Source organism: Gracilimonas mengyeensis (assembly GCF_900182705.1).
GTDB classification, from domain to species: domain Bacteria; phylum Bacteroidota; class Rhodothermia; order Balneolales; family Balneolaceae; genus Gracilimonas; species Gracilimonas mengyeensis.
Genome location: NZ_FXTP01000021.1, coordinates 1 through 57671, shown reverse-complemented (window position 1 = coordinate 57671; position 57671 = coordinate 1). Strand labels below are relative to the sequence as shown.

The window sequence follows — 57671 nt, the reverse complement described above, 5'->3', positions numbered from 1 at the left end:
ACTTCGTGTAAAGTTGCTGCTCAAGTTCTTTATTAATCCTGAACTGAAATCTTACTTAAGAGGATTATCAGGAGAATTTGACGTGTCCAGTAACGCTGTTCGGCAAGAGTTAAATAAGTTGGAAGAAGCGGGTATCATTGCTGCAGAAAAAGAAGGGAACAAGAAGCTATTTAGTGTAAATCAGCAATATCCATTGTACAATGAAGTACGGAATTTGCTGATGAAAACAGTAGGCATCGAGCAGGTGGTAGAGAAGGTGATCAACCGTTTGGGTAAACCCAAGAAAGTGTATCTGACCGGTTCTTTGGCACGGGGAAAAGAAGGTCCTACCATAGATTTATATGTAATCGGTGAAGTGAACCGTGATTATTTAAGTTCACTTAACCAAAAAGCCGAGAAACTGACTGGTAAGAAGATACGCATAGCTGTGTTCAGTCCCGCTGAATGGGATCCCAAGTTGCTGGAAAATGAAGACCACGTGCTAATTTTCGAAGGAGATGGGGAAATTGAAGATTGAAAATTAAAAGATGGAAGCGAGGTAAGTTGAATCTTATATCTTTGACCCCTTCTGTCTTCCCCTTCGTAAGGGGAAGGGCTCTTTGGTTAAATTTAATTATAAAAAGTTCACAGATTCTCTTTTATGACCAGAATCAGTCTCCCTTTGAAGGGAGACCAATCAGTCAGTGAGTTCCTGACTGATTGTGAGGGATGTGGGATACTGTATAAGCAAGGATGCTTTACACGCTAGTTTGTTAAAATGAATTCCAAGTAGTACCAAGTTGCAATCTGTAATCTATAATCATTACACCATGCCAACATCACCAAAAAACTGGATGGCCATATACACCCGGGCTCGGGCTGAGAAAAAAGTGCATGACCGGCTTGAGGATCGTGGTTTTGAAGTCTACCTGCCACTCAAGAAAAGTAAACGGCAGTGGAGTGATCGCGTGAAAGTGGTGGCAGTCCCGGTGATATCTTCCTATGTATTTGTCTGTTGTACGGAGAAAGAGCGATTTCAGGTGTTGCAAGATGACGCAGTAGTAAATTTTGTGTTCTACCGCGGAAAACCGGCTGTGATCCGTGATGAAGACATGAACCGTATGTGGAAATTCCTGGCTGATTACAGCCACATGGATTTGAAGGTCAGCAATTTCAAAGCCGGACAAAAAGTAACGGTACAGGCTGGTCCGCTGCAAGGCAGAGACGGCGAAGTGATGTACACCAAAGATTCCCGAGTAGGAATTCGCCTGGAAAGCCTGGGGCTGCAGATCAGCGCCGAGGTCGAAGGAGTGATGCTTGGGGAACATTGAACAAGAAACATTCAACATTGAATGGTTTATTGACTCGTTCCTACGCTCTGCGTTGGAACGCAATGATGGGTTGAATTGGACATCTTCGCCCCCTAGTGCTCGTTACGAACGTCTCGTTCGTGATGCATGCCAGAACCTCCGGTTCTAAAGGTTTGGGAAGTTGAAGGTGCCTGAATTATCGCCCCCATCTGTCTTCCCCTTGGCAAGGGGAAGGATTCTTTGGAAAGTTTGGAGGTGGTTAAAACACTGAAGCTCTGGTAAGTTTATCATTGCGAACCATGATGTTCAGGATTAAAGGATTATCATGATTGTTGCTGACGGTGAGGTTGACCGTAAACGTTAAGTCATATCGGACAAGCGGAAGCGCCGATCCGGGATCTCCTTGATTAAGTTTAATTGCTTGATGTCACGGAGTGTGAGGGATGTGAGATGTATGGGTAATTAAAGATTAAAAATTGAAGATTGTGGTGGTGCCTTAATCCATCTGACGGCTGCTTAAAGATTAGTGCACAAAATCCTGCAGAGAGCCGTCTGATGGATAGCTTAAGGCTCAATTCCTCGAATGCAACCATCGGTCAGACGGGCTTTGTGCCGTCAGACCGAGAGGTGTTAAGAAAGGAACAAAACCACCATCAACAACTACACTACTGATAAATCTGTAATTTGCAATCTGTAATCCAAAGAACCGCTTCCATAACCATAAAAATTTCTAACACTTATAAATTAAAATTGAACTTAGTTTTTGACTAAATTATTCACAGAAAAAATATTAGGGTGAAGCAAGACCAAATCTGTAATCTGCAAATTTCAATCAGCAATCAACAATGAATAAAAACGCAAAGATTTATGTAGCTGGACACCGTGGAATGGTGGGTTCTGCTATTGTTGAAAATTTAAAAGCCAATGGGTACGAGAACTTGTTAACTGCTACCAGCAGTGAACTCGATTTACGGAACCAGAAAGCAACCAATGCTTTTATTGCAGAACAGAAACCGGATGTAGTAATTATTGCAGCTGCCCGGGTAGGTGGAATTCTTGCCAATAATGAATATCCGTGGCAGTTTTTGTATGATAATCTGATGATAGAGGCCAACCTCATTAATGCGGCGCATGAAAACGATATACAGGATTTAATTTTTCTGGGAAGTTCCTGTATCTATCCCAAGCACGCTGATCAGCCACTTAAAGAAGAATATTTATTAACCGGGCCACTGGAGCCTACCAATGAGTGGTATGCCATAGCTAAGATTTCAGGCATTAAATTATGTCAGGCCTTAAATAAACAGTATGGCAGAAAGTACATTTCTATGATGCCTACGAACCTGTACGGGCCCCGCGATAACTTTGATCTGAAAACGTCGCACGTACTCCCCGCCATGATTCGTAAGTTTCATGAAGCCAAGGAAAATGGGCATGCACCGGTGCCTTTGTGGGGAACCGGTTCACCCATGCGCGAATTCTTGCATGTGGAAGATTTGGCTGAGTCCGTATTGTTTATTATGGAATACGAAGATGAGCTGGAATACGACCTCACCAATGCCGGAACCGGAGAAGATCTGACCATTAAGAAACTGGCCGAAACCGTTCAGCAGGTCGTGGGACATGAAGGCGATATCGATTGGGACTCTTCAAAGCCGGATGGCACTCCAAGAAAATTGATGGATGTGTCCCGCATCAACGAACTCGGCTGGAAAGCTGATATTGGATTAGAGGAAGGTATCCGGGATACGTACCAGTGGTTTTTGGATCACCTGGATGAAATTAAAGAAGTGGAAATCAATAGCTGAATAAGCTGAAAGCTCAAGGCTCAAAGTGCTTTCAGATTTGAGCTTTCACCTTCAAACACTATAAAACATGGATTTTGCATTCAAGGATTTACAGGTATGGCAAAAGGCAATTGATTTTGCTGATTATGCGATCTCTCTGACAGAAGATTTGAATACGCCAAGAAAGCATTTTCGACTTGTGGAGCAATTTGAAGCAGCAAGTACCTCAATAGCAATGAATATTGCCGAGGGTAAAGGACGAAATTCGAAAAAAGAGTTTATTCATTACCTGTACATTGCCAGAGGCTCAGCATATGAAACAGTAACATTAGCAATTATTTTTGCACGAAGGAATTGGATAAATAACGAACAGTTAACAAAATTAGAATCAGATGCACTTGAAATAGCATCCATGATCAAAGGTTTGATCAATTCAATACATAAATCAATTTAGAAAAAAAGCTGAAAGGCTGAAGCTGAAAGCTCAAAGTACTTTCAGCTTTGAGCTACACTCTTTTCAGCTTTGAGCTTCCACCTTTCAACTTAAAATAACCATGAGTAAACAAAACAAAGTTGCCTTAATCACTGGCATCACCGGACAAGACGGGGCTTACCTGGCTGAACTATTAATCAAAAAAGGGTACATCGTACACGGTATAAAACGAAGAGCTTCCCAGTTCAATACCGATCGTATTGATCACTTGTACCAGGATCCGCATGAGAAAGATCAACGGCTTATTTTGCATTATGGGGATTTGTCTGACTCTTTAAACATCACTCGCATTATTCAAGAATCCCAGCCGGATGAGATTTATAACCTCGGGGCTATGAGTCATGTGCAGGTAAGTTTTGATTCTCCTGAATATACCGCCAATGTGGATGCATTGGGAGTTCTTCGTGTATTGGAAGCAGTGCGGCTATTGGGTATGACCGAAAAAACCAAGATCTACCAGGCCTCCACTTCAGAATTATACGGACTGGTACAGGAAGTACCCCAATCCGAAACCACTCCGTTCTATCCCCGCTCGCCTTATGCCGCGGCTAAGTTGTACGGCTACTGGATTACCGTAAACTACCGTGAAGCCTACGACATGTATGCCTGTAACGGTATTTTGTTTAACCATGAATCTCCGCTGCGTGGTGAGACTTTTGTAACCCGGAAAATTACGCGTGCTGCTGCCAAAATTGCTTTAGGACTCCAAGACAAAATGTACATTGGTAACATGGATGCCAAACGCGACTGGGGCCATGCTAAAGATTACGTAGAAGCCATGTGGCTGATGCTGCAACAAGACAAAGCAGAAGACTTCGTAATCGCCACTGGAGTAACCACCAAAGTACGCGACTTCATTATCGCCGCCTTTAATGAGGTTGGAATTAAACTGAGATTTGAAGGCGAAGGTGTGGAAGAAATTGGAATCATCGACTCAGTGGATGAAGCGAAATACAAAGCTGCCACCAATCTTTCTGCTTCGGACTTTCAGCTTTCAGCCGGCGAAGCCGTCATTGAAGTAGATCCCCGCTATTTCCGTCCCACCGAAGTGGATTTGCTGATTGGCGATCCCACGAAAGCCCAGGAAAAACTTGGGTGGAAACCCAAGTATGATCTGCAAGGCCTTTTGGAAGATATGATGAAAGAAGATGTGAAGCTCTTCCAAAAAGATCTGGATTTGAAAGAGGCTGGACACAAGGTTTTAACGCAAGCTGAGTAATTAATACTATTACTATTCATTGGAAAAATTGGTTTAGGAATTTGGTAAGAGATATAATGATTTGTAACACTTTTATGTCTATATGAATAATTCCTATAAAAGCATTATTAAATCGAATGGGCTTATTGGGTTTGTCCAAGTCTCAAAAATGTTTTTTGGGCTAATCCGTAACAAGGTAATTGCTGTTTTATTAGGAACTCAAGGTTTTGGGGTTTGGAGTCTTTACATGACTTACCTTGAGATGGTTAATACTTTTTCTACACTTGGATTAGATAAAAGTGGGGTAAGAGAAATTTCCAAGATTTCTGATGATGAAGAGGCAGTAGCTAAATGTATTTATGTATTCCGGAGAACACTATTAGTTTCATCATCCTTTTTTGCTTTATTATCAATTATATTCTCAAAAACTATTAGTAGATCACTTTTTGATTCTAGTGAATATGCAATAGGGATAGTAATTGTTTCTTTCGCTATAATCTTCAATAGTGTTTCAAAAGGCCAAGTTTCAATCTTAAATGGTTTAAGAGACTTAAAAGGACTTGCTCTGAGTCAAATATTAGGTTCTTTTGTAGGCACAGTCTCAACAATCATATTTGTTTATTGGCTAGGAATAGATGGTATTCCTTTTTACCTATTTTTGGTAGGCTTAACACTGGTAATGTCAACTTGGTGGTTTGTTAGAAAATTAAGAATACCAGTTATTAAACCTGAATTTAATGAGTACAAAAAACTATTATTTCAGTTAGTAAAACTTGGGTTAGGTTTTAGTATCGCTGGTATCATATTTTCTTTTATGACTTACTTGTCCAAGGTATATCTTTCTCAAAATTTTGATGTCGAGGTTGTAGGTATCTACCAAGCGAGTTGGACTATTTCAAACCTATATGTTGGTATTTTATTGACAGCTATGGGTATTGATTTTATGCCAAGACTTATGAAAGTGATAGACAGTGAAAAAAGAATGAATACGCTGATAAATGAGCAAATGGAATTGGGGTTATTAGTTTCAAGCATTGGTATTATATTCGTGCTTTTTTTTGCTCCATTGATTCTGCAAGTTTTGTACTCTAAAAGCTTCGTGGTTGGAGAAGAAATAATAAGATGGCAAATTCTGGGGGTAAGTTTAAGAGTTTTAGGCTTTCCATTTAGCCACACGATAATGGCAAGAGAGAAACCAATAATTTATGTTTTAGTTCAATCTTTATTTTCTGTAAGTGATTATTTATTAATAATATTTTTTTCCAATCTATATGGGTTCGATGGTTTAGGAATAAACTACTTTATAGCATACCTGCTATACTTGTCAGTTACTGGCGTTATTTGCTATAAAATGTTTAGTTACAAACCATCAATGTTATTATTAAGAATTATACTGATTGTGTACTCAATCATACTTGGTTCATGGATTGTGACTGATATTTATTCAGGTATATATATTAATATACTAGGAATAATAGTATTATTGGTAATGTCATGGTGGATTGATCAAGTGCTGAAAAAAAACATGTCGATTTCATTGATAAATATGATATTAAAAAAAATAAAAAAATCTAATGATTAACTGGAAATTGTTTCTAAAAATAAATCCTGTTAAATCGGTTTTATATAGTCTTAGAAGTAATGGAATAGTTTTAGTAGGGTGGGGTAGTAAAATATTTATGGGTAAAGATTCTAAGATTGTTTTTTCTAAGAATAGAACACCTCTTTATATAGGTGTTAATTTTAATTATCCCGTACCCACTATAGTTGATATTCATGATAAAGGTAGAATGATAGTAGGAAAATCTGTTTATTTAAATAGAGGATGCAAAATTGTAGTGGGTAAAGGTGCTCAGCTAAAAATTGGAAGTAATAGTTTTCTAAATGAGAACAGTAGATTGCACTGTCGATTAAGTGTTTCAATAGGAGAAAAATGTGCTATTTCTTGGAATGTCAATATACTGGATACGGATGAACACGGAATTTATAGCAATGGAAATTTATTGAATGAGAATAAGCCTGTAAAAATTGGAAGTAATGTTTGGATTGGAGCAAATAGCACAATACTCAGAAATACTCAAATTGAAGATAATTGCATTATAGGGGCTAATTCTCTAGTAAAAGGAAAGCTAAGTGGTAATACAATTTATGCTGGTAACCCATTGCAAGCTATAAAAGAATTCGAATATTGGGGAAAGATGAGGCATTAAATGATTTATGGAAATAAGAAATTATTATGAAGAATTTTTTAAGAAAAATATTACCAAGGTTTTTATTCCTATATTTGAAAGATATTGTACGGGTTGTACCTATTTTTTTGTCGTATTGCTATGACTTTAAAAGATACTTTAAACATTCTGCATCAAGAAAAGCTGATTATAAGGGGAAGCTTGCCGCCGAAATAATAATGGGTTATCATGTTGTGGAAAAAGGGCTTACAATGCCAAAAACAAGATATGGTTTTGGAAAAGAGCGCATTCGTAAATTGTGCGGTAAATGTAAAGAGTATATTCTAAAGTTTGGTGATTCTGATAGTCAAGTAAAGCACGCGGTTAGTGTTTTAAGAGAATACGTAGATTTCCATGAGGAAGTAGGATATCAATTAGATGCTGATTTGTTGGAAGACATATTTGAAGTGCGAAATTTGATAGAAATAGTAAATTCTAAGCAAATAAAAACAACCAGGTCAGAGTATTTTTCTAATGTTAGAAAACCTTTTAAGGAGTTTTCAAATTCGAGATCAAGTCTTAGAAATTACAGTAAAGTAGATATCCCAAAAGAGAAAATTGTTGATATATTAGACTTGTGCAGGAATACACCTTCAGCGTGTAATAGACAAGCTTATAGAGTGAATGTGTATACCGAGAAATCATTGATCCAAAAGATTCTAAAAAAGCAGGGAGGCAATAGAGGGTTTGGGCATCTTGCTAATAAACTATTAATAGTTACTTGCGATTTAAATATGTATTTCAACGTAAGTGAGAGGAATCAGGCTTTTATTGATGGAGGTATTTATGCAATGAATTTACTTTATTCACTCCATTATCATGAAGTTGCAGCCTGTATATTGAATTGTAGTCATACCCCAAAAAAAGACAAAGAACTTCGAAAATTATGTATGATAAATGAATCAGAAGTATTCATTGCTATGATTGCATGTGGTATACCTCCGGAAGAGTTTTCAATAGCTTCTTCAAAAAAGTATGAGTTAGATAGAACTGTATGTTATCCTGAGGAAGAATAACCGACAAAATGCAAAGTAGATTACTATTTATTATTTCAATTTATTGCTCACTCCATTTCTTTGGCTTGTACCATAGATTAGGAGGACGCACTACATTTATATTGATTGATGCTATTGGTTTTGCATTAATCCTTCTCATTCTAATTGCTGGCAGAAATAAAATTAACAAAGCAAATCAGCGATTTTATACTCCACTAATAATTTTATTTTTCTTTCTTTTTTTAAGTGCAGTCTCTTGTCTATGGTTTCATTCCCAGAGTATGATAGCTACCTTTATTTCAATGAGGTATTGGGGCTTTTTGGCACTTTATTTTGTATACCACAAGTTAAATCTGGAAAAAAAATGGCTCGAAAAGTTTATAATTTATTCTTGTCTGATATACATAGGGATATTTTATTTGCAGTTCATTCTTTTTCCATTTGATATTGTCCCTTTGGGGCGAATTGATAGCTTTGACAGGGGCTTATTAAGAATAAGAATTGAAGGGGCAGGTTTCTTAATGCTTGCAGGTTTTTTATCGTTAAACAGATTTTTGGTTTATGGTAAAAAGCGTCGTCTTTTATTTTATTTTATATGTCTGGTTACCCTTTTCATGCTCGGTTTTAGGACGTTTCTTGCAACAAGCATAATTACTAGTATTTATTTAATAATAAGAGTAAGTAATAACTCTGTGTTATTGCTTCGAAATATTGCAATTACATTTATTATAGGATACATGGTATACAGTGTTCCAACTGTAAATGAATTTATTGAAGATATGTTTGTTCGGACATCCTCACAGATAGAACAAGAGGAAAATTATATAAGGATACAAACATTCTATTTTTTTAGTGAACAAGTTAATGTAAATGAGTTTAGTTTAATTTTTGGGAATGGTTTTCCGCAGGAGGATAGTAGCTATGGTAAATTTGTATATAATAGAGGAGTTCAAGATCAAGGCTTTATATTTGCCGATATAGGACTTATTGGATTCACATTTATTTATGGATTGCTTAGTTTATTTTTGTTTTTATACCTTTTTATTAAAGGTATATTTATTAAAACTAATCGACAAGATGTATATTTGAGTGCATATCTTCTTTACTTGATAATATCATCAATAACGACAGTAGAAATATATAGAACTGGTATGTTTGGAATAGAAGCTTTGGTGTTTTATTTAATTGATAAATCTACGTATAAAAGAAGTATAAAATGAAAGTAATTATATTGACATTCTATAAAGCAAATAATTATGGGGCATTGCTTCAGTGTTATGCTTTATCTCAAAAGGTTAAAGAATATGGACACGAAGTTGAACTGCTTGATATTCCCTTGAAGAAAGATTCAAAAAAGAAATTTGGAATAAAGGGAAAAGTAAGAGAATGGTTAATAAAGAATAGAACTGGTAAATTTAGAAAAAAATATTTACCTGATTCTTCAAAAGTATTCGATGAGGTTTCTTTAAAACAGAATTACCCTGAAGCTGATCTATATATAGTTGGTAGCGATCAAGTGTGGAATTACGATATTACTAAAGAAGATCAATTGCTGTACTATTTTAATTTTCTAAAAAATAATGAAAAGAGAATATCTTATGCTGCTAGTTTTGGATTAGATGAGAAGGATTATAATCCAAGTAATGCTAGTGAAATAAGAGATCATTTAAAAAAATTCTCAGGAATTAGTATAAGAGAGGAAGTAGGAGTTAACATCTGTAAGAGTTTTTATGGAATTCAATCTGTCAAAGTTCTTGATCCTGTCTTTTTACTTAGATCTTATGATTTTCTATTAGAAAATAAAAAAGAAAATAATAAAAAAACTATTGTCAGTTATAAGTATTCTAAGAATGAGAAATGGTATGATGATCTTCATGACTTATCCCAAAAGATGGAATTGAAGCCCATTTCGTTGAATGATATAATTTTGAATAAGAATATTAAAGCTATTCCATTTCCCACAGTTGAAAAATGGGTTACGACGATCTCTAATGCGTCATTCGTAATCACTGACTCTTTTCACTGCATGGTATTTGCGATCTTATTTAAGAAAGATTTTGTTGTACTTCCTTCATCTTATAAAAGAAGTTCTAGGATGAAATCCCTTTTAAGTGATTTAGGACTTTCCGATAGATATTTTCAAACTTATGAAGAGGTCGTAGAATCAAAAATTTGGGAAAAAAAGATTAATTATCCCTCTGTCTTTAGTAAGATTGAAGATCTAAGAAAGGACTCGATTAACTTTTTAGAAAAGTTTTTAAAATGATAAGTTTCTTTTATAAACAATTTAATAAAACTTTTGACCCTGTTTCTGGTAAAAAGCATAATGATAATTATAATAAAATAAAGAGATTATTTTATAAGTATTTATTAAATTTGATAGCCCCAATATTCTTTAAATTAAAAGAGAATAATAAAGTAAATAATAAATTTAAAGAAAAATATGGAGAAATTGACTTTATAGTTAGTTTAACGTCATTTCCTTTGCGTATCGATAAATTATGGATAGTAATTGAATCCATTTTAAACCAAAATATTCCCCCTAGTCAGATTTATTTATGGCTTGCTAAAGATCAATTTCCAACTGATGAATCCATACCTGATAGACTAAAAAAGTTAACAGATAGGGGGCTAAGGATAAGAATGTGTGATGAAGATCTTAAGTCACACAAAAAATATTATTACGCAATGCAAGAGTTTCCTAATAAAGTAATAATAACATTGGATGATGACATTATTTATTCACCAGATACATTGCAATTCTTATTAGATAAGTATTTAGAGAATCCTGATTGTGTATGTGCTAATCGTTGTTGTATCATCGACAAAAACGCAAGTTATAATGATTGGGAAACAATTAATTCAAAGCCACTAAAAAGTAATAAACTATTACCTACTGGCTGTGGAGGGGTTTTGTACCCACCTAATTCATTATATAAAGATGTTCTAAAGAAAGAGATATTTATAGAAACATGTTTCTATGGAGATGATTTATGGCTTAATTCTATGGCCTATTTGAATGGTACCAATGTTTTATACACTGGTTATGATAAAAGGTTGATTTCCATCTTATATAGAGAAAATTATGATTTACATAGTTTGAATGTGGGTGAGAATAGTAGAAATGATAAACAAATCTCTGCAATAAGAATGTATTACAAAAAAAAATTAGGTGTAGACCCATTTGATAGAGAATAATTAATATAACTTGATTGTATCGAATTAGAGTTTGGCAAGATCTATAATGAAATTAAAAAGAACATGTAATTATTTTAAAGGTATTAATTAGTTATGGTAAAGAAATATTTCTATACTTTTTTTAATCCTAAAAAAAACTTAAGGATATTTAGAGTGTATAGAGAAAATAATCATTTTGGGAATGGGGTGAAGAGGGTGTACCACCATCATCTTATGAAAACTGGTGGAACCTCTTTAAATAACATGTTCCTTAACCTATCGCACAATCAGAAGGATCGAGAAGCTGATTTATATAGCAAATTGATGAGTCAAATTGACTTACGTTTGTTTCATAATAATTGGGTTTTTACAGCTTGGAATCAATTGTCATTAAGTTCTGGTTTGTGGCATTATGGGTGGTCACATCGTCCTATTTATAAGACAATATTGCCGAACGGTACTTTTACAATTACAACATTGAGGGACCCACGTCAAAGGGTGTTTTCACGATATAAACAGCTAATTAAATATTATAATGACGGAAACCCTATTCGAAATCATCCAAAAGAATTTGGATGGTAAGGGAATAGTTTTAATGATTATTTAAAAAATATTCCTAGTGAAGAGTTGTGCCACCAACTCTATATGTTTTCAAAACATTTAGACGTCGAAGAGGGATTGAAACAACTTGCTTCGATAGATTATATCATTGATTTAAAAAACTTTGACGAAGACATTAAAAATATAAATGACATATTGTGTGTAAAATTAAAACCAATTCACACGAGAAAAAATATGGCAAAGAAAGAAATAGACTTAGAAGAAGTTTTCCAGCCTATAAAAAGTAAAATGGAACCTGAGTTAGAGTTTTATGCAAAAGCTCTTGAATATAAGTCAGTTTTGTAATTCAATGGATTTAGCACCAGTAATAATATTTTGTTACAATCGGCTTAATGAAACTCAACAAACTATCCAAGCATTAAAAGAAAACTATTTGTCTGAAAAAAGTATACTATTCATATTTTCAGATGGTCCAAAAAAGTTCAAAGATCATGCCAAAGTAAAAGAGGTGCGGGAGTTCCTGCAGACAGTTGAAGGTTTCAAGTCAATTGAGATAGTAAAGTCGAAAGAAAATAATGGACTAGCCCAATCCATCATTTCAGGTGTAAGCCAAGTCATTGAAGAATATGGTAAAGTGATTGTTCTTGAAGACGACCTGATAACTTCTCCAAATTTTCTTGACTTCATGAATCAGGCATTAGATTTTCACCAAGATTCAGAAGATATCTTTTCCATCTCTGGCTATACTATGGATCTGCCATCATTAAAAGATTATCCTAAAGATTATTATGTAGGATACCGTGCTTCTTCCTGGGGCTGGGGCACCTGGAGAGAGCAGTGGGAGAAAGTCGATTGGGAAGTATCCAATTATTCCGGTTTTAAATGGAATTTAGCTGAACAACTAAAATTTATGCGCGGGGGCTCCGATTTACCCCGAATGTTATCGAAGCAAATGAACGGTAAAATTGATTCCTGGGCGGTTCGGTGGTGCTATGATCAATTTAAAAGAGATATGTACACCGTATTTCCTTCAACATCCAAAGTGGTAAGCATTGGATTTGGGGAAGATGCCACTCATACTAAGGATACTAACCGCTTTGATACTATCCTTGACCAAGGAGAACAGCGGGACTTCGAATTTGAAGCCGAAACAAAGATTGATAAAATTTTGGCGAAGGAATTCAGAAAGAAATTTTCTTTTAAAAACCGATTATTAGAAAAGATTACCCTGTGAAAAAAAACATACTCTTTATTCTCCAACTTCCTCCACCAGTTCACGGTTCATCCATGGTGGGCGAGTTTATAAAGGAAAGTTCTAGGATTAACGGAGCGTTCAATACCCGTTATATAAATCTATTAGCCTCCAAAAACGTTAGTGATTCTGGGAAGGTAAGTATTGGCAAAATAATGGTCTTCATCAGCATTTGGTTTCAGTTGCTTAAAGAACTGAGTAACAACAAACCGGACCTATGTTACCTTGCCCTGAGTGCCACTGGGGCAGCTTTTTTCCGGGATGTGTTGTTGGTCTCTTTATTAAAAGTATTTGGGGTGCGGCGTGTATATCACATGCATAATAAAGGTGTGAAAACCCACGGGAAGCAAAAGCTGTATGATTTCTTCTATTCGTTTATGTTTAAAGATACCGATGTCATCATGCTTTCTGAATATTTGTATGAGGATGTAGATGATTATGTAGGCAAGCAACAGGTGCATGTTTGCCCCAATGGCATCCCCGAACCTGATTATGTGGAAAGTGAGGAATCTGAAAAGGAAGTATCCCTGCTATTTTTGTCTAACTTGATTGAATCCAAAGGGGTCTATGTATTATTGGAGGCCTGTGAAAAACTCCGAGAGAAGGGGTTAAGCTTTAAGTGTACATTTATTGGTGGAGAAGGAGATGTTTCTGAACCTCAGATAAACCAGGTAATCAAAGAAAGAGGGCTGGAGAAACAGGTAGTATATGCTGGAAAAAAATACGGTGAAGAAAAAGAAAAAGCCTTCTCAAAAGCCGACATTTTCGTATTTCCCACCTTTTATGATAAAGAATGCCTGCCACTGGTTTTGATTGAAGCGATGCAGCACCGGTTGCCGGTGGTCTCGACTTACGAAGGTGGTATCCGGGATTTGGTGGATTCAGGTAAAACCGGTTACCTGGTGGAGCAGAAGAATGTTGAAGAACTGAGCGAAAAACTGGAAGAGCTAATCAGAGACAAAGAGCTTAGACAAAAAATGGGTAAAGCCGGCAGAGAAAAATATGAAGCCAGGTTTACTCTGCAAAAGTTCGAAGAACGAATGACTGAAATATTAACCCAGGTAGTGCAAAAATCATGAGGCTTCAGGATTACCAGGTGTACGGCGGGGAGTTGTCCGAGATTAAAAAGGACAAGGTCCTAATAAATACCATCAATGCTCATTCCTACAATGTATCCCGGAAGGATGCATTATTTACGGATTCACTAAAAAATTGCGATGTACTGATCCCGGATGGCATTAGTGTAGTGTGGGCCCTAAAGTGGTTAAACGGTACCCAGCTAAAGAAAATAGCCGGGGCCGATTTATTCTTTTATGAAATGGACCGACTGCAACAGCAGGGTGGCTCTTGTTTCTTTTTGGGGAGTACAAACGAAACCCTTAAAAGAATAAAGAACCGTGCTGCTGAAGAATATCCTGATGTAACGGTCGGTACCTATTCTCCGCCGTATAAACCTGAATTCTCCGAAGAAGATTCTGCAGCCATGGTGCAGGCCGTAAATGAGATGCAGCCGGATGTGTTATTTATCGGCCTGACAGCACCAAAACAGGAAAAATGGGCATACCAACATTTAGACGCTCTTGAAACAGGACATATCTGCTGTATCGGAGCCGTATTTGATTTTTATGCTGGCACCATCACCCGCGCCCCCCAATGGATGATTGATGCCGGTCTCGAGTGGTTGTACCGATTAGTCCGCGAGCCCAGACGCATGTGGCGCCGTTACCTGGTAGGTAATGTCAAGTTTCTATGGGCTGTCAGCCGCGAGAAGTTCTCTAAGTAGTCACTAAATCACCAGTCATCCCGGTCAAGCCGCAGCGGAGTGAAGGCGCCGAACCGGGATCTCCTTCCACATGGCTTGGTGGTGGCAATGTCCCCCCTTAGCCAGAGCGTTGCCCGTACCAAGGAGATCCCGCATCTCCGCTTCGCTGCGTGCGGGATGACTGGGTGGTGGGAAGAGAAAGATAGAAAAAAGGCAGTCATCCCGGTCCGGCCGTAGCGATAGCGGAGGTGCAGAACCGGGATCTCCCGCCATATGGTGCGATGGCGCCAAAGCCCATTGGCAAGTGCGTTGCCTGCATCAAGGAGATCGCGGGTCTATGCCCGCGATGACTAATCCTTTACTACAAAAAGGCAGTCGTCCCGGACAAGTCGTAACGAAGTGAAGGCGCAGATCCGGGACCTCCCACCACATGGAGCGATGGTGCTAACGTCCTCCCTGGCCAGAGCGTTGCCCGTACCAAGGAGATCCCGCATCTCCGCTCTGCTACGTGCGGGATGACTGGGTAGGAAAAGTTAAATAAAAAACCAAGTCATCCCGGTCAAACCGTAGCGATAGCGGAGGTGTAGAACCGGGATCTCCCGCCAAGGTTTATGTTGTACTATCCATCCTCATCATCCAACAACCCCGGCTGACCAAGAGTAGAAACCTCAGACCACAGATCAACCATCTCAGGATTTATAGTTTTAATAAGCTCAATCTTCCAGGCTTGCTTCCATCTCTTTACTCGCTTTTCCGCCTGGATGGCCTCAAGCATAGTTGGGAACTCTTCATAATACAACAGTTCCCTGATATTATACTTTTTGGTAAAGTGACAGCCTCTTCCTCTTCGGTGATCATATACCCGTTCAAGCAGCTGTGAAGTAACTCCGGTGTAATACACCGTGCGATGCTTGTTTGATAATATATATAGATATCCCTTTTTGCTCATTTGCTAAGTAAGAGCGATGAAAAGGCAAATCCTTACAATGTTTTTTAAGATCCAGTCATCCCGGACAAGACGAAGTGAAACGGAGTCGCAGATCCGGGATCTCCCGCCACATGGTAGGGTGGTGCAACGCATTCCTTGGCCAGTGCGTTGCCCGTGCCGGGGAGATCCCGCATCTCCGCTCCGCTGCGTGCGGGATGACTGGGTAGGGGAAGTTAAATAAAAAACCAAGTCATCCCGGTCAAGCCGCAGTGGAGCGAAGGCGCTGAACCGGGATCTCCCGCAACATGATGCGATGGCGCCAAAGCCCCTTGGCCAGTGTGTTGCCCGTATTAAGGAGACCCTTCGTTCATTCGCTCCGTTACACTACGCTCATTCCTCAGGGTGACGGGGCGTGTGGGTACAACCGGGTGCCGCCTGTGGCGTCAATGCCCGTGCCGGTCATGCCGACCAGCGGGAGGCTAAGTATGTATAAAAAAGGCCCCGGTCATCCTGAACGGAGTCCCAAGAATTCGGGACGAAGTGAAGGATCTCCCGGAAACGACCTGTGATGTGTAAAAACGTACCGTTGGGAAGAGGGTTGCCCGTACCGGGGAGATCCCGCATCTCCGCTCCGCTGCGTGCGGGATGACTCGTTGGGAGAAGTGAGATAGAAAAAGGCAGTCAACCGGCACCGGCATGAAACGGATACGAGCGTTCTCCTCCTTGCTGAAGGAGAAGACAGAAGAGGTCGAGAAGCCTGGAGTAGCAGGTAGTAAGCATTCGCCCGGAAAGCTATAAACAGAACAACCAAAAAAAGTAAACACCAGTCATCCCGGTCAAGCCGCAGTGGAGCGAAGGCGCTGAACCGGGATCTCCCACCACATGAGGCGGTGGAGCCAAAGCCTTCCTTAGCAAGCGCATTACCCGTACCAAGGAGATCCCGCATCTCCGCTCTGCTACGTGCGGGATGACTTGTTGGGGCCAGATCGTCTCTCAGAAACATCTCTCATGATTATCTCTCGTACTTTGGTATATTCGAAAAACTAAATCACTGGAAAGTAAACAAGACAAGCCACCCTTGAATATTGCCATCACTACGCATGTTAATCCTGCAGTAAGCAACGGTCTGGGGCAATACATACGCTATCTGATTAAGGGATTGGAGGAAGTGGATTCCCCTCATGCCTTTTATATTATAGTAAATAAGGATTTTGAAAGTTTTTTAACCGTATCTCATCCTAATTTTAAATTCATCCGGGTAGATATTCCACACCATCCTAGGAAGATTATGCGGCCCTGGTACTTCTTTTGGCAAAATGCATTAGCCGGAAAACTCTTTCAGAAATACGATATTGATGTATTTCATCTGCCCAATCCTGTTCCTTTGTATAACACGTTTGATGTTCCGCATGTAGTGACCTTGCATGATTTAGCAGAGCAACATGGACAACGACACTCCGGACTTCACCAAAAATTCAGGATGTGGGTCAATAAGCTTTCTGCCGAGAAAGCATCTGATATTTTGACTGTATCTGAATTTTCAAAGAAGGAAATAATAACCGAGATGGGCATCCCTGAAGATAAAATCCGCGTAACTTACCCGGGCTTAACTATAGATCCATCTTCTGCTATATCAAAAAAAATGAATAGTCAAAGGCCCTATTTGTTACATGTGGGGGGCTCCCGGAGAAATAAGAATGTAGAGCGTTTGATTGCGGCCTATCTTTCATCATCTACCCGAGAAAAGATGGATCTCTATTTTGTAGGGGAAACTGTCAACCTGAACAAGTCGCAAAACGAGCTAAAAAAACTGAGAAAAAAGGGCGTACACTTTAAAGGATATGTAACAGAGGAGGAACTTCTGGGCTATTATCAACAGGCCTACGCCTTGGTGTATCCGTCGTTATATGAGGGCTTTGGGCTGCCAGTTTTAGAAGCCATGGCTCTGGGCGTTCCGGTTATTACATCCAATTGTACATCCTTGCCTGAAGTAGCCGGAGATGCGGCTTTAATGGTAAAACCGGAATCCATTATTTCAATCAGGAAGGCTATAGAAAAATTAGGCTTGGATGATGGACTTAAGGAACAGCTGATTAAAAAGGGTAAACAGCAAAGCCGGAAATTTGACTGGAAAACGGCAGCTCAAAAAACGATACTTGTTTACGAACAAGCGGCAGGATATCAATAAATTTTAAAATCTAATCTCATATATGCGGGCTACACTGGTTAAGGGTTTTTCTCATTTGCTGAGTAAATCGGTGATAGCTTCTGCTGTTGGATTTCTTTCAACCCTGTTGGTTATTTATCTGATTGGGGTAGAAGAATACGGAAAATTTGCCGGTGCATTTGCGGTTGTTTTATTCCTGGAGCTATTACTGAAGTTTGAGATTAAACTGGTATTACTGAAGGCTGATCCGGAAGAAGAACCGAGTCTGTATCACACCTCTTTTTCGTTGCTAATGGGGATCAGTTTAGTGGCTATATTAGTTGTTGGGCTGTTGCTGTTTTTTGTTCCGAATTCAGCTAACCCATACAAGGCTTTTTCGTTTCCACTATTGGTGCTTATCGGAACCCTTCCTTTAGCCGTGGTAACAGAAATTCCCCGGGCGGTGTTAGAAAGGAAAATGCGATTTCCGCTTATCTCTAATCAAGAGTTGGGGGCGGCACTTTTGCAGCATACTACCACGCTGCTGCTGATCTTTATCTATGAAAGTTACCTTATACTTGTCGCAAGTTGGTACGTGTATGTTGTAAGCATCGCGGCGTTTTCTTTTGTGGCATCAGGGTATGTCCCCAAGCTGAAAATAAGTCGCGAATCACTGACCAAATTAAAGAATCATTCCCGCCATATATTTATACAGAATTTATCAGTTCAGGCCAAGAAGCTGGCCAATCCTGTACTTGTGGGTTATTTTGCGGGAGCTGGTGGGGTTGGTGTTGTCTCGTTTGCTGAAAAGATTGTACAAGGCTTTTCATTTTATAAAAATGCGGTGCAGAGAGTTGCAGCTTCCGCAGCTGGTGCAGCAGAGGGAAATGAGGCACGACTGCGGAAGTTGATTATAGAAGGCACACTTGTGCAGATAGTTCCAATCGGAATAATTCTATTATTAGGAAGTGTAGCCGTTTTTGGCGTATCTCTGTGGAGTGGAGATGATTTGTGGATATGGATGAATGAGTTATATCCTTTTTTGGCAACGGGCTTCTTCTATTACATCCTATTAACTATACCTGTGATACATTTGCAGATGTACGATGGGCTTAAGGATGTGACCTTTTTTTGGATGGCTTTTAATGTGCTTTTTTTTCTGACGGCATTTTTCGCAATTCGTGAATGGGGTATCATTGGATATGGTGTAGCGGAATTGGCTGCCTTGCCTTTCTACTTATTGGTCTTTAAATCCCTTAAGAAAAGATTCGGGGTTATGCTTTCAAATGATATCGTTGTAGTGATGTTAAGCATCCCCATTGCATTATTTTGGTATCACATTGGCTATTGGTCGCTATTTTCCTTGCCGATGGTTTTTTTATTCCCGGAACTACTCAAGAAATATAAACAAATGTGGAAGGACGGGTGGCGTGATTAATATCCTAAGTTTATTCGAAGAGATCGTGGGTCTCCGTGAGCACTTCGCTCGCGATGACTTGCCTTTGGTTAGGAGCATAAAACCATCCAGTAATCCCAACAAGCCGAAGCGAATGCGTAGGCGCCGATCCGGGATCTCCGCTCTGCTACGTGCGGGATGACTGGTTGGAAGGAAGAGTTAGGTGAAAAAGGCCGTCATTCAGCACCGGCATAAAACCGATAGAAGCGTCCTTCTCCTTGTTGAAGGAGAAGACAGATGAGGTCGAAAAGCCTGTAGTAGCAAGTTGTATGCATTCACTCAGAAAGTTAGAAGCAGAGGAACCAATAAAGTACCCACCAAGTCATCCCGGACAAGTCGTAACGAAGTGGAGACGCAGATCCGGGATCTCCTCGAATCAATTTGGAATGCTAACAACGTCCCCTTTGGAACTGTTAGGCTACGATTATACAGATTGCTTCGTCGCCGGACAACAGTCTTGGTATAGACTGGGTTGCCTCCTCGCAATGACGATATTTAATAAAAACCAGTCTTTGCGAGTAGCCCAAAATGCTGAATGCAAGCTTAGTATGCCAAACGACGCGGCAATCTCTCCAAAATACTTGGGATGAAAAACAACGCTCTCCCTGGCCAGAGAGTTGCCCGTATCAAGGAGATCCCGCATCTTCGCTCTGCTACGTGCGGGATGACTGGTTGGAAGGAAGAGCTAGGTGAAAAAGGCCGTTATTCAGCACCGGCATAAAACCGATAAAAGCGTCCTTCTCCTTGTTGAAGGAGAAGACAGAAGAGGTGGAAAAGCCCGGAGCAGCAGGAGGTGTGAATTCGACCAATATGTTGGTAAAAGAGCCAAGTAACCAGTAGAAAAGTAGTTGCTACGATTAAACAGATTGCTTCGTCGCCGGGCAACAGCCCTGGTATAGAATGGGTTGCCTCCTCGCAATGACGATATTTAATAAAAACCAGTCTTTGCGAGGAGCCCAAAATGCTGAACGCAAGCTTAGTATGCCAAACGACGCGGCAATCTCCCTGCATTGCCTGAGATGTTGAACAGCGCTTCCTTGGCCAGTGCATTGCCGGTACCAAGGAGATCCCGCATCTCCGCATTCGCTGCGTGCGGGATGACTGCTCTTGGATAAAATGGTATAAATAACCAGTCATCCCGGGCAAGCCGCAACGAAGTGAAGGCGCAGAACCGGGATCTCCTTTCACCGCCCATGATTCTAATCAAAGCCAAAGGACAGTTTTAAAGTCCAATACAAACAGTATATTCAATCACTTTTGACTAAAGAATAAGAGTATTCAGAGCATGCAGAAGCGCATTCTTATAGTTGCTTTAATTATTGCCGGATATTTTCTGCTTATCCGACCAGCCAGAACTATGTTTATGAGTTGGCAATCTGAACAGGTTTATAGTCACGCAATATCAGAAGATTTAGAGATTACTTTTGAATACCGTCCTACAGCTATTGGTTTTACTTACAGCCTGGGAGGGGTAGAGTCTGAAGGGATGTATAAAATACCTTTTGGGAGATATTTTTTGCTGGCACTGACAGGAAGCCTTTTAATGGGCTTATCTTTTAAAGATGCTGCTTACCTGGTATATATCCACGGTTTAGGTTTTGTGCTGCTAAATGTATTTCTGTATACGGGGCTTTACGCCTACCTTCCTTTGTTATTTGGAGCAGACCTGCTCTCTGAATATCTTATTCCATTGTCTTCCTTCGGAATCATATTATTAGGTATGTATAACAAGAGAAGTGTGGGACAGAATTTATCAGACGAAAATAAATGAGACATTTTCTATGAGGTATACAATTTTTGGTTTTTCAGTAGTTCTATTGGCTGCATTATTCCTAACCAGCAATGTTAAAGCTCAGGTACTATCTCCCGGGAGCTTTGAGAAAACCTATGCCCGGGATTATTCTATCATCAATGAAGACTGTTTACAATACATAAATCAGCTGGACGCTATACAGAATCATGCACCTTGTCTTGAGGAAGAATCAGTATCATCAATAGGAAGCACCGGATTGTCTTTACTATCGCCCCGGGCACTGGTTTCTTACAACTCTGCTTATCCCAGAGGCTATAATGATGGTCCGTTGTGGCAGGGAAAAGGATTAACCGCTGCTTTAAAAGGAGGTATTCAAGGGCAGTGGGGAGTTTTATCCGTGACCCTAAACCCGATGGTATATTACAGTTCCAATGCTTCTTTTTACATCCCATCTAATCCCAATAAGAACGAGTATTCCTATCCTTTTCAGCAAAATATCGATTATGTGATGCGTTACGGCGATGACGCTTTTGTAAAACTGCTACCCGGTCAATCCGATGTGAGTGTGGAAGCTTTTAATATACGGGCAGGTGTGTCTACTCAAAACTTCCAATGGGGACCGGCCCGGCATAACCCGATCGTAATGAGTTCCCACGCACCCGGATTTCCGCATGTCTATGTAGGCAGCGACCGTCCTTTTGATACCGGTATCGGGGATATTGAAATCAAACAGTTTTGGGGACAGCTTTCAGAGTCTTCTTATTTTGATGATAATTCTTCCAATGATGAGCGATTTATTACCGGTTTAAGTCTGGGGTATGAGCCCAAGTGGATACCAGGTCTGAATCTTGGATTCAATCGTGTTATGTATGAGAACTGGCAGGATCTTAACTGGGAAGATTTTTTTATAACGGCCTACCGCTTTGAAACTCCTTCGGACGTTGAGGCTGAAGCGCAAAATGATGAATTTGATCAGATAGCCTCGGTCTCTGCCCGGTGGACCTTCCCGGAAGTGGGATTTGAGCCCTATTTTGAGTTTGCTAAAAACGATTTTGGAGGAGAGATTTGGGGGTTTCAGCCCGAACATACCCGGGCATTTACACTCGGCATCACAAAATGGTTTGAGCTAAATAATGACCGTGACCTGGTTCTTACCGCAGAGCATACTACCTTGGGGCAGTCACGTTCTGTTTTGGTACGTCCTACTCCAACGTATTATGTACATGGTGTAGTAAAACAGGGGTACACCCATCAGGGACAAATCATGGGAGCTGGTATTGGACCCGGTTCTCATTCAAATACGATAGATGTAAAACTGTATGGCCCTAAATTGTGGCATCGTCTAGTCATTCAAAACATCCGCTTTGATGATGACTATTATTATGCAACTTTTGATGACCGCTATCATCATGACCTGGAGATTAATGCAACTTACGAAGGCAGACTCCAACTAGACGGGTACGACATCGGATATGCACTCACCTATTCCCGCCGCAATAACTGGTATTACGAACGACCAAGAGATCTGAATAATATTCATTTAACACTGAGCTTAAGCCTTTAAATAATATGCCCTTGTCTACTAGCTCCCTCTCTGCCTCTCCCCTTGAATAAGGGGAGAAGACACACTGGTTACAAATGGCTGTTTATCCAAGCTGAAGAGACATGTACATCAAAGCCTCCTTTCCGAATAAGCGACCGCAGGGGGGGCAACGTGTTCACTCCATGCACCGTGTCATCCTGAACGAGACGACTGTAAGGAGTCGAGGTGAAGGATCTTGCATTTTGCAAGCACCACATCTCTTATTTCTTTAAAACCATCGCCAGTGCCCCACACTTCCCAACTAATGGCATGCAGGTAATCAAGTTCTGGCTGAGGTTCTTCGGCGGTAGCCTCTGAATGACGGGTTTGTGATTTTATCCAATTGATTTCCAAGCGTTATTGTGAACGAGACGACCGCAGGGAGCTACGTGTTTACATCATGCAAAGTGTCATCCTGAACAAACGACCAGAGGGAGTGCCGTGAAGGATCCTTTAATTGGTTTGCTATGATGTTTAAAAGGGGCATTATTATGGCATGTCGTTAATCATTATCTGGCTGAGGTTCTTCGGCGGTAGCGTCTGAATGACGGTGTTTTGTTTGATCTTGTCATGGTTGTTCTGGATGTGACGATCGTAAGCAATCAAAGTGAAGGATCCTGCATTTTGCTGAAATCGAAAAGACAGACGCGGAGTATATTATTAAGTCATTCAGGGATCTAAGTATGGCCAGTAATGAAATTGCTGATTCATAGAAATTAATTTTGGTTCTTTTAGTCTATGAAACAGGGTTTTTATAATGGCATCGAGCCCTTGGCTACAAGACCCCTCTCTTTCTCTCCCCTTGAATAAGGGGAGAAGACGCTTTGGTGCGGCATGGCCGGTTTGTTCAATTCGAGTATGAATTTGTATGTGTATCAAAGTCTCCTTCCTGAATAAGCGACCGAAGGGAGCTACGTGTTTAACACCATGCAGCGTGTCATCCTGAACAAACGACCAGAGGGAGTGCTGTGAAGGATCCTTTAATTGGTTTGCTATGATGTTTAAAAGGGGCATTATTATGGCATGTCGTTAATCATTATCTGGCTAAGGTTCTTCGGCGGTAGCGTCTGAATGACGGGGTTATGATCTTATCATGGTCGATTTCTCAGCATAATACTAGCTGATAAGGCCGTAAGGATTCGAAATAAAGGACGTGGGCTGTGGAGTATAGAAAAGGTATTTCAGGCGGGTCCTAAAATGCTTATCTAAAATATTTGAAACATTGAACTTCTACAGAGAATGCTTATTTTAAAGCTCATTAAATAATCAGGAACTTTTTTATCAGGGTCGGGCTATGAACAAAGAGAGAAAATCTCGCCTTTTTTGAACCTAATGACTTAACAAATGTACTATTAATAGTTCCTAATTAAAGCTTTTAAACCGATTGAGTATCTTCGTTTCGTGAAAAGTTGATGGATAGACGAAAGGATAAAATTATATGCTTTATTAAGCTATAAAATAATTTAACCTAAATATCTTTTTGGCTTTACATTAAATCATTTATTTTTTGATGTGGGTATTAGGGATTCAGGTATCGAATTACTTAATAGATCGAAATAATAAAACTGGAATATTTCCAGTACAAAGAGATACAAGTAACCAAATATTCAGACTCGATAATTTTGTTAGGGTTTAGCAATATGTAAACAAGACAGACTTAAGTCTAAGAGATATATGAGATCTTCAGGTTTAAGCATTGTCATTAATTTATTTATGGGTTAATACAAAAAGCAGGTATTTATGGATATGACAGTTAGGGATACAATTGTACGAAAAGCTCGGGAAAGTGAATATCAGATAGTCAATAATAACACGGTTCTTCCAAGTAAATTCTATGCTCTTACACAAAAGGAATACACCGGTAAAAGGGCACTTGATATTATCCTATCATTAATCGGCTTAACGGTATTAGCTGTATTGTTTCCGTTTTTAGCACTGGGTATAAAATTATCTTCGCCAGGCCCTATATTTTTTAAGCAAAAGAGAACCGGCAGGGGCGGTGAATCTTTTCTCTGCTATAAAGTGCGGACTATGCATGAATTCTATGAAGCTCCAAATCGTGAAAAACCAGCGGTAACTCAGAAAGGTGATATCAGGGTTTTTAAATTTGGTAGCTTCTTGCGTAAGTCAAATCTTGATGAACTTCCCCAGTTGTTTAATGTCCTTAAAGGGGATATGAGTTTAGTAGGTCCAAGACCATACATGAAAGATGAAACGGTTTACTGGAACAAACGTTTTGACGATTTTTATTATCGCTATGCGGTACGTCCGGGTATCACCGGTTTTGCCCAGGTAAAAGGACTTAGAGGAGGGACCTTGGACAATGACCATATGCGAAAAAGATTGGACAAAGATCTTATCTACGTGCAAAAACAGTCTTTGATGATGGATGTGAAAATCATCTTTGGTACTGTTATGCAAATGTTTAATAATCAAACTAACGCGCATTAATGGTAGCCTTGATAGGCTTCGCCAGTTTAGCCACTGTGCTTAATCGTATTTCTTACCTTAGCTTTTTAGTCTAAAACTATCCTTAGGCATTAGACTATCTTTTATGGCATGTCTTTAGTTTTTGGGCTAAATATAAATTATTTAGATTCCCGAGTGGCAAGTGTATGAAAAACAATATTAACTTGTTCTACAGGTGTCTTCATAAAACTGTTCAAAGAAATTATAATTCATAATCATCGCAGTAACCGAATGAAAATTGCAGTAGCAGGTACTGGCTATGTAGGCCTCTCTCTCTCCGTATTATTATCCCAGAATCACGAAGTAGTAGCACTGGACATCGACGAGAAAAAAGTAAAGTCGATTAATGAGAGAAAATCGCCCATTTCGGATAAGGAAATAGAACGGTTTTTTAATGATAAAGATGATTTGAACCTAACAGCCACTCTGGATAAAGAAGAGGCGTACAAAGGGGCCGAGTTTGTAATTATAGCCACCCCTACCAATTATGATCCGGAAACCAATAAATTTGATACCCGTTCGGTAGAGGCTGTTATTCAGGACGTGAAGGAAATAAATCCGGATGCGTTAATGGTGATCAAATCGACCATACCGGTAGGTTTTGTGAAGGAAGCGCGTCAGCGGTTTCAAACCAGTAACCTGATTTTTTCTCCCGAGTTTTTGAGAGAGGGTAAGGCTTTGCATGATAATCTTTATCCTTCCCGCATTGTAGTTGGGGAATGTTCTGATCGTGCCGAGAAGTTTGCAGGATTGTTGGAAGAGGGAGCGGCAGACGATGCCGGGGATATTGATATCTTATTTACTGACAGTACGGAAGCCGAGGCTATCAAGCTATTTTCCAATACGTATCTGGCCATGCGGGTAGCTTATTTCAATGAATTGGATTCTTATTGTGAAACCCATGGACTGAACACCAAGCAAGTGATTAGCGGCGTAGGCCTGGATCCCCGTATTGGTGATCATTACAATAACCCCTCTTTTGGATATGGGGGCTATTGCTTACCTAAAGATACCAAGCAGTTATTGGCAAATTTCGAAAATGTACCCAATAACCTTATCAAAGCCATTGTGGATGCCAATACTACCCGCAAGGACTTCATTGCCCGCCAGATTTGGAAAAATGATCCCAAGGTTGTAGGCATCTATCGCCTGGTGATGAAACAGGGCTCAGACAATTTCCGCCAGAGTGCTATTCAGGGGATTATGAAACGTATCAAGGCAAAGGGCATCGAAGTCATTGTATATGAGCCCTACTTGGATAAAGAAGAATTCTACCATTCCCGAGTTATTAAAGATCTGGACGCTTTCAAGAAAGAATCTGAGGTGATTGTGGCCAATCGTATGGTTGATGAAATCCAGGATGTGAAAGAAAAAGTGTACACAAGGGACTTATTCGGGAATAATTAAGCAAGCGAGCCTCTGACAACGGGACTCCACTTGAATAAGTGGAAAAGACGCACTGGTTGCAAATAGTTGTCTACACAAGCTGAATAGACATGTATACCAAAGCCTCATTCCCCGAGTAAGCGACCGCAGGGAGCTAAGAATTTATTCCACGTGGCCTGTCATCCTGAAAAAGCGACCGTAGGGAGCTAAGTGTTTACTCCATGCACCGTGTCATCCTGAACGAGACGACCGCAGGGAGTCGAGGTGAAGGATCTTGCATTTTGCGAAGCTGTATATCGCTTATTTCTTGAAAACCATTGCCAGTGAATCATACTCTATAGTCTATGGTATTTCGGTAATCATTTTCTGGCTTAGTTTCTTCAGCGGTAGCCTCTGAATGACGGTTTTTTTGATCTTGTTATTGTTCATTTTTCAGCATCGAATCCCTGGTAACCTGTCTCTTCTCTTGAATAAGGGGAGAGGACTCTTTGGTTGTGATAGGACATGCCGGGTTCATTCAAGTATTCTAGAAAAAATTCAGGCTGTTCCAATAGCAGGAATAAGTCGATAAATTGTAGATCTATCTATTCGCTATAATACCCCTCCAGTATTCCTCCAATACCGCTCCATTTCAGAATACAATCTAACTGGAGTTGTACTGGACTTATACTGGAGGGATACTGGAGTTGTAAAGGAGCAAATGGCCTGTAAAAAGTGCGACCGTAGGGAGCTTTGTATTTACTTCCTGAAGCCTGTCATCCTGAACAAACGACTGAAGGGAGTGCAGTGAAGGATCTACAGGCACGAACGGAGTTTGGAAAAGATATTTTTATACAGTCTTTTAATTTTGCATTGAATTCTTTGCTACCGACTCCACTCTGCCTTTCTTCTTGAATAAGTGGAGAGGATGTTTACATGGTCTGTTCGATCCAAAGATGTATTTGTAAGTATATTAAAGTCCCCTTCCTGCATAAGCGACCGTAGGGATCTAAGTGCTTACTCAATGCACCGTGTCATCCTGAACGAGACGACCGCAGGGAGTCGAGGTGAAGGAGCCTACATTTTGCGAATCTGTAGCTGTATATCGCTTATTACTTGAAAACCATTGCCAGTGAATCATACTCTATAGTCTATGGCATGTCGGTAATCATTTTCTGGCTTAGTTTCTTCGGCGGTAGCCTCTGAATGACGGTTTTTTTGATCTTGTCATTGTTCATTTTTCAGTTCTAACCTGAACGTGACGACGGCAAGGGATTAAATTGAAATAATATGTTTAAGCGAAAATCACAGCTTTAAATGCGTTCTCTCCCTTGTTCCGAATCCTCGGGAGGGAGAGCCAGAGATGGGGCGTGCTACCAAGGGGAGTAAAGTTTGCAAATAGTAGAATTGTTATGGCAATGCTAGACAGCAATCAAGCTTTAAAGATATGCCGCTTATTTTTAGGCTCAATGCCTTTCATGGCATTTCGGGTATCGATGATACAGTTATTCCAGTTTGCCAGCTCCTGGTAATTGATGTTGCTGTGATTGGTAGAGATGATGACGGCATCAAACTGGCGGATGGTTTCTTCATTCCAGTCGATGGATAAAGTGCCAGTCCATTCGTCATGTTCTCGGGAGGGGGGAATCTCGGGGATGTGGGGATCGTAATAAGAAATTTCGACACCCGTAGCTTTTAACAGGTTAAAGATTTTGAAAGTGGGTGATTCCCGCATGTCATCCACATCGGGTTTATAAGCCAGTCCGATTACTAATACTTTAGACCCGTTGAGTGCTTTTTTATGAGCATTCAGAGCCATTATCGTACGGTCTAAAACATATTGAGGCATGTGGGTATTCACCTCACCGGCCAGCTCAATAAAGCGGGTATGTTGCTCATATTCGCGGGCTTTCCATGTTAAATAAAATGGATCGATGGGGATGCAGTGGCCGCCCAAACCAGGACCCGGTGTAAACTTCATAAAACCAAAAGGTTTACTGTCGGCGGCATCGAGCACTTCGTGAACGTCAATGCCCATTGATTCATACACCACCTTCAGCTCGTTTACCAAAGCGATATTCACAGAACGAAAAATGTTTTCCGTGAGTTTTACCGCCTCTGCGGTTTTGCAATTTGATACGGGAACCGTTTCAACAATTGCGGTATCGTACATGGCCTGGGCGAGGGCAAGAGCATCTTCACCGTGCCCGCCTACAACTTTGGGAATTTTAGCCGTGTTGAAATCAGGGTTTCCGGGATCTTCTCGTTCCGGGCTGTAGGCCACGTAGAAATCGGTACCGGCCTTCAAGCCAGAGTTCTTCTCGAGGATGGGAATCATCAGTTCCTCGGTAGTTCCCGGCCAGGTAGTAGATTCCAAAATCACCAACTGCCCTTTTCGTAAATATTTTGAGACCGTCTCTGTGGTCTGTTCCACATAGCTCATATCCGGTTCCCGGTGATAATCGAGCGGGGTAGGCACGCATAACAAGATGGCATCGGCTTCAGTTAGCCGCGAGAAATCCGTCGTGGCTTCACAGCGATCAGAGTCTGCCAGGCTTTTCATCATCTCTGAACCCAAGTGCTTGATATAAGGTGTGCCCTCATGAAGATGGTTGATCTTCTTTTCATCAATATCAAAACCAATAACCGGAAGTCCTTCTTTATGAAAGGTCCACATCAGCGGCAACCCCACATAGCCCAAACCGATTATACCTACGGTGTATGTTTTGTTCTCAATTTTCTCAAGTAACGCGCTGATGTCCATCTGCCTGTCACGGTTGTTTCTATTACGATTTCGGATGCTGAAGGTAAACACATTTTCCCTTTATACGAAGTAGTTTTGTTTGTTTGTTAAGGCAATGTGAGATGTCAGAGTTTTTAGAATTCTTTGATTACAGAAGTGAAATACTTTAGTACTTATTTTCCGGGGATTAAAGATTTAATGAATACATCACACCCTTGGCTCCAGGACCCCTCTTTGTTTCTCCCCTTTGATAAGGGGAGAAGACGCTTTGGATAGAAATGGGCGCAATGCCACCCTGCCGAGCGGAGCGAGGCTTAGATTCTATATTGCAGGACCTGTCATCCTGAACAAACGACCGGCGGGAGTGCAGTGAAGGATCCTGCGGAAGCAGGCAATCTGTTAAATATAAAGTTTTGTAGATTTAAAGGCGTCCTCTCCCTTGTCCCGAATCTCCGGGAGGGAAAGCCAGAGAGGGGTTGAGTTGCGAAGAATATTGATGTTTATATACAAGCAATGATTGATATTTTCATTGCTAAACTAAGGAATCGAGCCCTTGGTTGCCGGACCCCTCTTTGTTTCTCCCCTTGATAAGGGGAGAAAACGCTTTGGTGAGATTTGACTGGAATTACCTCCACCGAGCTAGGCTAAGTGCTTGGTTCACATACCGTGTCATCCTGAACAAACGACCAGAGGGAGTGCAGTGAATGATCTTGCAGAAGCAGACTTGCCTAAAAAAAGAAGAAATCATCAATCATAAATCCCGAATCCACTCTCTCTTTTAAAACTTGTAAGTACCATAGGAAAGACCGAACTCATTTCTTTTCTTTCAAGCAAACCGTAACCAAGGATTTTGCAATGAAACGATTCTTTACTCTCTTAATGCTCATCAGTTTAACATGGATCACAACGGCAGCAGCCCAGGACACGGTCAGCGTTGATTTGTCGGATTTTGTACAGGTTAAAAACGCCAGTGCGCCTGTTATCTCACCGGATGGTAAATACCTGGCCTACACGGTTAGCTGGGGTATTGTTTCTGATACGGAATCGGAATACCATTCACAAATTTGGGTTGCGGATACCGAAGGGAACTGGAACCGTCAGTTCACGCGGGGTGAAAAGTCGGCTGGAAATCCTGCATTTAGCCCGGATGGAAAATACCTGAGTTTTACCGCCAATCGCGGAGAAAGTACCCAGCTGTATCGGATTCCCCTCAATGGAGGTGAGGCAGAAGCGATCACCAATATTGAAACAGGGGTACAGGACTATAAATGGTCACCGGATGGCAGCCGGATTGCTTTTACCAGTACAGATGCCGAGTCAGAAGCATCCAAAGAAAAAGCAAAAGCTAAAGAAGATGTCACGGTAGTAGGAGAAGAGGTTCGATATGCACGGATTTATGTTCAGGAAATAGGGGATGAGCCACTGGAGCATTCAGCCAAAGCTGTGTATTCGGAAGATATGCACGCTCAGGATTTCAGTTGGTCGCCCGATGGGGAAACATTGGTTTTCTCGCATCGTGAAACTCCTATGTTGGATGATGGTGATACCGGGGCTATCAGCACCGTACCGGCTGATTCAGGAACGGTAACTGCATTGGTTGATATGGGAGGCGCCGATCATTCACCGGTTTATACAAAAGATGGCGAACAGATTGTATTTCTCTCGGATGGAGACCAACCAGAACCCATCGGACAAACGGATGCGTATGTAATTCCAGCAGCTGGCGGCGAAGCTCAGGCCCTGGCCCATACTTTTGATCGTAACATCCGCAGTGTGTATGTGGGTGATGAAAGTGATGCTGTATATGTTACCGAGGGAAGAAAGACCTTGGCAGCTATGTACAAATTACCACTGGATGGTGGAGAGCCTGAAATGATTCACTCAAACGATGCTTATTATAGTTTTTCGGATGCTCCAACAGCCGGCATCACCGCATTTACGATGCAAATGGGTGGACAGTATGAAGAAGTATATGTAAGCAAAGGCCGTCGTTTTAATCCGGTGCAAATTTCTAATTTTGAAGATGAATATGTATTTCCGGAAATGCCCAAAGTTGAAACCATTACATGGACTTCCACCGATGGCATGGAAATAGAAGGCCTGCTGATTTATCCTGTTGGTTATGAGAAAGGAAAGCAATATCCCCTGTTTTTAAATGTACATGGCGGTCCTGGGGGCGTATACTCCAATACTTTTTTAGGAACCGGGGCTTTTTATAATGCGGCCTTTTTTGCACATAAAGGATATGCCATTTTAAAACCCAATCCCCGTGGTAGCAGTGCCTATGGCAAGGAATTCCGTTATGCTAATTTTCAGGATTTAGGAGAAGGCGATTACCAGGATATCATGACCGGGGTGGATGAAGTAATTGAGCGGGGCATTGCCCACCCAGATAGCCTGGTGATGGCGGGGTGGAGTTATGGTGGCTATATGGCAGCTCGCATTGCCACTAAAACCGACCGCTTTAAGGCCATCAGCATGGGAGCCGGGCTCTTTAACCTGGAAAGCATGTTTGTAACCACAGATGTAATTGATTATGGCCTCGGTTTGATGGGTGGCGGCTACTGGGAGTCTGAGGAGCTGAAGCAGCTTTTTGCAGATCTCTCACCCCACACCCGCGTGGATGAAGTGACCACGCCCGTACAACTGCTTCACAGTTCCAACGACCAGCGAGTGCCTGCCTCTCAAAGCTATGAAATGTACCAGGTGCTTAAGCGTATGGAGGTGCCCACTGAGTTGGTGCTATATCCACGCTCGGGACACGGCCCTTCCGAGCCAAAATTAAGTGTAGATGTTGGACAGCGCGTGCTGGAATGGTTTGAAGAATATCTGGAGCGGTAGTTGATTGAATAAGTTTTGTCATCCAGCCTTTGGTTACCGAACCCCTCTCCCCGAACTTCTCGGGACAGGTTGTTTCTTCCCTTTGATAAGGGAAGAAGACGCTTTGGGCCTGATGCCACCCTGCCGAGCGGAGTGAGGCTTAGATTCTATATTGCAGGGCCTGTCATCCTGAACAAACGACCAGAGGAAGTGCAGTGAAGGATCCTGCTGAAGTAGGCAACCACCATCAAACCAATGCAGGCTATCAAAAGATGTAAATTTTTTCCAATACACAAATGAAGTCCTACAGGACTTCACTTCTTCTCGTGCCATTCCAAAAAACATCAAAAAATAAAAAACCCCGACCACTAGATGCAGTCGGGGTATCTAACGGTTCAGGAATGTTTTGGGCATTGTATTCACGATTATCAATCATCATCGTAAAACATCCCCTAAGCCGCTAAATTATAGAAAGCTTGTGTTGAGCGACGGTTAGAATATAATGACAGGTGAATTTGGGTTGGTCATAACTTTTCTCTCTTTATTCCTTTTTTATCTCCATTCTATTATATGGTGATGTGAACAAAGTGTTCCTGAATTATAATAAAGTTGGATGTGGTTCTTTGCTAAGCAAAACATTTGCCTCTGATTGGGCAGGTATATAAACCGTTTTTAGAAACGTGTAAATGGTTATATGTCAATAAATAAGGGAATGTATTTATACTCCCTTTTGTTATTTTGCACAACACATAAAAACCAAGAACTATAAACCAATACATCATTATGCCAACTAAGAAAGCAGATGCAAAATGGACGGGAGATTTAAAATCCGGAAGCGGAACCATGAAATTAGAGAGTGGCTCCTACGAAGGGAAATATAGTTTTGCGACCCGGTTTGAAGATAAAGAAGGATCCAATCCGGAAGAACTCATCGGGGCAGCCCATGCAGGATGTTACTCGATGGCTTTTTCTAATGAATTGGATAAAGCAGGGTTCACCCCAAATTCAGTTGAAACTCATGCAGATGTAGTACTTGAATCAACCGATGACGGCCCGGCTATAACTACTATTACCCTGACTGCAAAAGGAGATGTACCTGGAATTGACGATGATAAATTCCAGGAAATTGCAGAAGCCGCTAAAAAAGGATGCCCGGTGTCAAAAGCATTAGCGGGAGTCAACATCAAATTGGATGCTACCCTCGTCAATTCTTAAAAAGAATTCCTGCATATAATTTACTTAAACCTGCCCATTACCAGGCAGGTTTTTTTATTGGCCCCAGCAGGTTAAAAACCCTGCACTTTAGTATTTCGAAAAAATCCAATGGCTAAGGTCATGGGGTCATTCTTGTAGATGTTAGATAATTCGGTGACAATTTTCTGGCCGTCCCCGAATGGGGACAAACATCAATAGCCCAGGGTAAATCCACTCAAGTGGATGCAACCCTGGGTTGGCTATCACAAAAAAAGAACCCGAGGCTTGTTTTACTTTGAGGTAGGAACATCTAACGAGGGTTGGGCAACTGCGTGCTATGGGGAGCCAAAGCCAAAGCTTCGTAAGGCAAGATTATCTCACCTGTCAACGGGGCGAAGCTTGGGCTCTTTTTTATGTACCCCGGGTTGCGCCTGTTTGCTCCCCGCAAGCGGGTAAACCTAAACAGGCTTACCCGGGGCTATTGATGTTAGACCCCATTCGGGGTCTTCTTAAGTAAGTTTTGTCAACGAATTATCTAACATCTATATGGACCGGGATGGTGGGGAGACTGGGACTTTCAGTTCCCAACCATACCCCTGCACTTTCAGTGCAGGGTGGTTTAGTCCAGTTAGTGCTCAAATACCAGTGAAACCATCATGGGCGTGGCTACTTTGAAGAACCCATGATCCACGTTGTATTTGGGGTGATGCCAGGGGTATTGAGAATCGGAGGCCGGGCTTCCGCTTCCTACAAAGTAGAAAGCCCCGGGAAAATATTGCTGGTAAAAGGCGAAGTCTTCTCCGGCCATAATGGGGCGTTTCATTTCAATAGCTCGCTCATCCCCAAATAAATTCCGCATACTGCGAAGTACGGTCTCCGCTTCTTTTTCCGTATTGATGACTGCAGGGTATCCTTTATTGAAAGCAAAATTGTAGGATCCGCCAGCCGATGCCGTAATACCTTTGAGTAAAGTTTCCAGACGATTTTCTACCAGGTCTGCCGTTTCAGGAGTGAGGGTTCGGGCGGTGCCCCAAAGTTTTACTTTTTCGGGGATGATGTTATGGGCGGTTCCGCCTTCTATCCTGCCAATGGTCACCACTACGGGTTCGGTTGGATCCACGCTGCGGCTGGCTATCGTTTGTGCAGCATTGATAAACTGGGCCGAAAGTACTACAGGATCGATGGCCTCGTGAGCTTTTGCCGCATGACCGCCTTTCCCTATAATCTCAATTTCAAACTCATCTGGAGCTGCCATCAAAGGACCGGTTTTTGTAGCTATGGTGCCCGGCGCATGATTGGGAGAGGTGTGTAAGCCATAAATAGACTGGACGTTTTGATCCTGAAGAAAACCGGTTTCACTCAGTAACTTTCCTCCGCCGGGTAACTTCTCTTCTCCTGGTTGAAAAACAAGTAGTACTTTTCCTTCTATCTCACTTTTTAGCTCATTGAGGATGCGGGCAGCCGTTAGCAAGTTGGCCGTGTGGGCATCATGACCACAACAATGGGCCACTCCCTCATTCTTGGAGAGGAACCCCTGTTTGGCAGCTCCCGTTTCCTGAATAGGTAATGCATCGATATCAGCCCGCAAAGCAATGACTTTGTCGGAAGCCCGTTCTCCCTCAATAATACCAACGCAGCCGGTTTCAAGAGGGCTCTCAAAGGGAATTCCCCACTCTTTAAGCTTATTTTTTATATACTTGGTGGTCTCAAATTCCTTATAACTTACTTCAGGATGTTGATGCAAATATTTACGAATGGATACGGTGTCTTCGAAGTATTTTTCAGAAAGCTCTTTGATTTTGGAGTGCATGCGTGCTGTTATGTTGATTCGTTTTTTGGATGATAAGAATAATGTACGACTGAACGTAACCTTTTGATTAGCCTTGCGTACTGCGTTATTGCAAAATTAATAAGATGATTTATGAAAACCATTTCTTGGGAAATAATACTGGCAGGACTCTTTTTTTCAGGCATATCTATCTACTTGATTACTCAGAACTCTGATGCCCCTCCAAAACACACCGAATCACGTGTTGATAGCATTCGTGTACAGGTAGATGGCGATAGGATTCGGGTGATTGAACTGAAAAGCCTGGAAAACTTGAAACACCTGGAAGGACTTAAAGAATTAGAGAAACTGGAGAATCTTGAGAATATCAAGAATCTGGAAAACCTGAAGAATCTCACCAACTTCTTACCTTCCGAGATTCAATCTGAATTTGATAAAGAAATTGAGGAAGCTCTCAGAGAGTTCGAGGACGAGAGCCTGAAAATTAATTTCGATCCGGAAAAAGGTACTGTGGAGATTAATAAATCAGTGGCGGCTAATCCCGGCAACTGGAGCGTGGTATCCCCTGGTATTTATACCTATGTAAAAGAGATAGACGGATCCGGGCTAACAGAAACAGAACTATCCATACCATTTGGCTCTATTGAAGTGGTTGGCTCCACCAATGAGAAGGCCAAGCTGACCATTCAGGCCTCCGGACAAATTGCTACCAAAACCGATCTGCAATCAAAAATTCGTGTACTTCCTACGGTAAAAAATCAAACGGCCGCTTTTGAAGTGCGATCCCTCAAAAATAATAATGATGGTAGCAACAACATCCATCTACAAACCACGCTGAGTGTCCCTCAAAATATGCAGGTAAATTCCAGCACCGGCGCTGGTCATGTGTCATCCAATGATTTAAAGGGCGTTCAGGTATATGAAACCAAGGGCGGTCACATCACTTTAAACGATCTTTCCGGTGAGGTAGAGGCGAAAACTTTTGGTGGACATATTAAAGTAAACGAGTCAACAGGCAATATGAGCTTGCGGTCTATGGGAGGTCATATCAGGACCGATGATTTTGAAGGCACCTTAACCATGAAGACTTCAGGCGGAAATCTTGAGGCATTTAACACTTCTGGTACGGTAACGGCTACAACCAATGGCGGGAATATTGATTTACGTTTCCAGGAACTTACCGGAGATTCCCAAGCTGAAACAGGAGCCGGCAGTATTACGATCTGGTTACCAAGAAATATTGATGCTTACCTGGATTTGTCCGGCAGTAGTATCGAATTGGATTCTGCTTTTTCATTCGATGGCAATAAGAGTTCTTCATCTGTTTCCGGTACACTCGGCAATGGCGGACCTGTTATAAAAGCCAAAACCAATTACGGAAAAGTATCGGTTAAAGTAAGAGACTGATACTGTATTTTTGGATTCTCCAATAGCTTATAACACCGGTTTATGGTGAGTGCATAAACCGGTATATTCGGGTATGAACTCATCAATCCATCAAACCAAAGACGGTTCCTCTACCGTTTATTCCGAATCTTTCAATCAGTACTATCACAACCCGAATGGGGCCGCTTCCGAAAGCCTGCATGTATTTTTTGAACAACCGGGTGTATTTTCTTTCCTCAAGGAAGCTCCTACTCTAACAATATTGGAGGTAGGCTTTGGCACTGGACTCAATTTCCTGCTGCTCCTGGATTACCTGAAAGAACACGATCTGCAGGTTCCGGTCCGTTTTTTTTCTATAGAAGCTTTTCCAGTTGATGCAGAGACAGCCAAAGAATTTGATTTCACCGGACATTTGAAGAAGCCTCACTTGAATACGATTCTACCTGATATCTTTCGTGATTTACAGCCGGGTATGAATTCGTTTAAACCTGTAGATGAGCTGGATGTGGAGTTGATTGTATTCCAGGGAAAGTTTGAGGATTTCTCTTCTGAAGATGTAGAAGCTGATTTTATATTTCACGATCCATTCTCACCAGGTGTAAACGGAGAGCTTTGGACTGATGAAGCCTTCAAGAAGCTGGCTTCTTTCTCCCAAAAAGATACGATGCTAACCACCTACTGTGCGGCTTCAGGAGCAAGGGCTGCAATGGCGGTAGCGGGATGGAAGGTAGCCCGTGCCCGTGGTGCTTTGGGTAAAAGAGAGATGACGCTGGCTTCCCGTAATGCAGAAAAACTGGAAGGGTTTAAGAGAGTGAATGAAGAACGGCTTATTCACCGGTATAAAGAGGGGGATTTTAGTTGATAAGGAAATAAGTAGATAAGGAAAGTTGTGATTATAACAGATCTCTGCCTTCTCAAGAGTGACTTTAAAAAACAACTATTTGACATGGACTATTGAATGTCGTCCCCATTTCGGAGCTTTAAAAAATGATCATCGAATTATCTATTCCCATCAATAGTTTCCGCTGCCTCTTTACCAAGCTGCATTCCCAGAGCCACTCCCATTCCACTCAATCCGGCTACCACTAAACACCGATCAGAAATAGCTCTCAAGAGTGGACTTTTCGTTTGGGTGAATCCCATGATTCCTGACCATTCTGTTTCAATCTCCCAATCCGAAGGTAGCTTAAGAACATCATTGGTAAACTCTAATAAATGATTTTTAATCAAATCATTTACGCCAAACTTGGTCGTTGTTTCTCCATCAATGTCTAAACTTCGGGCACCGCCAAGCAGCAATCGGTTTTGATCTACATTGCGGAAATAGTAATAACCCCGGTCGTAATGAAAGGTGCCCTGCCATTTTAGCTCGGGGATGGGCTTAGTGACAAATACATAGCCCCGCCCGGGCTTAATCTCCACCTCCGGCAGTAATTTTGAGGTAAAGGCATTGGTGGCTACAACCACGGTTGAACCACTAAGGTTGATTCCATTTTCCAGTTCTATTTTTCCATCATCTGAATGAATTTTTTGCACCGGCGTCTGCCAGCGAAATTCCACGCCGGAACTGAGGTTTTTTTGATACAGGGACTTCATCATTTTACCGGGATGCAGACACCCTTCCCTCTTTATAGTAATGGCCGGGAATTCCTGATAGGTACTTTTGGAATAAACATCCTGTATATCCGAAGCTTGCCTTAGCAGAGCATTGCATGTATCCAGGTAAGAAATAGCTTCACTGTAAGTTTCTTCATCCGTAAAGATTTCATAGGAGCCGGGTTCCTGGTAGTCGATAGCTTCATCCCCAAGCGTTTGCCGCAATAATTTCAAACCATTGATGCGTCGCCTGATGCGGTCAACAATTTTTTCCTCATCTTCTATTTTGAGATCTGACATGTGCTCGGTCACCGATCCAAAACAAGCAAAACCGGCATTTCGGGTGCTTGCCCCAAGCGGAAAAAAACCGCGATCTATAACCAGGACCTTCGCGTGGGGATTGTTTTTTTTATAGAAGAGAGCTGCGGATTGCCCGGTAAGTCCGCCCCCAACAACAATAAGGTCGTATTTTTGCTGGTAGAGTTCTTTTTCCCAATAGGATAAATCTGGCTGTGACATGATGTGATTTGATGTTAATAAGAAACTGAAAATTAGCTATCTAAAGCATCAATTCGAAAGGAAGAAGTAGATCGGCTAAGCAATAGATTTAATTTATGTTAATATAATTTTATATAGTCGCTTCTTTATTATTTTCAGGCCCGTTTAAAAAATCAGTTTCAGCTAAAAAATTAGGGTATGTTGGTTTTATCAGAAAGGAAGGCTTTGGTGTGGGTAATATTCATGCTATTGCCAAGTATAATATGTGCACAAAAGACCAGTGAAGTAATACCAGATACAACCAAAGTGCTGGAATACGCCAATACTTCATATAGTCTTTTAAATCAGGGAGATCTTCAGTTATCAAAAAAGTATGCAGAGAGGGCTGACTCACTGGCTCGTGCCATTGGTTATCAAAATGGGATATTAACGGCAACGGTTCGTTTTTCTGGTATACTGAGGGCAGAGCGTAAACTAGATTCGGCTCTTGTTTTGATACAAGGAGCCTTGGAAACCTTTGAAGGGAAACGAAACTCTCCAGACCTGTACAACGAGTTGGGAAACATTTATAAAGACCAGGGAAATACAACTGAGTCACTCAGGGCCTATCAAAAAGCCCTGGAAGAAATCTCGTTAATGGATTCCTCAGAAGTACAGGGATTCAGGACGGGGGTAAAAATGAATATCGCGTCAGCCTATGATAAGGTTGGGGATTTTGCCAATGCGGTTGAAGGATATCTGAATGTGATAAAAGATGCTGAAATGACCCGGGACACCGTGCTTTGGGCTACCACCCTGAATAATATCTCTCTGGTCTATTCCGAAATGGAGGAGTATGAAAAGGCAGATCATTACCTGGAAAGAACCATGGAACTGGCCCGGGAAAAGGGATTACGAGGGGAGTTATACCGAGCCAACATCAATTTGGGGGTAATGCGCAAAGATCAGGGGGAACTGGAGGAGGCATTGACTTATTACGAGAGGGCATATGCACTGCATCAGGAATTGTTTCCCAATAGACCGCCGATGATTCTGTTTTTTAACATGGGCAATCTGAACAGACTAATGAAGAATTACGATCAGGCGGAAGGATATCTGAGGGAGTCATTGGATTATTCTGAACAGAGTAATGTGTTTGAAGGTATATATTACAATGTGTGGGAATTGGGGGAGTTGTACTATGATCAGGGAAATTTCGAGGAAGCTTTACCTTATTTTCAGCGGAGTTTGAACGTTGCTGAACAACTGGACAATGCAGAATTTGTCATTTCAGCGAGTGAGAGCCTGTATAAAACTTATAGAGCAAGTAGACAGTTTGAGGAAGCCCTGACTTATTTTGAGAAGAATAAATGGGTGGCAGATAGTATGGCAACCATCGAGCAGGAACGGGAATTGGCCAATATGGAGAGTCAGCTTGAGCTAAATCGGCAAAATGAAATCAACGAACTGTTGCAGGAGAAACAGGCTCAACAAGAAAGAAGAATAGAAATCCAAAATATCCTGATTGCAGCAGCTATTCTTATCCTAATACTGATTGGAGCGCTGCTTTATCTGGCACGCAAAAATGCCAGGGAAAAAGAACAATTGCTTGCGGAATTGGAGAAACAAAAGAAGGAGTTACAGGAGCTAAATCAGGCGAAGGATGAAGTGTTTGCCATCGTTAGTCACGACCTCCGTTCTCCACTTACATCCGTACAAGGCGTTATTAGTTTAATCAGGGATGATGTACTTGAGGGAGAGGACCTGATGCGGTTGATTGACGATATTGAGCTTTCTATCAGGGAAAATGTAAACGTAATCGAGGATTTACTGGCCTGGGCCAAGGACCAGCTCTCCGGTTTTGATCTAAATGTGACCTCACAAAACCTGAATCCCGTCATTAAAGATGTGGTAACCACGCAGTCTTTCATCGCCATCCGTAAAAAGATTGATCTTGAATCCAATGTGGGGCACGAAAAGGTACTTGCCGACGCAAATGCACTGCGGGTTATTTTCAGGAATCTCGTTTCAAATGCTATTAAATACACCGGCGAGGGAGGGAGGATTCAGGTAGAATCTAAAGAGGAGGATTGTTCTGTAATTGTTTCTGTTCGGGATAATGGAGTGGGTATTCCGGAAGCGGAACAACACAAGATTTTCAACAGCAATAGCTGGACTCGCAGCGGAACTAAAAAAGAAAAAGGCTCCGGTTTTGGATTAAGCATGACCAAGGATTTTGTAGAACGAATGGGCGGAGAAATCTGGTTTGAAAGCAAAGAAGCAAAAGGCACTACTTTTTATATAGAGCTCCCTAAAGGGGAATAAGGTGATATAGCGATAAGGTGATGAGGTGATGATGAGATACCGACGATTGTCTAAAAAAGAGTAAGCCTGAGTTCGATGTAAAAAGGAGTGAATTAATCCAAAGAATGTCTACAGGAAAGCAAGTCCTCCCTTGCCTGTCCCGTACCAATAGGTCGGGGAGAGAGGTGCCGACCAAATGGGAGGCGGAGGGTGTTGGTGCCAAAGTCCGGACGTAATTATCAAAGTTCAATGCTTCGTAAAGATATCGGCAGGCAGTAGTTAAAAAAAAATACCCGGGCAAAACCCGGGTATGAATAGCATCCAATATTGATATCTGGAACTATTACTGAAGCAACTTTTAGTTCATCTCTGCAAATCCGGCTTTAACTGATTTCTGGATGAAATCGGTAATCAGCGGGTCGGGCAGTAAGGTTTTGCCACTCCATTCAAAGTCGAGACCTTCCAGTCGCTGAGCAACGGCTTGCTCGCGTCCGCCCGAAGAAAGAAATAAAGGCACTACAATCACCTCACCATTTTGACCGGCCTGACGAACCAGGGTACGAAGGTTAGCCTTGGCTTGTTCAAAAACAGGTTCCGGCGCATCATCCCGGACGGTGAGGGCAAATATTTGCTTGTAAGGCGTGCCATTGTCAGCTTGCGTAGATTGAATTTTTTGCGACAGGCTTTCCATCGTGTCAATCCATTTTTTATTGTTTTCCTCACTATTAGGACCATGAGCTACCATCAGTACCGTTTCGTTTGCAGGATCAGAGCTTAATTCCTGTATGCGCTTGTTCAGGATTTCAGCCACTACGGGATGATCATCCAGAGCCGGGGTCAACACTACTTCGGCTTCCAGCGGGATAGGCTGCAAGTTTTTAGGCATGTAAAAACGATGTCCACCGCCATGATGGCCCGCTGTTTCTTCCTCTTCAATGCCCATCATTTCTTTGTACTCATCTACATGATGCATCAAAGGCATCGGTGTTTCGGGAAGGGAATCACGCTTACCCAGCAAATAGGCATTTTGTTCAATGATGGGGCTGTAGCTTGAGATAAACAGCTGCACTACGGCAATTTTTGAAACTCCTTGCTCTTCCAGTGCTTTAAGCCCGTGGTGCATGCTCACATAGTTGGCCATCCCAAAAGCGACTTCCACCTTGTGATTTGCTTTAAGTGGTTCCGCTGCTTCATGGATGAGGTCGTTCCATTCTTCGCTGCCTCCGTGGGCCAGTATGAGTACGCCGGTATCCTGGGCTGCAGTGGTAGAGACGGCACATAAAACCAACAGTAAAGAAGTTAAAATGTGCGTTAAGTTTCGGGTTTGAAGCTTCATAAGTTCAGTTTTCGGAAAGTTAGGGTTGATTTAAGGCGAAGGGTATAAAAAAGCGTTTGCCCCAAATACATGAGACAAACGCTGTGTGTTAGCTACGTACTACTTACTCGAAGTAAACAGAACCGTCGGTCTGCACGGCATATTCAAAAGTGAAATAGCGTGGATCCGGACGATCGGTTATAAACTCCTCGGAAGAAGTATCAGGATTGCCTTCGTAATAACTAATGATGCGAACCTTGGCATAATTGCCATCCGGGGTTTGAACGACTAATGTTACCCCTTCAACAGGCAGTACTGCGTGAGTAGGAGGGGTATTTCCGGTATAGTTATACCATTCGGCATTGGTAGCTGCGTATCCTTCAACAGGTGCTTCGTCTACATCGGCAAAAGCAATATTGAGAGATTGAATGCCGCCGTTGTTTTCTGCATTGGCCGCAATGGTAGTACCGGAGAACGCAATATCCCACTGCGGAGAGGTAGCGTCTTGCACAATTTCACCAGATTCTAAATCGAAGTAAGTAGGTTCGCTTTCATGATAAAGCTGTGTTTCGCCGGTGGTTTTTACCAGGTAATTAAAGGTGTAGTAGCGGCTGTCATTGGTAGGTTCTCCATCCTCGTAATAGCTCAGCACCTGAATTTTTCCATAGTTGCCTTCCGGGGTGTGTACCACAATGGTTTGATCTTCTTTTGGGGTGATGACGTGGGTGGCAAAATCATAATTATACCAGGAACTCTGTGCAGTTGCTGCTGCATAACCGGATTCGGGTGCTTCTTCTACCTCAGCATAAGCACCTGCAACTACCTGAATGCCGCCGCCATTGGCGTCGTTGGCCATTACAGTGGTGCCGTCAAAAGCAACATCCCAATCAGATGAAGCAGCGTCTTCGATAATCTCACCGGCTTCTAAGTCATAGTAGGTGTAGGTGTCTTCGTGGTAAAGCGCAGTTTCACCATTTGTTTTAAGGGTGTAATTAAAGGTGAAATAACGGCTTTCATTTTCGGTATTGGAATCCCGGTAATAGCTCAGGATTTCGATTTTGGCGTAATTGCCATCCGGTGTCTCTACCACAATCGTTTGGTCTTCTTTGGGAGTTACCTGGTGGGAGGTGAAATCATAATTATACCAGGAACTCTGAGCGGTCTCAGCTTCATAACCATCGGCGGGAGCTTCTTCTACATCGGCATACGCACCGGAGATGACTTGAATACCGCCCTCATTTCCAGAATTGGCAATCAGGGTAGTACCACCAAAGCCGATGTCCCAGGCATCCGAGGCAGAATCTTCAACAACCGCTCCGGCATCGAGGTCAAAAAAGGTGTAGCCGGGATTGGATTCTACATCGCCTTCAATATTGGCAACTGGAGTACGCGGTTGTGTTACCGTACTGGGATTGGCTGGGATATTCTCAACAGGGGAGCGGGTTTGTTCAACGGTGGAAATGTCACCGGGTATATCCTCAGCTAATTCGCCAACCACCGGGGCCGGACCGTCATTTCCACCACTGTCGCAGCCGGTTACCAGCAGTGCGGTAAATATGAATAGAATGGATGCTTTCTGTAATACTACTTTCATGATATAAGGAGTGATTTATTAATAAAGTTGGATGTTTAATTGTGCGTAAAATGTTCGTCCCGGGTTGTAGGGCATAAACTGGGGGCTCTGGAAGTTGGTGAGGTTGTCTATGCCTGCCTGCAGGCGATACCGGTCATAAAAAGTCTTGGCCAAAGAGAAGTTCACGATGGCTTTTTCCCAGAAATTGTCAATGTCGGAGTTGGGAGTATTGGCGCTAAGGGCATATTCATTGTCTTCGGCCTGGTTGTTATTATTGTAGTCGGCAAACCAGTAGCGGCCACGGTATTGTACTCTCAGGCTCGATTCGATGCCGGGCTCTTCAAAGGTGTAATAGATTTTGGCATTGGTCGTATGCTTCGACCGGTTGAGCATTGGGATGTAATCTTTTTTGGTAACCGTTACTACACGGCCGTCCACCACATCGTCAAATTCACGAGTGATTTGCCGGCGGGCATCCAAATACTGATAGCCAAGGGAAAGCTGCAGGTTATCATTAAAGGCCGGTCGGTATCGCAGTTCCGTTTCAATGCCCTGTGTATAAATTCTGTTTAGGTTGAAATAGGAAAACACCGATTGCCCATTCTGCCGCACGGCAATACGCTGAGTATCGATCAGGTCCTGCACATTGTTCCGGAAGGCGTTGATGCGCAATTGCATGCCGTCTAGAGGGAAAAGATCTACCCCAACGTTGTAGGCAAAGGAGCGCTCAGCCTCTATCTCCCCGATATTTTCCGGGTTGATAAGCAGCTCCTCAATCACCCCTTCGGCTTGCAGGCGTTCTACGCCTTCTACTACTGTTGAAGAACCAAACACGCTGTAACCAACCTGGGCATTGGTGAAATCGAGGAAAAGCTGACGGAATTCGGGAGCTTTATATCCTCCGCCCAAAGAAGCCCGCAGGTGAATAAAATCATTGGGTCGGTACAGGCCTGAAAATTTGGGACTGAACTGTGAAGCGTACTCACTATGAGCATCAAAGCGAAAACCGGCCGTAAATGACAGCTGCTTGGACAATTCCCATTCATGCTGTCCAAAGGCGAAGTAACTGTTAAATGTTGGCGTGCCCTTATAATTTCCGCCCAATAGTTCTTCATGGTTTAATCCGGCGCCTATGATGGTAGTATGCGTTTTGCTCCAGAAAGTGGAACTTTTAAGCTCGTATTTATTTAATTGCTGATCGAAGGTGCTTCTGTTATACAGTGAGCCGTCTTCCTGATAATTAAGTTCTGTCTCACTTTCAAACCGGCTCAGGAAAGCAGTCGCTTCAAACAGCTGGCGATCGTTAAGCCGTACACTCAATTCCGGAGTGATGTTGTAATTCTGTTGATATTCATCTCCGTTAATCCGGTAAAGACTTTCATCAATTTCCAGCTGCTGGGGGTAGGAGACATCTTCCCGGTAAAAGCGAGAGTCTACGCCCAGTGCTATTTTTTTGGAAAGATCATAATTGAGCCGACCCGAAAAAGTATAACTCTGAAAAGAGGGCTTGGTAGGAGCAATGCTGGTGGTATCCATATCGTAGCCACCTGAGCCACTGGTATTTGCAAAAAACTGTCCGCTTAATTTTTCCTGATTAAAGGATAGGTTGGTAGATCCGTCATAAGAATCATGGGATCCAAACCGGCCGGTCATATCCCATTTAAAGGGTTGTACCCCTTTTTTGGTGATGATGTTAATGACACCGGCCAGGGCATCACTTCCCCAAAGGGCAGAGGAAGGGCCTTTAACAATTTCAATCTGTTGTACATCACCTATCGTTATGCGGTCCAGGTCAAGCGTACCGGCCGTGCGACCAATCACCGGCTGGTTATCAATCATGATTAATGTGTAATCGGGATCAAAGCCCTGCATCTGAATGCCATTTCCATGGTCAGAAACTACATTTAAACCTGTTTGCTCAATCAAAATATCCCGCAAACGGGTGCTGCCACTCATTTCAATTTCCGAATCAGGAATTACGCTAACGGGCACGCTCACATCTTCCAGCTCTTTAATGGTTCTGGAAGCAGTAACTACAGTGATTTCCTCTTCATACATCCGGCGCTTCAGTTTAAAATCAACTTTGGCGGATTCCTGAGCCTCTAATTCAAGTTGCTCCCGGGCCTCACGGTAGCCCACACTTGTAACCAATACGGTGTATTTACCAGAATTAATTTTCTTAAAACAATAGTGTCCATCTGCATCTGAAACCGTAGTCAGCGTTGTAGTATTTGAAAACAGTTTAATGTGGGCCCCTGTTACCGGTTGGGACCGGCTGCTATGAACCGTTCCGCATAGGGAAGACTGTTGAGCCAAAAGCAGGCAGGGTAGAAAGCAGAAGAAGATGATCAGTAAAAAAACCCTCATAGGATTGTAGAGGCTCTGTTTTATTGTTAATTTAGACTTGATTTAAATAACGAATCGAAAATAGGAGGGCTGATTGTAATTGGCAAGATTTATTTAGAATAATTCTAAATAAAGTGTGAAATATTGAAAATCGGCCATTGTTTTAGCTAAAAAGCAGTGTGAAGCTTTGATTTATTTGAAGGAATACGAAAGGCATCGAAATATCTTTAAGATTGGGTTAAATGCCTTTCATGCATTTGGCAGATTGCAAAGTGTGCATAACCTGTAGAAAACTTATTCCGCTTCTAATTCCCGAAACCGCGTTTCATTTCTTATCTTAAACACTCACTCTAATTTATTTCTCTGGACTTTATTAATATGAGCGACAAACCTCGCGAGTATTGCGGAATCTACGGTATATACAATCATCCTGAGGCTGCCCTGCACACCTATTACGGTCTTCACTCCTTACAACACCGCGGACAAGAGTCGGCTGGTATTGTGACTTCGTATTATGACGATGACAAAGAACGCTTTTCGATGCCGGCTTATAAAGATTTTGGCCTGGTATTAAATGTGTTTGATGACTCTAAGGTGTTTAAGAAGGTATTGAAAGGGAAGAATGCGATTGGCCACAATCGGTATTCCACCTCTGGATCATCCAAGAACCCCGCCAATATTCAGCCCTTCCGGGTGCATTATAGAAATGGGAATCTGGCTATTGGCCATAATGGCAACCTGTCAAATGCCCGGCAAATTCGGGAGCGTTTTCGAAAGGAGGGCGTACTGTTTCAAAGTACTTCCGACACGGAGCTGATTCTTCATTTGATTTCTCACAGTTTGTATGAGGATCAGATGGATCAGATTATGGACGCACTGCGGCAGATTGAGGGGGCTTACTGCCTGGTAATTCTGACGGATGACAAGCTGATTGCCGTACGTGATCCCAATGGATTCCGTCCGCTGGCACTGGGTAAAGTAGATGGCTCTTTTTGTGTAGCCAGCGAAACTTGTGCTTTTGACATCAATAATGCCGAATACATCCGGGATGTAAAACCGGGCGAAGTGGTGGTTATTGATAAAGAAGCTGAAGAAACAGGAGAACCTCGTTCGTTCTTCATTCCACCTACCAAGGGAACCGGCACCAGTCAATGTATTTTTGAGTACGTGTATTTTTCCCGCCCCGACAGTATGATTTTTGGGGAGATGGTGGACAAGATTCGACGTAATCTTGGAAAAGAACTGGCGAAAGAGCACCCGCTAACTGAGATTGTGAAAGAAAATAAAACCGGCAAAAAACCGGTGGTGATTTCTGTGCCTGATTCCAGTAATACCGCAGCCTTGGGTTATGCCAGCGAAAGCCAGAAACTGGGGCACGAATGTAAATATGATATCGGCCTGATCCGTAATCATTATGTAGGTCGGACGTTCATATCTCCGGGACAAAAATCTCGCGTACAAAAAGTACGCACCAAATTTAACCCGGTTCGTGGAGTGATAGAAGACCGTATTGTTATTATTGTAGATGATTCAATTGTACGGGGAACCACTTCCCGTTATTTGGTTGATATGATTCGGGAATGTAATCCGGCCGAGGTGCACTTTTTGGTGAGTTCGCCGCCTATCATCAGCCCTTGTTATTACGGGATGGACTTTCCAAGCCCGGATGAGTTAATGGCTAATAAATTTGATCGGGATATTGACGAAATGGCAAAAGAAATTGGAGTCGACAGCCTGCGCTATCTTTCACCGGACGGACTGGTTAGTGCCGTTAAAGATGCAAATCCTTCCGGGGATGATTACTGTACCGCTTGTTTCACTGGTAACTATCCGGTGCCGGTAAACTTTGGCGTGGCCAAAGAAGAAAACGAGCTGCTTTAATGTTTAATCAAAAGCCAGCGTTTATAAAAAGTACAACCGTTCTGGAAGAATGTCCGCCTCCGGAAATACCAGAAGTTTGTTTTGCAGGGCGTTCAAATGTGGGTAAATCATCCCTCATCAATGCGTTGTTGAACAAGAAGAAAATCGCACGGACCTCCAATGTGCCGGGCAAAACCCAGCAGATGAACTACTATAAGGTAGGAGATGACTTTTACCTGGTAGATTTACCGGGATATGGATATGCGAAAGTGCCTAAAAAAGAGCGGGAGCGGTGGGGGCAGAATATTCGTTCCTATCTAATGGATCGCCAAAATCTAAAGTTGGTGTTACATGTAGTTGACGCCCGCCACGACCCCAGCCGCCTGGATGAAGACTTTTTTTACTGGATGGCCATGAATGAAAAGCCGTTCAGCGTGCTGATGTCCAAGGCCGATAAGATATCCAGGAATAAAGTAAATCAGTCGAAAGCCAAAGTACGCCGGGTATTGAAAGAAATGAACATCGAAGTACCTATTATACCATACTCGGCCGACAATCGCGACGGAATTGAAGAGATTCGGTCTTTAATTAAGGAATTTATTAATCACTAAAAACTCACTCACTAATTATGTCATTTAAAGTACTACTTTTAGATAATGTGGATCCGGTTTGCGCCGAGGTTTTTCAGCAGCGAGGAATTCAGGCCGATGTGCCCGGAAAGCTGACCGATGAAGAACTTTTTGATCGCATCGGTGAATATGATGGGATGGTAGTTAGAAGCGGAACCACGGTAACCGAAGAATTGCTTAAAAAAGCCGACAACCTGAAAGTGATCGGTCGGGCCGGTGTTGGGGTCGATAATATTGATATCCCCGCAGCCACAGCCAAAGGCGTGTTGGTTATGAATACGCCGGATGGTAACACTATTTCAACTGCAGAACACACTTGTGGTTTGATTCTTTCAATGGCACGCAACATCCCGAATGCAGTAGCTAAAGTGAAGAGCGGTGGATGGGATCGCAAGAAATACATGGGTACCGAAGTACATGGCAAAAAGCTGGGTATTGTAGGACTGGGTAAAATCGGTTCGGAAGTAGCCAAAAGAATGAATGTATTCGGCATGGAAGTGCTGGCTTTTGATCCCTTTTCAACCCACGAACATGCGCAAGATCTGGGCGTTAAGCTAGTGGAGCTGGACGAACTGCTCGGCAGCGTGGATTTCCTGACCGTACACACACCGCTTACAGAAAAGACCAAAGGCATGATTTCTATGGAAAATGCCGATAAGCTGAAAAAAGGTATTCGCCTGGTAAACTGTGCCCGCGGCGGAATCTTTGAAGAAAAAGATATTCCCGAATTGCTGGACAAAGGCTATGTAGCGGATATTGCTTTGGATGTGTATTCTGAAGAACCACCAAGTGAAGAAGTATATGAAATACTTAAGGATGAACGCGTGGTAAGTACTCCTCACCTTGGAGCTTCAACCGAAGAAGCACAGGAGAAAGTGGCGCAGCAAATTGCCGATCAGATGGCGGATGCGCTCGAGAATAAAAATTACAAGGGCAGCCTGAATGGTAAATCCATCGCTCTGCTTACCAACAAAGAAGTACAGCCATACCTGGAACTGGCGGAGAAATTAGGCAAAATGGCAGCTCAGCTTTCGCCCAAGCATGCCAACAAGTTTGAATTTGAATATGCCGGTGACTGTGCCAAGTACTCCGATGTGCTCACGGATGGTATCCTTAAAGGAATGCTGTCTGAATATGTAGATGAAGCCATCAACCTGATTAACGCGCGAGTGTATGCCGATCAGCGTGGATTTTCCATACGTGAGGTTTCTACCTCAAAAGGCAAAACCTATAGCGATTATGTGACGGTACGTCTGGCCGAAGATGCCGAGTACCAAGCCATATCAGCAGCAGTATTTGGTGAAGGCGACTATCGCATCGTGGAAATTGATAACTACGGTATCGAACTGCGCCTTGAAGGCGATATGATTCTGTATAAGAACGTGGATAAACCCGGTATGCTGGCTTCCGTAAGTGGAGAGTTGGCCAAGCAGGGCGTAAACATTGCGGCCCTGAGCCTGGGACGTTCCGGAAAAGGATCGAATGCCATCACTGCTGTATCCGTTGACAAGCAGCTGGATGATGAGGAGTTTGAAAGCATCAGCTCCTTAGACGGTATAAACCATATTCGGTACGTTTCTTTTTCCTAAACTAAACAGGAAGCAGTATCAATAGTTTACTAAAAGCCAAAGTGTGGGTATTTACTACTCGCTTTGGCTTTTTTTGATAGATATCAGACGAGAAATTTTGTTCAAAATAGTCAGTCTATTATAAGCATTTCCCCGCTTGGGCGGGGATTAAGGGGTGGGTAAAGGTGCTAAGGAATTGAATGTTCTTCTTAGCGATCCAATCCAAAGCAGTGCTACTCCAATATTCGATATTCCTCTGATCAATATTCACTATTCTTTCAGCTCTTCATACCTGAAACAGTCCGTGGTATGATCCATCACCAAGCCGCAGGCCTGCATGTGGGCATACATAATGGTGCTGCCCGTAAACTTAAAACCACGTTTTTTGAGATCTTTGCTAAGCGCATCCGATTCTTTGGTAGTAGCCGGGATGTCTTTCAGCTTTTCCCAATGGTTTATAATTGGTTCTCCTCCCACAAAATCCCAGATGTACGCATCAAAACTTCCAAATTCTTCCTGTATCTCCAGGAACAGACGTGCGTTGGTAACAGCACTTCGCACCTTAAGTTTATTGCGGATAATTCCTTCAAACTGAAGCAACTCTTGTATCCTATCTTCATCGAATTGGGCAACTTTTTTTGGGTCGAAATTGGCAAAGGCTTTTCGGTATCCCTCACGTCGTTTCAGGATGGTGGACCAGCTCAAACCCGCCTGCGCTCCTTCCAAAATCAGGAATTCGAAATGGGTTTGGTCATCATGCACAGGAACGCCCCACTCTTCATCATGATATTGCTTATACTCGTCAAATTGCCCTTCGGCCCATTCACAGCGTTTTACGTTCATATCAGTTATATTTATGAAGATTAGTTGAAGTTTAGGAATTATAAAATACCATTATTATTTCTACATTAAGCTACTCACTATTCACACACTCATTCAAACTAAATCAAAAACATTCATGCATTGGAGACAAACGGTCAGCGAACTTGCTGAGAGCAGCAATATTAGCGAAAGCCTGTCAAAAAGAGTTATTAACCTTACGGAAATTCTGGAAGAACTTGCTGTAGAAAAATATGGTGAGGAGTTTGTAGAGAAATTAGGGGAACTCCCGCTGGCAAGTTTAAAAGCGCTGGATAAGAACGATGAAGAGGTTTTAAAAGAACTTCAGGAAGATTTAGGAGGCCTGTCGCTCAGTGAAATCAAAGAAATTCTGAGCATGTACACTACTTTCTTCCATCTGGTAAACTCCCTGGAGCAACATGAAATCAGCCGGGTGAACCGTCGTAGAGAATTTGAAGAAACACCGGAAAATCCCCGCAAAGAAAGTATTGCAGAAGCGGTTTATCGTTTCAAAGAGGCCGGGTATGATTATGAGAAGGCGCTCTCAATGTTTCACCAAATGGATATTCAGCCTACCATTACGGCACACCCAACTGAAGCGCGCCGACGCAGTGTGTTGCTGAAACAGCAGGAACTGGCCTCTATGGTTTCCCGTCTGGGCGACAGCGACATCACCCCGGATGAAAAAATTGATTTACGCCGGGAGATCCTGAACCAGTTAAACCTGCTGTTGCTTACAGATGAAGTGCGTGCCGAACGACTTTCTGTAGAAGATGAGGTAGAAAACGGACTGTTTTATTTTACCCATTCTATCTGGGATTCTATTCCGGTGCTTTACCGGGATATCCGCCAGGCGTTTGATACCTATTACGACAAACGTCCAGAGGTGCCCATTGTACTGAAATACCGTTCCTGGATTGGCAGTGACCGTGACGGGAACCCCAATGTGACTTCCAGTGTAACCTGGCAAACGGTGGTAGAACAGCGCCGCACGGTACTCAAACTGTATCAAAAGGAATTGAATGAACTGCGCCGATACCTGAGTGTGTCAGATAAGCAGGCTAAAGTATCGGATGCATTGCAGGCTTCGGTAGAAAAAGACGAAGAGAAGTTTCCGATTTCGGAGCGCTATGAGCGCCGTTACAAGCATGAGCCGTACCGCCGTAAGGTGACGCACATTATGCACAAAATTCAGTTTCTGCTGGATCAGTTATCCGAGGATAAGAAAACCATCCTTACGGAATCGCAAAAATATACGGCACCAGAGTTTATTGAAGACCTGGAGCTTATCAAACAAAGTTTGGTGGAAAACGGGCTTACCGGTCTTTCTCAACAGGGTAAATTGCAGGATCTGATTATCCGTGCCAAAACCTTTGGTTTCCACCTGAGTGCTCTGGATATCCGCCAGCACAGCGGTTTGCACGAAGAAACCATCGAAGAGCTATTGTCACAAGGACGCGTGCTTGATAATTATGGTGAGCTATCCGAAGAAGAGAAAATTGATGTGTTGGTTGAGCAGCTTTCTAACCCGCGGCCTTTGAGTCCTGTTGAATCTGATCGCTCGGAAGTAGCTGAAAAAGTGATGACGGTATTTGAAGAAATCCGTGACATGCTGCACTTGAACGAAGACATTTTTGGCAGCTACATCATTAGTATGACACACGGCATCAGTGATATGCTTGAAGTGATGTTGCTGGCTAAAGAATTTGGCCTGTGGAAGCACAATGGCGACAGCATTGAAAGCAAGCTGGATATCGTACCGCTATTTGAAACCATCGAAGATCTTGAAAACAGTGCCGGGTTAATGGGGCAGATGTACGAGCATGACTTGTACTCCAAGCACCTGAAATCCCGCGACGATTTCCAGGAAATTATGCTGGGATACTCCGATAGTAACAAGGATGGCGGTTACTGGATGGCCAACTGGGCACTGAACAAAGCCCAGTACGAATTAGGCACTGTATGCCGCGAGCATGACATTGACTTCCGTTTATTCCACGGACGTGGTGGTACGGTAGGTCGTGGCGGCGGACAGTCGAACCAGGCTATTGTGGCCATGCCGGCAGTTGCTAATAACGGTCGCATCCGCTTTACCGAGCAGGGTGAGGTTATTTCATTCCGTTATTCGCTTTCTTCTATTGCGCACCGTCACCTCGAGCAAATTGTGAATGCCGTGGCCAGGGTAACAGCCGGACAGTATTCCGATACGCCGGGCTACCTCAGCGGTAAAGAGGACGAAAAAGAAATTATGGAACAGCTGGCTGATACCAGCATGAAGGCTTACCGTGATCTGATTGACGATTCCGATTTCTGGGATTGGTACTCCGGTATCACTCCCATTGAGCACATTGGTAAATTACCGATTGCTTCCCGTCCGGTATCACGCGGTTCTTCAGATGATATGACTTTTGATACACTACGCGCGATTCCCTGGGTTTTTGCATGGACACAGGTGCGCTACAACACGCCCGGCTGGTTTGGCTTGGGAACGGCCCTGGAAGAAGTGAAAAAAGACCATGATGACGTACTGGAAGTTCTGAAGCGCTGGAACGAAGAATGGACGTTTTTCCGTACCGTGTTGAACAACAGTCAACGCGAGATGGCAAGAACCCATTTACCGACTTCGGAGCTGTACAATACAGAACCTTCCAAATTCCCGGAATTGCTCACGGGTAATTTCAAAAATACGGAAGACTGGATTACGTCTATTACCGGCTACGAAAAAGTTCTGGATCATAACAAAGTCATTCAGAACTCAATCAAGTTCCGGAACCCATTCACCTATCCGCTGAATATCATACAAGCGGAACTCCTTAAACGCTGGAAAAATACCGACAAAGAGGAGCAAAAAGATGAATTAACGGAAGTACTGTTCCTGAACATTAACGGTATTGCTGCAGCCATGCAAAGTACCGGCTAATTCTTTCGGCGCTTTTCATCTTTAGAAGTTACATTTTACAGCTTTAACCATTACTATTATGTAATGGCTAAGGCTGTTTTATTTAAATCGAAACCTGTTATTTTTAGAGCATGATGAACGAGATTATTTCAAACACCAAATTTGATGTAGAGTTAACCAACGAAAGCCGTATTCACGAGGTCGATTTTGATAACCTCGTATTTGGCCGGAAGTTCTCTGACCACATGTTCGAAATGACCTACGAAGACGGACAGTGGCAGCAGCCGAAGGTGAAGCCCTACGGAGCCTTCGAAATCACCCCGGCCATGAACGTGCTGCACTACGGGCAAGCCGTTTTTGAAGGGATGAAAGCTTTTTATGTGGATGAGGACACGGTCCACATCTTTCGTCCAAAGGTACACCACGAGCGTTTTAACCGCTCTTGCCGGCGCCTCTGTATTCCAGAAACGGATTACGATACCTTCATTGAAGCATTGGAAACGCTGATTAAACTGGATAAACAATGGATTCCGCAGGAGTCGGGCACAGCGCTGTATTTGCGCCCCTTTATTTTTGCCTCTGATGACTTGCTGGCGGCCCGTTCATCCGACAAGTTTACCTACCAGATTATCACCTCCCCCGTAGGTGCTTACTATGCGGAAGGATTCAACCCCGTTTCGCTAACTACAACGGACGAATATGTTCGTGCAGTAAGTGGAGGAACAGGTGATTCCAAAGCGGCCGGTAACTACGCAGGCAGTTTCCTTCCCGCTAAAAAGGCCAAAGAAGAAGGCTACACTCAGGTGCTTTGGCTGGATGCCAAAGAGCATAAATATGTGGAAGAAGTGGGCACCATGAACATTCACTTTCTGATCGATGACACGCTGGTAACGCCGGCTTTAACAGGGTCTATCTTACCTGGCGTAACACGACGTTCCATTATTGCCCTGGCTGAAGACTGGGGACTGAATGTAGAGGAACGCCGCATCACGATTGATGAAGTGTTTGAGGCCCATGAAGACGGTTCATTGAAAGAAATTTTTGGTTCCGGAACCGCTGCGGTAGTATCACCGGTAGGATTCATCAATCATAAAGGCCGAACCATTGAGCTGGATCGCGAGAAGCCGGGCAAATTTGCCAAAAAATGCTTCGATGCCATCACCGACATTCAATACGGAAGGGCCGAAGATAAATTTGGTTGGGTGCACGAAGTCAAAATTTAATGCAGACCGACTGGCTTAAAATATTGGCGGTAGGCTCCGGTGGATTCATCGGGGCCACAGGCCGCTATCTTATCTCTCTTTTTGCACAATCCCAATTTCCCGGTAGCACCTATCCCTACGGTACTACTGCAGCTAATTTGTTGGGATGTTTGTTTATTGGTCTACTGGCTGGACTGTTTCAGCTAAAATCTTGGGGACATCCCGAACTTCGCCTTTTCATTTTTGTGGGGATGCTGGGCGGGTTTACCACTTTCTCAACTTTCTCCCACGAAACTTTTCTGCTTTGGGAAAACGGTAAACTGCTAATGAGCTTGTTCAACCTGGGGTTCCAGGTTTTCTTTGGGTTGATCTTTGTATGGCTGGGCTACCAGCTGGTACGCTTGGTGGGGTGATGTAGGACGGATAGCTTATCCGTCCTGTTTAAATTAGTTGAACTGTAAGTTATATAAGACAACTGGTCGGACAAGCTGTCCGACCTACAATTAATACCCCTTCTCCCGGTCCACTTCATAAATCAGTTCCATGCCGGAAAGCGCACGTTTGTAGTTTTCAACCAGGATGTCGGCGGCTTGGCTTGCTGGGGTTACTGCCGCTATGTGAGGGGTGATCATAATCTTGGAGCGGTTCCAGAAAATATGGTTATTCGGCAGCGGCTCATCCTGAAACACATCCAGCCAGGCACCGGAGAGATCTTCGGTTTCAAGGGCATAAATCACATCTTCCTCTACCAGCTGCTGTCCGCGACCAACGTTGATTAAATAGGCGGGTTTCTTCAGCTGCTTGAATAGTTCGAGATCCAGGATTTCCTCGGTTTCGGTTGTCAGTGGTAACAAGCACACCAACGCATTGGTAGCTGATAAAAAGTCACTCAGTCCGTCCTCACCGGCATAAGTTGTTACGCCTTCAATCTCCTTTTTGGAACGTGACCAGCCCGTTACCTGGTAGCCGTTTTTAACCAATGTCTGTGCTGTGGGAATGCCCATCTCTCCAAGTCCCATAATACCGACGGTCACTTTCTTTTTTGGTATGGATCGTAGCTGTTCCCATTTGCCAACGCGTTTACGATCTACATAGGTGGGAATATTCAGGCGATAACTGGTGACGGCATTCAATACATAATCCGCCATTTGATCCTTTAGCGAGTCCGTGATCAGCCGGCAAATCGACACATCTTTGTTCAGGCTCTCATCATTTAATAAGTGATTTACTCCGGCACCCAGCGAGGAGACAGCTCGGAGATTGGGATAATTGCCCAGTACGTTTTCCGGATGATTCCAGCAGACTGCAAAATTCACCCGCTCTTTATTCTCAACCCGGGGCCAGATTTCCACATCCAGGTTGGGGTCTTTTTCCAGCAGGGCATTTTTGAGTGAAGTAAAATCGCGCTTTTTTGAAACGAGTAGTAAAGACATGAAACTGTTTAATTAATGATAAGCTGAAAGATAGGAATTCCGTGAGTTAGGTGATAAGTAGATATGGGAATTGGTTAATAAGGCGATATGGGAATTAGGAAATAAGTGGAGGAGTCCCTATCACCTTACTCCTTAATTCCCTAATCCCGGGTTACAAAGAAATCACGGGTGATTTCTACAAATTCGCTCATCATCATAGCCGTGGCACCCCAAAGTGGGACGCGATGGATATCCCAAAAAGGAACACGATAGGGAATATCGCGAAGCTTCCATTCTTCGGTGATCAGACGATCTCCGGAATGGAAATCAGCTAAAGGTACAGAAAGAATTTCATCCACCTCGTTGGGATTAGGAGTAAAACGCTGTTCGTGATGGAGTATGGCCACCACCGGTGTTACCATATTATCAGAATGACCGACATAGAGCGGCGTAAGCTCCCCAACAATCGTCACATTCTCAGGTCGTAATCCAATTTCTTCCTGGGCCTCCCGCAACGCCGTTTCTTCCACCGTTTCATGGCCTTCTTTTCCGCCTCCGGGAAAGCTTAGCTGTCCGCCGTGATTGATGGAAGCCGTCCGCAGGGTAAATAACACCTCAAGCTGTTCTTTCCACCCAACCACGGGCACCAAAACGCTGTTATCTCTGAAGTCATCATTGGCCGGTTCGTAATTTCTGTGAGGATTGGTTCCATTTTTAGGCTGAGGAGCCATTTTTTCTTGGGCGGCACGACCGGGAAGGGGTTCTTGTAATCGGTGTTTCAGAAATTGTTGAAATTCTTTAGTAGGCAAAACGCAGTATTTAATTTTTGGGAAGATAGCAGTAAAACAGAACTTCCCACAAAATCATTGCTGGCAAAAAGCTTTTATACTTTTAGATGTCTGCAAAAACTCTTTGGGTGGTTTTTACTTTGAGTCGTCAGACCACTTCCTGCTGATTAGTACTATTTGCAATATAAAGCCTTAGCGTTTTCTTAAACGGTTAGTTTCTATTCAGTGGTCAGTTGAGTGCGTTCTTGTTTCAAGCCACTTGTCTCGTACGAATCCAGTTCGTCTCATATGTTAGAGGGAGAACTATTTACCAACAGGCAAAAGGTTGTATAAGTAGCTTGTGATCTTTACTCTCTGCCTGTTTTATTGGAATCGAGCCAGCCTGGCACCTTCAGTATTGGTCTATGCACTGCCTGCAGGCAGATGCACTTCGTCAGGTATATCCAGGCTGGTTTTTTCTGCCGTTGAACCTCAACAGTACCAACAGAG

The 57671-nt window shown here is 42.6% G+C and carries 45 protein-coding genes (1 of these 45 running past the window's edge); 33 read left to right on the top strand and 12 right to left on the bottom strand.

What is annotated here, in order from left to right; all coding sequences use genetic code 11:
- From FN815_RS18115 to FN815_RS18045, 15 genes are all read left to right on the top strand, one after another.
- Positions 1-517: the 3' portion of a nucleotidyltransferase domain-containing protein gene (locus tag FN815_RS18115; protein ID WP_142456250.1), read on the top strand. It extends 26 nt beyond the left edge of the window; the window shows 517 of its 543 coding nt (coding positions 27-543); its start codon lies beyond the left edge, outside the window; the stop codon is at positions 515-517.
- Positions 518-809: 292 nt separating this feature from the next.
- A complete protein-coding gene (locus FN815_RS18110; RefSeq protein WP_142456249.1) occupies positions 810-1310 on the top strand; it encodes a UpxY family transcription antiterminator in 501 nt (166 codons plus the stop codon).
- Between the two features lie 824 nt (positions 1311-2134).
- A complete protein-coding gene (locus tag FN815_RS18105; RefSeq protein ID WP_142456248.1) occupies positions 2135-3097 on the top strand; it encodes a GDP-L-fucose synthase family protein in 963 nt (320 codons plus the stop codon).
- A 67-nt stretch (positions 3098-3164) separates the two neighbouring features.
- Positions 3165-3530 carry a four helix bundle protein gene (locus tag FN815_RS18100; protein ID WP_142456247.1) on the top strand — a complete coding sequence of 122 codons (366 nt, stop codon included), beginning with the start codon at positions 3165-3167 and terminating at the stop codon, positions 3528-3530.
- Between the two features lie 100 nt (positions 3531-3630).
- A complete protein-coding gene (gene gmd, locus FN815_RS18095) occupies positions 3631-4788 on the top strand; it encodes a GDP-mannose 4,6-dehydratase (RefSeq protein ID WP_142456246.1) in 1158 nt (385 codons plus the stop codon).
- An 82-nt stretch (positions 4789-4870) separates the two neighbouring features.
- Entirely contained in the window at positions 4871-6349 is a 1479-nt protein-coding gene (locus FN815_RS18090) for an O-antigen translocase (protein WP_142456245.1), read from the top strand.
- Positions 6342-6977, top strand: coding sequence for an acyltransferase (locus FN815_RS18085; RefSeq protein WP_142456244.1), 636 nt, complete (start codon positions 6342-6344; stop codon positions 6975-6977). The genes FN815_RS18090 and FN815_RS18085 overlap by 8 nt, the downstream gene beginning before the upstream one ends.
- 26 nt (positions 6978-7003) lie before the next feature.
- On the top strand, positions 7004-8011 hold the full coding sequence (locus FN815_RS18080) for a nitroreductase family protein (protein WP_142456243.1): 1008 nt from the start codon (positions 7004-7006) through the stop codon (positions 8009-8011).
- An 8-nt stretch (positions 8012-8019) separates the two neighbouring features.
- On the top strand, positions 8020-9210 hold the full coding sequence (locus FN815_RS18075) for a hypothetical protein (protein WP_142456242.1): 1191 nt from the start codon (positions 8020-8022) through the stop codon (positions 9208-9210).
- Entirely contained in the window at positions 9207-10256 is a 1050-nt protein-coding gene (locus FN815_RS18070) for a polysaccharide pyruvyl transferase family protein (protein WP_142456241.1), read from the top strand. Before FN815_RS18075 ends, FN815_RS18070 begins: the two co-directional genes overlap by 4 nt.
- Positions 10253-11188, top strand: coding sequence for a glycosyltransferase family 2 protein (locus tag FN815_RS18065; protein WP_142456240.1), 936 nt, complete (start codon positions 10253-10255; stop codon positions 11186-11188). The genes FN815_RS18070 and FN815_RS18065 overlap by 4 nt, the downstream gene beginning before the upstream one ends.
- A gap of 624 nt (positions 11189-11812) precedes the next feature.
- Positions 11813-12073, top strand: a complete 261-nt coding sequence (locus tag FN815_RS18060) for a hypothetical protein (protein ID WP_142456239.1) — start codon at positions 11813-11815, stop codon at positions 12071-12073.
- Positions 12039-12962, top strand: a complete 924-nt coding sequence (locus FN815_RS18055) for a glycosyltransferase (RefSeq protein WP_342780498.1) — start codon at positions 12039-12041, stop codon at positions 12960-12962. The genes FN815_RS18060 and FN815_RS18055 overlap by 35 nt, the downstream gene beginning before the upstream one ends.
- On the top strand, positions 12959-14059 hold the full coding sequence (locus FN815_RS18050; RefSeq protein WP_221930359.1) for a glycosyltransferase family 4 protein: 1101 nt from the start codon (positions 12959-12961) through the stop codon (positions 14057-14059). Before FN815_RS18055 ends, FN815_RS18050 begins: the two co-directional genes overlap by 4 nt.
- Positions 14056-14763, top strand: coding sequence for a WecB/TagA/CpsF family glycosyltransferase (locus tag FN815_RS18045; RefSeq protein ID WP_142456237.1), 708 nt, complete (start codon positions 14056-14058; stop codon positions 14761-14763). Before FN815_RS18050 ends, FN815_RS18045 begins: the two co-directional genes overlap by 4 nt.
- Before the next feature lie 24 nt (positions 14764-14787).
- Here FN815_RS18045 and FN815_RS18040 read toward each other — a convergent pair whose 3' ends face one another.
- Together FN815_RS18040 and FN815_RS18035 are read right to left on the bottom strand one after the other, a co-directional pair.
- Positions 14788-15033, bottom strand: a complete 246-nt coding sequence (locus tag FN815_RS18040) for a hypothetical protein (protein ID WP_142456236.1) — start codon at positions 15031-15033, stop codon at positions 14788-14790.
- 328 nt (positions 15034-15361) lie between these two features.
- Positions 15362-15691 (bottom strand): GIY-YIG nuclease family protein, encoded by a 330-nt coding sequence (locus tag FN815_RS18035; protein WP_142456235.1) that lies wholly within the window; start codon positions 15689-15691, stop codon positions 15362-15364.
- A gap of 284 nt (positions 15692-15975) precedes the next feature.
- Here FN815_RS18035 and FN815_RS18030 point away from each other — a divergent pair, with 284 nt between their 5' ends.
- The 5 genes from FN815_RS18030 to FN815_RS18010 all read left to right on the top strand — a co-directional run bounded on the left by FN815_RS18030 (position 15976) and on the right by FN815_RS18010 (position 22589).
- Positions 15976-16239, top strand: a complete 264-nt coding sequence (locus tag FN815_RS18030) for a hypothetical protein (RefSeq protein WP_142456234.1) — start codon at positions 15976-15978, stop codon at positions 16237-16239.
- Between the two features lie 509 nt (positions 16240-16748).
- A complete protein-coding gene (locus FN815_RS18025; protein WP_142456233.1) occupies positions 16749-17858 on the top strand; it encodes a glycosyltransferase family 4 protein in 1110 nt (369 codons plus the stop codon).
- A gap of 22 nt (positions 17859-17880) precedes the next feature.
- Entirely contained in the window at positions 17881-19254 is a 1374-nt protein-coding gene (locus FN815_RS18020) for a lipopolysaccharide biosynthesis protein (RefSeq protein ID WP_142456232.1), read from the top strand.
- Positions 19255-20557: 1303 nt separating this feature from the next.
- A complete protein-coding gene (locus tag FN815_RS18015) occupies positions 20558-21043 on the top strand; it encodes a hypothetical protein (protein WP_142456231.1) in 486 nt (161 codons plus the stop codon).
- A gap of 10 nt (positions 21044-21053) precedes the next feature.
- Positions 21054-22589, top strand: coding sequence for a capsule assembly Wzi family protein (locus FN815_RS18010; RefSeq protein ID WP_142456230.1), 1536 nt, complete (start codon positions 21054-21056; stop codon positions 22587-22589).
- Positions 22590-22760: 171 nt separating this feature from the next.
- Here the strand turns inward: FN815_RS18010 and FN815_RS18005 are convergent, their stop codons facing one another.
- Complete coding sequence (locus FN815_RS18005; protein ID WP_142456229.1) at positions 22761-22961, bottom strand: hypothetical protein; 201 nt, start codon at positions 22959-22961, stop codon at positions 22761-22763.
- 1386 nt (positions 22962-24347) lie between these two features.
- Between FN815_RS18005 and FN815_RS18000 the strand changes: the two genes are divergently transcribed.
- Together FN815_RS18000 and FN815_RS17995 are read left to right on the top strand one after the other, a co-directional pair.
- The gene (locus FN815_RS18000; protein WP_142456228.1) at positions 24348-25058 is read left to right on the top strand and encodes a sugar transferase; all 711 of its coding nucleotides are present in this window, start codon (positions 24348-24350) and stop codon (positions 25056-25058) included.
- Between the two features lie 249 nt (positions 25059-25307).
- Positions 25308-26483 carry a nucleotide sugar dehydrogenase gene (locus FN815_RS17995; RefSeq protein WP_142456227.1) on the top strand — a complete coding sequence of 392 codons (1176 nt, stop codon included), beginning with the start codon at positions 25308-25310 and terminating at the stop codon, positions 26481-26483.
- A gap of 1390 nt (positions 26484-27873) precedes the next feature.
- On the opposite strand, the gene FN815_RS17990 is transcribed toward FN815_RS17995, so the two are convergent.
- Complete coding sequence (locus FN815_RS17990; protein WP_142456226.1) at positions 27874-29205, bottom strand: nucleotide sugar dehydrogenase; 1332 nt, start codon at positions 29203-29205, stop codon at positions 27874-27876.
- A gap of 834 nt (positions 29206-30039) precedes the next feature.
- Between FN815_RS17990 and FN815_RS17985 the strand changes: the two genes are divergently transcribed.
- Together FN815_RS17985 and FN815_RS17980 are read left to right on the top strand one after the other, a co-directional pair.
- Positions 30040-32025, top strand: coding sequence for a S9 family peptidase (locus FN815_RS17985; RefSeq protein ID WP_142456225.1), 1986 nt, complete (start codon positions 30040-30042; stop codon positions 32023-32025).
- 762 nt (positions 32026-32787) lie between these two features.
- The gene (locus tag FN815_RS17980) at positions 32788-33219 is read left to right on the top strand and encodes an OsmC family protein (RefSeq protein ID WP_142456224.1); all 432 of its coding nucleotides are present in this window, start codon (positions 32788-32790) and stop codon (positions 33217-33219) included.
- A 607-nt stretch (positions 33220-33826) separates the two neighbouring features.
- On the opposite strand, the gene FN815_RS17975 is transcribed toward FN815_RS17980, so the two are convergent.
- Positions 33827-35008 carry a M20 metallopeptidase family protein gene (locus FN815_RS17975; RefSeq protein WP_142456223.1) on the bottom strand — a complete coding sequence of 394 codons (1182 nt, stop codon included), beginning with the start codon at positions 35006-35008 and terminating at the stop codon, positions 33827-33829.
- Positions 35009-35119: 111 nt separating this feature from the next.
- Between FN815_RS17975 and FN815_RS17970 the strand changes: the two genes are divergently transcribed.
- Positions 35120-36394: a DUF4097 family beta strand repeat-containing protein gene (locus FN815_RS17970; RefSeq protein WP_142456222.1), complete on the top strand. Its 1275-nt coding sequence runs from the start codon at positions 35120-35122 to the stop codon at positions 36392-36394.
- A gap of 73 nt (positions 36395-36467) precedes the next feature.
- Entirely contained in the window at positions 36468-37235 is a 768-nt protein-coding gene (gene mnmC2, locus FN815_RS17965) for a tRNA (5-methylaminomethyl-2-thiouridine)(34)-methyltransferase MnmC2 (protein WP_142456221.1), read from the top strand.
- A gap of 137 nt (positions 37236-37372) precedes the next feature.
- On the opposite strand, the gene FN815_RS17960 is transcribed toward mnmC2, so the two are convergent.
- The gene (locus tag FN815_RS17960; RefSeq protein WP_142456220.1) at positions 37373-38488 is read right to left on the bottom strand and encodes an NAD(P)/FAD-dependent oxidoreductase; all 1116 of its coding nucleotides are present in this window, start codon (positions 38486-38488) and stop codon (positions 37373-37375) included.
- Between the two features lie 228 nt (positions 38489-38716).
- On the opposite strand from FN815_RS17960, the gene FN815_RS17955 reads away from it, so the two are divergent.
- A complete protein-coding gene (locus FN815_RS17955; protein ID WP_185957370.1) occupies positions 38717-40771 on the top strand; it encodes an ATP-binding protein in 2055 nt (684 codons plus the stop codon).
- 337 nt (positions 40772-41108) lie between these two features.
- Here FN815_RS17955 and FN815_RS17950 read toward each other — a convergent pair whose 3' ends face one another.
- The 3 genes from FN815_RS17950 to FN815_RS17940 all read right to left on the bottom strand — a co-directional run bounded on the left by FN815_RS17950 (position 41109) and on the right by FN815_RS17940 (position 46005).
- Positions 41109-42086 carry a sirohydrochlorin chelatase gene (locus tag FN815_RS17950; RefSeq protein WP_142456218.1) on the bottom strand — a complete coding sequence of 326 codons (978 nt, stop codon included), beginning with the start codon at positions 42084-42086 and terminating at the stop codon, positions 41109-41111.
- 103 nt (positions 42087-42189) lie between these two features.
- The gene (locus tag FN815_RS17945; protein WP_142456217.1) at positions 42190-43659 is read right to left on the bottom strand and encodes an HmuY family protein; all 1470 of its coding nucleotides are present in this window, start codon (positions 43657-43659) and stop codon (positions 42190-42192) included.
- An 18-nt stretch (positions 43660-43677) separates the two neighbouring features.
- Complete coding sequence (locus FN815_RS17940; protein WP_142456216.1) at positions 43678-46005, bottom strand: TonB-dependent receptor; 2328 nt, start codon at positions 46003-46005, stop codon at positions 43678-43680.
- Positions 46006-46362: 357 nt separating this feature from the next.
- Here FN815_RS17940 and purF point away from each other — a divergent pair, with 357 nt between their 5' ends.
- The 3 genes from purF to serA are packed head-to-tail and all read left to right on the top strand — an operon-like array spanning position 46363 to position 50062.
- The gene (gene purF / locus FN815_RS17935; protein ID WP_142456215.1) at positions 46363-47865 is read left to right on the top strand and encodes an amidophosphoribosyltransferase; all 1503 of its coding nucleotides are present in this window, start codon (positions 46363-46365) and stop codon (positions 47863-47865) included.
- Positions 47865-48455 (top strand): ribosome biogenesis GTP-binding protein YihA/YsxC, encoded by a 591-nt coding sequence (gene yihA, locus FN815_RS17930; RefSeq protein WP_142456214.1) that lies wholly within the window; start codon positions 47865-47867, stop codon positions 48453-48455. Before purF ends, yihA begins: the two co-directional genes overlap by 1 nt.
- 17 nt (positions 48456-48472) lie before the next feature.
- Positions 48473-50062 (top strand): phosphoglycerate dehydrogenase, encoded by a 1590-nt coding sequence (serA, locus tag FN815_RS17925; RefSeq protein ID WP_142456213.1) that lies wholly within the window; start codon positions 48473-48475, stop codon positions 50060-50062.
- 249 nt (positions 50063-50311) lie between these two features.
- Here the strand turns inward: serA and FN815_RS17920 are convergent, their stop codons facing one another.
- The gene (locus tag FN815_RS17920) at positions 50312-50884 is read right to left on the bottom strand and encodes a DNA-3-methyladenine glycosylase I (RefSeq protein ID WP_142456212.1); all 573 of its coding nucleotides are present in this window, start codon (positions 50882-50884) and stop codon (positions 50312-50314) included.
- Between the two features lie 115 nt (positions 50885-50999).
- Here FN815_RS17920 and ppc point away from each other — a divergent pair, with 115 nt between their 5' ends.
- The 3 genes from ppc to crcB all read left to right on the top strand — a co-directional run bounded on the left by ppc (position 51000) and on the right by crcB (position 55395).
- Entirely contained in the window at positions 51000-53801 is a 2802-nt protein-coding gene (ppc, locus tag FN815_RS17915; protein WP_142456211.1) for a phosphoenolpyruvate carboxylase, read from the top strand.
- A 110-nt stretch (positions 53802-53911) separates the two neighbouring features.
- Complete coding sequence (locus FN815_RS17910) at positions 53912-55003, top strand: branched-chain amino acid aminotransferase (RefSeq protein WP_142456210.1); 1092 nt, start codon at positions 53912-53914, stop codon at positions 55001-55003.
- Entirely contained in the window at positions 55003-55395 is a 393-nt protein-coding gene (gene crcB, locus FN815_RS17905) for a fluoride efflux transporter CrcB (protein WP_142456209.1), read from the top strand. Before FN815_RS17910 ends, crcB begins: the two co-directional genes overlap by 1 nt.
- A 90-nt stretch (positions 55396-55485) precedes the next feature.
- On the opposite strand, the gene FN815_RS17900 is transcribed toward crcB, so the two are convergent.
- Positions 55486-56415, bottom strand: a complete 930-nt coding sequence (locus tag FN815_RS17900; protein ID WP_142456208.1) for a 2-hydroxyacid dehydrogenase — start codon at positions 56413-56415, stop codon at positions 55486-55488.
- Positions 56416-56555: 140 nt separating this feature from the next.
- On the bottom strand, positions 56556-57203 hold the full coding sequence (locus FN815_RS17895; protein WP_246075354.1) for an NUDIX hydrolase: 648 nt from the start codon (positions 57201-57203) through the stop codon (positions 56556-56558).
- Positions 57204-57671 lie beyond the last annotated feature (468 nt).

Coding starts and splice junctions, on each gene's coding strand:
- FN815_RS18110 (WP_142456249.1), top strand. CDS start 810: ATGCCAACATCACCAAAAAACTGGATGGCCATATACACCCGGGCTCGG.
- FN815_RS18105 (WP_142456248.1), top strand. CDS start 2,135: ATGAATAAAAACGCAAAGATTTATGTAGCTGGACACCGTGGAATGGTG.
- FN815_RS18100 (WP_142456247.1), top strand. CDS start 3,165: ATGGATTTTGCATTCAAGGATTTACAGGTATGGCAAAAGGCAATTGAT.
- gmd (WP_142456246.1), top strand. CDS start 3,631: ATGAGTAAACAAAACAAAGTTGCCTTAATCACTGGCATCACCGGACAA.
- FN815_RS18090 (WP_142456245.1), top strand. CDS start 4,871: ATGAATAATTCCTATAAAAGCATTATTAAATCGAATGGGCTTATTGGG.
- FN815_RS18085 (WP_142456244.1), top strand. CDS start 6,342: ATGATTAACTGGAAATTGTTTCTAAAAATAAATCCTGTTAAATCGGTT.
- FN815_RS18080 (WP_142456243.1), top strand. CDS start 7,004: ATGAAGAATTTTTTAAGAAAAATATTACCAAGGTTTTTATTCCTATAT.
- FN815_RS18075 (WP_142456242.1), top strand. CDS start 8,020: ATGCAAAGTAGATTACTATTTATTATTTCAATTTATTGCTCACTCCAT.
- FN815_RS18070 (WP_142456241.1), top strand. CDS start 9,207: ATGAAAGTAATTATATTGACATTCTATAAAGCAAATAATTATGGGGCA.
- FN815_RS18065 (WP_142456240.1), top strand. CDS start 10,253: ATGATAAGTTTCTTTTATAAACAATTTAATAAAACTTTTGACCCTGTT.
- FN815_RS18060 (WP_142456239.1), top strand. CDS start 11,813: ATGTTTTCAAAACATTTAGACGTCGAAGAGGGATTGAAACAACTTGCT.
- FN815_RS18055 (WP_342780498.1), top strand. CDS start 12,039: ATGCAAAAGCTCTTGAATATAAGTCAGTTTTGTAATTCAATGGATTTA.
- FN815_RS18045 (WP_142456237.1), top strand. CDS start 14,056: ATGAGGCTTCAGGATTACCAGGTGTACGGCGGGGAGTTGTCCGAGATT.
- FN815_RS18035 (WP_142456235.1), bottom strand. CDS start 15,691: ATGAGCAAAAAGGGATATCTATATATATTATCAAACAAGCATCGCACG.
- FN815_RS18030 (WP_142456234.1), top strand. CDS start 15,976: ATGATGCGATGGCGCCAAAGCCCCTTGGCCAGTGTGTTGCCCGTATTA.
- FN815_RS18020 (WP_142456232.1), top strand. CDS start 17,881: ATGCGGGCTACACTGGTTAAGGGTTTTTCTCATTTGCTGAGTAAATCG.
- FN815_RS18015 (WP_142456231.1), top strand. CDS start 20,558: ATGCAGAAGCGCATTCTTATAGTTGCTTTAATTATTGCCGGATATTTT.
- FN815_RS18010 (WP_142456230.1), top strand. CDS start 21,054: ATGAGGTATACAATTTTTGGTTTTTCAGTAGTTCTATTGGCTGCATTA.
- FN815_RS18000 (WP_142456228.1), top strand. CDS start 24,348: ATGGATATGACAGTTAGGGATACAATTGTACGAAAAGCTCGGGAAAGT.
- FN815_RS17995 (WP_142456227.1), top strand. CDS start 25,308: ATGAAAATTGCAGTAGCAGGTACTGGCTATGTAGGCCTCTCTCTCTCC.
- FN815_RS17990 (WP_142456226.1), bottom strand. CDS start 29,205: ATGGACATCAGCGCGTTACTTGAGAAAATTGAGAACAAAACATACACC.
- FN815_RS17985 (WP_142456225.1), top strand. CDS start 30,040: ATGAAACGATTCTTTACTCTCTTAATGCTCATCAGTTTAACATGGATC.
- FN815_RS17980 (WP_142456224.1), top strand. CDS start 32,788: ATGCCAACTAAGAAAGCAGATGCAAAATGGACGGGAGATTTAAAATCC.
- FN815_RS17975 (WP_142456223.1), bottom strand. CDS start 35,008: ATGCACTCCAAAATCAAAGAGCTTTCTGAAAAATACTTCGAAGACACC.
- FN815_RS17970 (WP_142456222.1), top strand. CDS start 35,120: ATGAAAACCATTTCTTGGGAAATAATACTGGCAGGACTCTTTTTTTCA.
- mnmC2 (WP_142456221.1), top strand. CDS start 36,468: ATGAACTCATCAATCCATCAAACCAAAGACGGTTCCTCTACCGTTTAT.
- FN815_RS17960 (WP_142456220.1), bottom strand. CDS start 38,488: ATGTCACAGCCAGATTTATCCTATTGGGAAAAAGAACTCTACCAGCAA.
- FN815_RS17950 (WP_142456218.1), bottom strand. CDS start 42,086: ATGAAGCTTCAAACCCGAAACTTAACGCACATTTTAACTTCTTTACTG.
- FN815_RS17945 (WP_142456217.1), bottom strand. CDS start 43,659: ATGAAAGTAGTATTACAGAAAGCATCCATTCTATTCATATTTACCGCA.
- FN815_RS17940 (WP_142456216.1), bottom strand. CDS start 46,005: ATGAGGGTTTTTTTACTGATCATCTTCTTCTGCTTTCTACCCTGCCTG.
- purF (WP_142456215.1), top strand. CDS start 46,363: ATGAGCGACAAACCTCGCGAGTATTGCGGAATCTACGGTATATACAAT.
- yihA (WP_142456214.1), top strand. CDS start 47,865: ATGTTTAATCAAAAGCCAGCGTTTATAAAAAGTACAACCGTTCTGGAA.
- serA (WP_142456213.1), top strand. CDS start 48,473: ATGTCATTTAAAGTACTACTTTTAGATAATGTGGATCCGGTTTGCGCC.
- FN815_RS17920 (WP_142456212.1), bottom strand. CDS start 50,884: ATGAACGTAAAACGCTGTGAATGGGCCGAAGGGCAATTTGACGAGTAT.
- ppc (WP_142456211.1), top strand. CDS start 51,000: ATGCATTGGAGACAAACGGTCAGCGAACTTGCTGAGAGCAGCAATATT.
- FN815_RS17910 (WP_142456210.1), top strand. CDS start 53,912: ATGATGAACGAGATTATTTCAAACACCAAATTTGATGTAGAGTTAACC.
- crcB (WP_142456209.1), top strand. CDS start 55,003: ATGCAGACCGACTGGCTTAAAATATTGGCGGTAGGCTCCGGTGGATTC.
- FN815_RS17900 (WP_142456208.1), bottom strand. CDS start 56,415: ATGTCTTTACTACTCGTTTCAAAAAAGCGCGATTTTACTTCACTCAAA.